Origin of the sequence: Paraburkholderia sp. DHOC27 (genome assembly GCF_003429005.1) — a bacterium.
Taxonomy (GTDB): domain Bacteria; phylum Pseudomonadota; class Gammaproteobacteria; order Burkholderiales; family Burkholderiaceae; genus Paraburkholderia.
In genome coordinates, this window is sequence record NZ_QVQV01000008.1 from 56360 (window position 1) to 114030 (window position 57671).

The window sequence follows — 57671 nt, forward strand, 5'->3', positions numbered from 1 at the left end:
CTGGGCGCCGAAATTCTCGACATCGACCTGTCGGCGCCGCTGCCGCCGGATACATTCGCCGCGGTGCGCCGTGCGCTATTCGACTACCAGGTGCTGGTGTTTCGCGACCAGAAGCTTACGCTCGATCAGCACAAAAACTTCGCGCGTCAATTTGGTCCGCTGCACATTCATCCGTACATCCTCGCCAGGCCGCTCGACGGACATCCCGAAGTGCTGCGTGTGGTCAAGGAGAAGGACGACCGCCGCGTGTTTGGCGAGAAGTGGCATTCGGACGTGACCTTCCTGACGCGGCCGGTGCTCGGTTCGGTCCTCTACGCGGTCGAAACGCCCAGCAAAGGCGGCGACACATTGTTCGCGAACATGTATGCGGCGCATGACGCGCTCTCACCTGCCATGAGAACCATGCTCGAAGGCCTGAGCGCCATTCACGAGACGCCGGTTCCGGAAGTCGACCCCGAGACCGGCCGACCGCTCGAACCACTACGACTGGTTAACCGAAGCGGCGAGCATCCGGTGCTGGTCGTCCATCCGGAAACCGGCCGCAAGCTGCTCTACGTGAATTCGACTTACACCACGCATTTCAAGGGCATGACGATCGAAGAGAGCCGTCCGCTGCTCGACTACCTGTGCCAGCACGCGACGCAGGCGGCGTTCACCTGCCGTGTGCGCTGGGCACCCGGCACCGTGACGTTCTGGGACAACCGCAGCACCCAGCATCTGCCCATCAACGACTACCACGGAGAGCGGCGCGAGATGCACAGGGTGACGGTTGAGACGTGAACGGCATGGCGGCCCGATGGTCCGTCCTAAGGCCGAAAGCACTCAACCGGCACGACGGACAAAGCGTTGCTCCAGTACTTTCGTGCCCCACTGCGTGCCTTCTGTCTCTTCGCACAGTTCGAAGCCGAACGACTCATACAGATGGCGCGCGGCATCGAGTCCCTTGAATGTCGCAAGGTACGTTTCTACGAAGTGCCTGTCGACGAACTCCATTGCGCGCGCCATGAGCTGCCGTCCTATCCCCGTACCGCGCAACGTGTCGTCGACGATAAACCATCGTAGATGCGCGGTCCCCGTCTCGAGATCGCCGTCGATTGCGAGCGACGCCAGCGTGCGACCATCTTCGACGCACAGCCAAAGCGCCTTGCCGTCCGCGGGCAACGCATCGGCGAACGCGGCGAGTTCCGTCGCCACTCTTTTTTCAAAAAAGGCCCCGAAACCCCAGTGCTCCGCATAAAAGCGCGCATGCAAGCCAACGACATCGCCAATGCAGCCCGGTTGGTAACCCTCGGATATGGACGGACCCATGCCTTCGCCAGGCGCAGAACCGACCACGTTATCCTGTCCCAGGGCATCGGCGTACAGTCCAAGCGTGCGCACCAGTTCCAGTTGGTCGGCGTCGGGCAAATGTTGAAGCGCACTCGCGACCTGCGAGGAAGCGAACCGGTCGATTTTCTGTCTGAGCTGCTTGCCCGCAGCCGTCAAAAAGAGCTCGGACGAACGGGCGTCATCGGCCGAAACCCGGCGCTCGACGAGACCATCCGATTCAAGCCGGGCAACCTGGCGACTCGTGTTGGATTTGTCCAGCCGCAGGAGCACCCCGAGATCCTTCGCACTGATGCCCGGTGCGCCGCCGATTTCAAGAATCGCATGAACGGCCGACGGCGCCAGATCGCTGTCAGCCAAGGTGTTCCGCATGAAGCCAAGTTCACGGACGAGCTTTCGCGAGCATTCCCGCAACTGACGGACGGTATTCGGCGACGTCGCGCTGGGGCTTTCGGTCAGAATCATGATGGAGTCGGATTAGTTGCGTAATGGAGGCGTATGGGTTACGTATCAGTTACACATTAGTTGCGATGCACAACCAATATAGTTGCGACTCGCAACCATGTCAATGGTATCTTGTGGGCGTTGGTTCAAAACAGGCACTGTCCCGCCCCATTTTTTAAGCCGCGCTCGCGACTCGACGTCCAAAGCCAAGCCTTGAAAGTCACACGGCGAATCCCATTTACCATCCGTGAAAAAGCGCATTCCGCCCCATCTGCCGCCTGCATGGCCCTTCCCGCCGACCCGCAATATCACGGGTCGCGCCTTTGGCGACCTCGTCGCGCTGCAATATCGCGGCGCGGACGTCTGGCTCTGGAAGTGCAAGTGTGACGCCCACGTCGTTGCTGCTTTCGAGGCAGTGACGAGCGGTCGAACGCTCGATTGTGGGTGCCGGGAGCAGCGTCGCGTGTGGCGATCCCGGCCAGGCTCACCCGCCTTGCGCGGCGGCGAGCTTTTCGGTCAGTTGACAACCGAGCGATACCTCGGAGATGGCTTGTGGCTTTGCCGATGCGAATGCGGCGCTAACGCTAGCGTTAGTGCTGGACGTCTGCGACTGGGTCAGGCGCGTTCGTGCGGCCGCTGCGTCACCGCCCCGAGCGACTGAGCGACTGAGCGAGCCCAATCTGCCAAACGCCAAACCCCTACTTCAATCTTAGATCCCACAGCGCATCCAGCACGTGTTGCGTGGACCGTTCGACGTGCCCCGTACGATGCGCAATGCCGAGCCGACGCCACAACGCCGGTCGCAGCGGACGCATGACAACGCGCTTGTCGGGCAGTGGCGTCGTCGCCTCATGCGGCAACAGCGCCGCCCCGTAACCTGCCGCCACCAGGCTCTTGATCGCATCGTTGTAATTGAGCTGAATGCGCGGCGCGGGATGATGCCCTGCGGCCGCAAACCACTCAGCGGTCAAACGCGACAGACGCGTGGTCGCATCATTGAGAATGAGCGGCTGAGTCGCGAGCCATTCAGGCGTAACGCGCGCCGGGCACCGCCAATGCGCCGGTATAAATGCCATCACCGGATCGCGCCGCCAGGGCTTTATTACGAGTCCAGCCACCGGAGGTTGAGGCAGTGCGACGAGGCCAATGTCCAGCGTCCCATCCGTTAAACGCGCAAGCGTTTCGTGCGACGTCAATACCGCGATCTGGATATCTATGGCGGGATGGTGCTGACGCAGCACTTCGAGCGCTTGCGGCAACAGATGCGCGATGGCGCCAGTCGATGCGCCGAGCCGAACACGTCCGACAAGCCCTTGAACCTGGCGATGAACGTCGTCTAACGCCTGTTCCGCGTCGGCCAGCAGTCGACGCGCGCGCTCGACCAACAACTCGCCGGTCGCCGAAGGCCGCACATGTCCACGTTTGCGCGACAGCAGCGGAGCCCCAATGCGCTCTTCCAGTTCCGCGACGTGGAGGCTCACCGTGGGCGGCGCCAGATGCAACGCACGCGCCGCATCGGCAAAAGAGCCGCGGTCGGCAATCGCGACCAGAGTACGCAAGCGGTCCAGGCTGATCTCTCGCATATCGCCTTCCTGATTCAGAAATACTGAATACACAGGTTATGAAATTCAACTTTCGTTATTCTAGCCGAGCGCGGAAGATACAGGCTCGTTCCACCTGTTACCTGTCACCGGAGTATCCCGCGCATGAACCCTTCCCTCGTTTTCATCGACGGCGACCAAGGCACCACTGGATTGCAGATTCACGAACGGCTTCGCGGCCGGACCGACCTGACGCTGATCACGCTTCCCGCAACGGAACGCAAGGACGCGACGCGTCGCGCCGAAGCCATCAACGCCTGTGATATCGCCATCCTGTGCCTGCCCGATGACGCCGCCCGCGAGGCGATGAGCGCGATCGTCAACCCCGCCGTGAGAGTCATTGATGCGAGTTCCGCGCATCGCACACAGCCGGGCTGGACCTATGGCTTTCCGGAAATGACGCCGGAGCAACCTGAGCGCATCGCGACCGCGCGTCGGGTCAGCAATCCAGGCTGCTATCCCACTGGCGCAATCGGGCTGCTGCGGCCGCTGTCGCATGCCGGACTCATTCCGGCGAACCACCCGGTCAGCATTTACGCGGTGTCGGGTTACTCCGGACGCGGACGCGTCGGCGTCGAGCAATACGAGGGACCGGGTGCTGTCAACGCGCCGTCGTTCCAGGTCTATGGTCTCGGGCTCGCGCACAAGCACGCCCCGGAGATCCAGCAGCACGCCGGGCTATCGCAGCGTCCCATCTTCGTCCCCGCGTACGGTGCGTTCCGCCAGGGGATCGTGCTGACGGTGCCTCTGGATGTGCGGCAGCTGGGACCTCGCGTAGACGGCGCTACGATTCACGCGTGCCTCGCGCGTCACTACGCCGAGGCGCCCCACGTACAGGTCATGCCGCTGCATGAATCGTCTGCGTTGACGCAACTGGATCCGCAGGCAATGAACGGGACGGACCATTTGCGCCTGAGCGTGTTTCCTAACGACGAACACGGACACGTGCTGCTCTCCGCGGTTTTCGATAACCTCGGCAAAGGGGCAGCGGGCGCTGCTGTTCAGAACCTGAACCTGATGCTCGCGCAGTGACGGGTTGACGGCTTGCGAGGCGTTACGTAAACCGTTCGATTTTTTACATCTAACGCTTCTAGCTTTTCAAATTTTCGGGTCCGTCTGGATCGCCTATATTTTGCAGCACGGCGAGTCGAACGGTTGCGTCAACGGGTCGTGGCCATACGTTTCGCCTTCGATCAGCCACGCTTATGACGACGCTTCAGCTAGATTCATCGCTCCTTGGTGCGCTTCGCTGTTTCGAGGTGGCCGCCCGCCATCTCAACTTCACGAAAGCCGCCGCCGAGACGCATCTGACGCAAAGCGCCGTCAGTCAGCAGATTCGCAATCTCGAGGATCGCCTCGGCTATCCGCTCTTTGTCAGACAGGCGCGCGGGCTCGTGCTCACGCATCGGGGCGGCGAACTCGCAGTCGCCGCGACGCGCTGCCTTGCGGAACTCTCGCACACGCTGCAGCGGCTCGCTCAATCGGATTTGCCGCTGCATGTGAATTGCTCGCCGTCATTTGCGCTTCAATGGCTGATGCCGCGGCTCAGCGAGTATCAACAGAATAGCCCGGACTATCCGGTTCGCCTGAAGGCGGATTTTCATGGGCTCGATCTCAACGCCATGCTGGCCAGCGAGATCGACGTTGCGATTCGCTACGATCCGAATGCATATGACTCAGGTTTTGCGCGGGAGCTGATGCCTGAACATCTCGTTGTGGTCGGCACACCGGCATATCTCGCGAGACACGAAGGATTGCGCAATGGCGAGTTGACCGAAGGCGTCACGTTTCTGCATGACGCGGAACCGTGGGAGGGCGCACCGGCGTTCATCGAATGGCAGACGTGGACCTCTGCGATTCAACCTGGCTGGACCGCGCACATCGCCGGCCCCCAGTTCAATCTGGCCAGTCTCGCCATCGCTGCCGCGCTGAATCATCAAGGCATCGCAATTGGGCGAACCGCGCTGATTGAAGACGAATTGCGGAGCGGGCGGCTCGTCAAGGTCATCGACCGCCACGTGGTCGCGCCAGCACGCTACGTGCTTTTGAATCGGACGCCCGATGACACCCGCACGGCGACATTCGTATCGTGGATCGAGGCCGAATGCCAGCGCTTTGCGTCTGGGCACAGTGGCGACGGGCGCGTCGCGTAGAAGAGGTCCGTGATAAGGCCGACTCTCATCGTACGCATGCGTATGAGGCTATGGGTCAATGAGGTTCGAGGAAGCTTTTCAATAAACTCAGTAATCCTTGTGGATCTTCTTCGTGAATCAGATGACCACATGGCAAACCACTGGCGCTCACGTTATCTGCCTCTTCACGCCAAAGCGCAGCCACGTCCAATGATTGTCCGATCGTTCCTTTCGAGCCCCATACGGTGAGCAACGGCTGAGTGATTTTTCGACCGGCCCTTCGGTTGGCTTCCAGCACGCGGCTGTCGATTCCGGCACCGGCGCGAAAATCCTCGCAGGCAGCATGAACAGCCGCAGGCTCACCGCAGGTGCGGATGTAGTCAGCCATCAACTCGGGCGGGACGGTACTTTCGGACCTGTTCTGGATCCCGAAGTGGCTACGCACGTAGTACTCCGGCAACGCGTTGATGAAGTTCTCGGGAAGCGGTTCCTGCTGGATGTGGAAAAACCACCAGAAATACCGCGTTCCGAGATCCTTGTTCATGCTTGCATACATCAGATCGCTCGGGACAATGTCGAGCATGACTCCCCGCGTCACCTGCTCAGGGTTGTCGAGCATCATGGACTGAAGCACGCGGCCACCGCGGTCGTGGCCGACTGCCTGAAATCTTTCGAAGCCGAGCGTGCGCATCACCTGTATGAGGTCCGAGCCCATCACCGACTTTGCGTAGTTCACGTGCTGCGGGCTGGTGCCGGGCTTGCTCGAATCGCCGTAACCGCGCAGGTCTGGAAGCACCAACGTGAAACGCTTGGACAGCTCCGCCACCATCTTGTGCCAGCAAAGGTGATTCTCGGGGTAGCCGTGGATGAGCATCAGCGGTGGCCCGCTGCCGCCCACCAAGGTATTGATGATCGCGCCTTCGGCCATGATGCCGTCCACCTGCATGCCTTCAGTCTGTATGAAGCGTTGTTCGAACCCTGGAAGGAGTTTCTTGTTTAACGCGGCCGCCGATGCGGATGGCGCAACCTCTGCGGCCGCCGGCTCTGCGGCTGCGGCGAGCGTCGCGAGCACAGCACCCATGGAGACTGTCGGTCCCAGTGCAAGCCCAGCGGCCAGAAAGCTGCGACGGCTAAGCGGCGCATCGAGGCGCGCGGCAGGGTCGCCGTCTGTAGGCGTATCGGTCATAGATTGTTCCTTTTTTGAAGGCATTGATAGCGTGGCAATGTTCACGCCAACGCACGCCAATGAATCTGCGTCGCGCTGACGACCGGGCCCACGCATGGCGCGATGGCGTCGAACATTTACAATGTATTCCTAATTAAATGGCATGATCGGTCGAAGTGAAAAATCAAACCTGCGTCTGTTTCAACATGTTCCTGCTGACCGAACCGCTCGCCGCAAACTCCTTTGGCACGACCGATTTTTTTATCAGTCCGCGTGCACGAAATCGCCCGGGTCGATGTTGTTTGCCGGCGCCCGCTGCACATGAACATTCGACGTTTCCGTCTTGACGCTTCGTACGTGGGAATAGGCTTCAGTCCCGATGCCGAAGGCGAGCAGTGTGACGAGGAGAATAAAAGCGCCGATGAAAAATTTCATGATTCCGACTCCTTTTAATCGAACAGAGTGGATCCGGCGCTGACCCTGCTTGACCGTCATTGCGCCATTTCGTACCCGCCGGATAGTCTCTGTGGTTGATCGACGGTTTCATTTTATATGGCGCACATCGAACCGAATAACGGTCTTTTCTAACTCAGTCATTAGCCCAGCTTATACAAACGACGCCAGAGAAAACCGCATGCGGGACTCACCATCACTGGCCAACACTCACACCCACACCGAACTCAGAAATTCGATGAGCACGCGGTTAAATACGTCAGGCACTTCCACGGGCGGCGCATGCCCGCAGTCTTCGAGAACCGCCAATTGCGATCCGGGAATACCGTCATGGATCTTCAGCCCGAGTTCGAGCGGTGTGATCTGGTCATGCCGCGACTGGACGACGAGCACAGCTGAACGTCCGAGGCGCTCGAGAAGCGGATCGAGCATGTCTTCGCGCCGCGCCCACGATTCGGCAATCGACTGGATCGCCCATCCATCTCCTGTCCCAAGTCGAGCCGCAAAGAACGCCTCGACGTTCTCATCTGAAACCAGCGCCTGGTTGTGAAAGACTTGCGCAAGCAACGCGCGGGCTTCGCGACGGGTCGCGGGATTGAGCGCCCATAGACCGCCGCGCGTTTTTGCATGGCCTAGATCACGCACGTCGTCTGTCTCGCTCAGTGCCAGCCCGTAGCCGGCATTGACGAGCACCAGACCGTTGACAGGTACAGGGGAATCCGCTGCAAACAGCCCCGCCACGTGACCACCCATCGACTGCCCGACCAACGTGACCGAACCGATCTTCAGCACATCCAGTAACGACTCGATCACGTCCACCAAGGTTCTCGGTTTGATGGGAATGTTCGGTTTCGATGATTGCCCAAACCCCAGATGGTCAGGCGCAATCGCCCGGTATCCGCTCGATGCGAGGGCCGGCAGCGTTTCCGCCCAGTTCGTCGCATCGCTCGTCATGCCATGCAGAAGCACCACCACGCGCTCGCCACTGCCCGCCTCGAGATAACTCACGCGCTGACCCAGCACGTCGATTTCCCGCCTCGTTATCGTATTCATCAAAGCTCCTTGTTCATTGTTCGTGCTGTCATGCGGGCGGCACCCGGGATCGAGCGAGATCTCCATGATCTCGTCCAGCGCAGATCGAAAACATCGGTCATATGACCGATGTCGTTAAAGCAAGTCGTCGCATACATTGCAAGACGTGGCATCGGCCCAAAAGCCGCTATGTGCTTGACGGCTGGCGCGCGGACTAATAGATTGGGATATCCGAATTTTTGCACCCGTTACATCGGAGTAATCGAAGCATGGTCAGCCGCACCAATCTCGACATGGATGTCTTGCGAACCTTCGTCACGGGTTTCGAATTGGGTAGCTTCGCACGGGCGGCCGACCGGCTCGGCCGGTCCCAGTCAGCCGTCAGTACGCAGCTACGCAAACTCGAGGAGCAGGTCGGCCTGCCATTGGTGCAAAAATCCGGCCGGGGTCTCGCCTTGACGACTGCCGGCGAAGGACTGCTTGGCTATGCGAAGCGCCTTCTCGAGTTGAACGATGAAGCCGTCGACACGATCCGTGGTTCCGATCTGGAGGGCTGGGTTCGGCTCGGCCTGCCACAGGACTTCGCGGATACGTTTTTGCCAGCGGTTCTAGGACGCTTTTCAAGGGCGCACCCCAAAGTCCGCGTGGAAGTACAGGTGGACCGCAGCGTGCCGCTGGTCGAGAAAACCAGAAAAGGCGAACTCGACATGGCGCTCGTATGGGGCGAGAGCGGTACGACGCCTCACGCCGAGCGCATTGGCGAATTCAGCATTTCGTGGATCGGACGTCCAGACTGGAACGGCAAGATCAGCGCGGGTTCCGAGCCGCTGCCGCTCGTCGCTTTCGATCCGCCCTGCTCGTTTCGCGCTGCGGGTATTGCGGCTCTCGACGCTCACGGCATTCCCTGGCGACAGGTCTTTACGAGTCCCAGTCTCTCCGGATTATGGGCGGCCGCTGAAGCGGGACTCGGGATCACCGTGCGCACGACCAACTGCATGCCCGCCAACCTGATTGCGCTCGATCCCGCAGCCAACGGCCTGCCCGCCCTTCCGCTGGTAACACTCTCGCTGTATCGCGCCGAGGCCGAATCTCGTTCGGCGGTGAAGCGGCTGACCGACATCGTCTTGCACACCATCAAAGAAGAAACCACTCAGCCCTACGCTGAGTCGCCGCTTGCAGATTGAGCTTCGTTTCGCGGACCCGCGGCTTTTCGCCGGCCTGCCACGCAATTGCCTGTCCGTCCCGTCACGCTTCACGCCGGGGCGGTGTCCTTTAGCTCCCCAATGGCAGGCGCCGAAACGTGCAACACCTCGTAGCCTTGTACGCCGCTCGGGAGTTCCGCAGGTGTCGTTGCCCAGTAATCGAAACGAACCAGATGCCAGGTGCGCGGATCAAGACCTACTGCGCGCACAAGTGCTCCGTCGGCGCGATTTACCGCGGTATGTGCTGCATCCCGTTCGCGGTTGCGCAGACTCACGAGGTCAGTGTCGGGTGACAGCGTGACTTCTTCGCGCGTGACAAACGTGATCCGTGCCGGGTCGGAAAACCGGCCCGCACGGGCAAGCGCAAACCCCGCCCACGTTTCGACGGGCGGTACCCCAAACGCTTCCTTGATTCCGCCGAACGCAGGACCGGCAAGAAATCCCAACATCGTCTCGGCACTGGGCCAGAGGTAGACCGGCGCGTAACGGTTGCTCCTTGAACCCAGCTTCCCCTTCTCCTGAATCAGGAAGCACTTGAGGCCAAGGCCGGGAAACGTGTCGAAAGATTCACCTTTATTCGCCACGCGATCGCGAATGATCTCCATGTCGTAATCGGCGGGTAGCGTAATCTGGTACTGTTTGATTAGCATTGCTTATCTCCTCTGGAGCGGCTCGCGATCTACGCAAGATCGAACCGCAACACGTCAGGCGCGGTGAACCGGCAGCGCCCCAAACGACTGACTAACCGGCATCATTTCGATCACGTTGATATTGACGTGCGCGGGCTGCGTCGTAGCCCAAAAGACGGTTTCCGCAATATCGTCTGGCATGAGCGGATTGGTGCCTTCATAAAGCTTCGTTGCGCGCTCCGTGTCACCACCAAACCGCACGACTGAAAACTCAGAACCGCCAACCAGACCCGGCTCCACAACCGTCACGCGAATCGCCGTGCCGAGCAGATCAGCGCGCAGGTTGAGCGAAAACTGCCGTACAAAGGCTTTGGTCGCGCCATAGGTGTTGCCGCCGGGATAGGGGTAGGTTGCGGCCGTGGACCCCAGATTGACCACGTGCCCGCGGTTTCGCTCGACCATGCCCGGCAGCACGGCGCGGGTCACGTGCAGCACGCCCTTCACGTTCGTGTCGACCATCGTATCCCAATCATCGGGATCTGCCTGGTGCGCGGGGCTTAGACCTGCGGCGAGGCCCGCGTTGTTGACGAGCACGTCGACTGCAGCGAAATCTGCCGGTAGATTCGCGACGGCGGCGTTGACACTCTCACGATCCCGCACATCCATGACCACGGGATAGACCCGATCGCGTCCGAGTTCGGCGGTGAGTGCTTCCAGTCGGTCCGCGCGGCGCCCGGTCGCCACCACCCGATGACCGGCCGCCACGAAACGTCGGGTAATGGCTGCACCGAAACCCGCCGTAGCGCCGGTTACGAGAATGATCATGATGCGTTTCCTCTAGCAAACGAAGTCGGATGAGAAATTACTCTGCGTCAGGCACATACGAAGCGAGGCCGTTTCCGAATGACCAGTCGTCCCTTTCATTGGGCGAGAGGATGACCTGCACGTCCTCGGGGCGAATGCCCGCGTCGTCAGAAAGCCGCTTCGCGATGCGACGGTAGAGGGCTTTCTTTGTCGCCGTATCTCGCCACCGGCCAGCCGTCATGTGGATGATGACTATGCCATCCGTGCGCTCGATGTCCAGATAGTCCTTGTCGTAGATGATTTCGCCTCTACTGCGTTGCTCGATGATCTGGAAACGGTCCTTCTCAGGAACGTTGTAGGTCTCGACCAGCGCTTGATGGACACCGTCGGCGATAGTGCGAATCTGTTCCGGCGACTTGCCCTTTAGCAGCGAAATCCTGACGAGTGGCATGGCGAACTCCTGCGGCATGGGTGAGTGATGCGGCAATGCATCGACTCCAGAACCGCAAGCTTACGACGATAAACGCGGTTGGAAAATTTGAAAAACATGCAGCAACACTTTACGAAAACCGATAGACGATGGTTGTTGCGCCATCCGTTCACTTCTCCCGATCCAATGCTTTCGAATTTTCAAATTTTCACAGCCCTCCAGATCGCTTATCTTCTACCGTTCTTGTCGAGGTCTCCCATCATGCGTCTATTGAACATCGTATCTTCTCCTCGCGGTGCACAGTCAGCCTCAATTGCAGTGGCCAACGCGTTTCTCGATGCTTACCTCAAGACGTCCGCTTCGATCGAAGTGGACACCTTGAACGTCTGGGACGAAAATTTGCCGGACTTCGACAGTCAGGCCATTGGTGCAAAGTACAAAGGCGTATCAAAGGAACCAATGGATGAAGCCGAATCGTCGATCTGGATGCGGATACAGTCGCTCGTGAAACGCTTTCAGGAAGCTGACCGGATAGTCGTCGGCGTTCCGATGTGGAATTTTGGTTATCCTTACAAACTCAAGCAACTGATCGACCTCGTGAGTCAGCGCAACATGCTGTTCACCTTCGATGGCGATGCATACGGTCCCATGCTGAAGATTCCACGGGCACTGGTTATCTGCGTTCGAGGACAAAGCCACGACAAAGGTGCGGGCGTCATGAGTCCCGGCTTTACATTTCAAGCCGATTACATCGACTTCTGGCTCAAGTTCATTGGCGTGAAAGAAGTGGAGACACTGCTGGTGGAACACACGTGGGATGCCAAAGCGCAGGAGACAGTCGAGCAAGGGAAGGCGCAGGCGGCCGCGATGGCAGCCCATTTCTGATCGCACCGGCATCGCACCGGCTCGCACGGTATGAATGCGGATTAACGAAGCAAGAATCGGAGTGTATCGAAGGCGTACAGGTCACATCATGGGCTCACCCACTCACGGAGCAAACAACCCATGAATACGCCTCACGTCGTCACTGAACCCAACATCCTTTATCTCGGCACGCCCGTCGTTCTGGTCAGCACGGTGAACGAAGACGGTACGCACAATCTTGCACCAATATCGTCCGCGTTCTGGCTGGGATGGCGTGGCGTACTCGGCATCGCGTCCGCGTCGCAGACCACACGCAATCTGCTGCGCACTGGCGAATGTGTACTGAACCTTCCGTCAATCGACCAAGTGGGCGCCGTCGACCGCATCGCACGAACCACGGGCACGTATCCGGTGCCAGAATTCAAACGGGCGATGGGCTACGTTTATGAACCCGACAAATTCGGCCGTGCGGGAATGACGCGCGTGCGATCCGATACCGTCGCGGCTGCACGCGCGCTCGAATGTCCGATCCAGCTCGAAGCAGTCGTAGCGGCGGCGCATGGCATCGGCGAAGACAGCGACCAACTGCGCGGCTTCATTAGTTTGATCGAGGTGCGAATCCAGCGCGTTCACGTCCATCCCAATCTGCTCATGGCGGGTCACGCCAATCGTATTGATCCGGACAAGTGGTCACCCTTGATCATGAGCTTCCAGAAATTCTATGGGCTCAGCGCACAGGTGCATCCGTCCAGACTCGCTGAAATACCGGAGCGGGCGTATCGAAGCCCCGATATCGAGCGAGCGCAGGAATCGAAGCTGCTGGATAGTTGCGCGTAGCATGCTGCGGCAGGGTCGGACCTGCCGCACCTATCACCCCACTGCGAATAGTGTATCCGCACATATCGTAAAAATCCGATATATACTTCGTACTGTTGCGATGCAGTTTGCACCCTGACTTCCGGGCAGCAAAGCATCATTGAACCTTTTGATCCACATTTCACGAACTTGATACCACCGCGATGAAGATCGACATCGACGCGATCCACAAAGCGCTGGCCAATCCCGTACGCCGCGAGATTCTCGCGTGGCTGCGGGAACCGCAGGTGTATTTCGCCGGGCAGGAACTGGCGTTCGATCACGGCGTATGCGCCGGTGCCATCGACGCTCGTTGCGGGCTGTCGCAGTCCACCGTTTCAGCGCACCTCGCCGCCATGCAGCGCGCGGGTCTCGTCACGTCGAAGCGCGTCGGACAGTGGATATTTTTCAAGCGTAACGAGGCCGTCATCCAGGCGTTTCTCCAGCACGTGAATGCGGGTCTTTAGGCGAGACGTGGCGCTTGCCGCTCTATCGCTGCACGTTTCTCTTCAGGCTGTTTCTTATCATCATCACGGGCTGCGTGCCCGCCAGAAAAGGTGACCCCTATGCCGACTCTCTTTGATCCGCTGCAGATTGGTGATCTCACGCTATCGAACCGTATCATCATGGCGCCGCTGACGCGTCAGCGCGCCGGTGACGTCCGCGTCCCCAATGCGTTGATGGCGAAGTACTACGCGGAGCGCGCCTCCGCAGGGCTGATCATCAGCGAAGCCACCTCCGTCACCCCGCAAGGCATCGGCTATGCCGCCACGCCTGGCATCTGGTCGCAGGAACAGGTCGAAGGCTGGAAGCTCGTGACGAGCGCCGTGCACGCCGCCGGTGGCAAGATCTTTCTGCAACTGTGGCACGTCGGCCGCATTTCGGATCCGATCTTCCTGAATGGCGAATTGCCGGTTGCCCCGAGCGCCATCGCAGCGCAAGGCAACGTGAGCCTCGTACGTCCGCAGCGTCCGTTCGTCACGCCGCGTGCACTCGATCTGGCTGAAATCCCCGCTATCGTCGAGGCGTATCGCAAGGGCGCGGAAAACGCCAAGGCGGCAGGTTTCGACGGCGTGCAGGTGCACGGCGCGAACGGTTATCTGCTCGATCAGTTCCTGCAGGACAGCACCAACAAACGCACCGACGCTTACGGCGGCCCGATCGAAAACCGTGCCCGTCTGATGCTCGAAGTGACCGATGCGTGTATCTCGGTCTGGGGTGCGAACCGCGTCGGCATGCACCTGGCGCCGCGCGGCGACGCACACACGATGGGCGATTCGAATGCCGCGGAAACCTTCGGTTATGTGGCACGCGAACTCGGCAAGCGCAAGATCGCCTTCATCGCAGCGCGCGAGTCGCTTGGCGAAAACCGTCTGGGTCCGCAGTTGAAAGCGGCCTTCGGCGGCCCGTACATCGCCAACGAAAAGTTCACCAAGGAAACCGCGCAGCAAGTGCTGGATGCAGGTGAAGCAGACGCAATCGCGTGGGGCCAGTTGTTCATCGCCAACCCGGATCTGCCGCGCCGCTTCGAACTCGACGCGCCGCTGAACGAGCCGAACCCGGCCACGTACTATGCAGAAGGCGAAACCGGCTACACCGACTATCCCGCGCTGGAAACGGTGGAGTAAGCGTGGAATAAAGTTGGTATGAGCGCCACAAATACCCCTTGAAACATGGGGTAAAGCCAACGGGCCCGAGCGGAGCGATCCGCCTCGGGCCCGTTGCACATCAGGCAGGCATGGCGTCGACAGCGCGCCACATAAAAACTCGTTTCGCTTCGTCGATGCCACGCGCGATGTGATCGGCGCGGCGCGCTTTTAGATGGTCATCCAGATCCGCATCGGCGATTGGGCGAAAACCGAGCCGCTGATAATACGGGGCGTTCCAGGGCACGTCACGAAACGTGGACAGCAGCAGCCGCTGCGCCTGCGCTGTGCGCGCAAGCCCAGCCACGCGTTCGATCAACGCCGCGCCAATGCGTCTGCCGGCCCACGCGGTGAGCACGTCGAGTTCTTCGATGTAAAAGTCTTCGGCGCCGCGCGCGAACATCACGAATCCCACGCAATGTATGCCGTTTTCTAACGCGACGACGATCGCCGCCGCCTCGATCTTGCGCCGCACGAAAGCCACATCCATCGGCCGGGCAGTTGCAATTCCCACCATGCCGATGTCCGCGAAGCGCTGCGCCGCCTCATAGTCGATCGCGCTGATGAGTTCGGCCTCATCAGGCACGGCAAAGCGGAAACTCAGGGAGCGGGTATCGGGCATGGATTGAAGTGAGGCGCAAAATGCACGAGAAAACGCACTGAAGCAAGGCCTGTTTTGAAGCCTGCCACGTTGACAATAGTGACACCGTCGCGGCCAAACGAACAGCCATCATGCCCGTTCAGAAACGCCATACTGGCGGATATCTGCACCAGGCCGTGCCGGCAACCCGCCTGAACGACTACACTCTCGCCACCTGAACCGCTCTCGCGCGCAATGAATCTGATGCACTTCCTGCATGTTGCCCTGAACTTCGACCGCAACCTCGGCCCGCTGATCGCGCAATACGGCAATGCCGTCTACGCCATGCTGTTCGCCATCATATTTGTCGAAATCGGCTTTCTGCCGCTGTTCTTTTTGCCCGGCGATCCGCTGATTTTCATCTGCGGCGCCTTCGTGGCGACCGGCGCACTCAGTGCATGGCTGGTGGTCCCCGTGCTGTTCGCGGCAACGGTGGTGGGCAGCGTCGTCAACTTCCTGATTGGCCGCGCGCTGGGCGAGAAGGTCTACAGCGCGGACTACCGCTACCGGTGGCTCGACAAACGTGCGTTGCAGAAGGCCCATGCGTTCTATGAAACGCGCGGCGGCGTGACGTTTCTGCTGTCGCCGTTCATTGCCGTCGTACGCACCTTCGCGCCGTTTGTCGCGGGTGTTTCGCGTATGAGCTTCGCGCGCTTCGTTTCCTTCGTCACGGCGGGCGCGGCGTTGTGGATCGTCTCGCTCGTCACCGCTGGTTATCTGTTCGGCAATATGCCGGTGGTGCGCGACCATATGAGTTCGATCGTGCTGCTCGGCGTGGGCATCGGCGTCGGCTCGCTTGTCGTGAGCGCGCTATGGCGTCTCGTCAATCGCTACCGGCAACGTGCCTGAGCGCGTTGCGCGCGGCCTTTCACTTCTCGTCGTTTCACGTCACTTCAGTCCGAGCCGCTTTGCGAGCCGGTTCAGGTTGGCCCGATCTAGGCCCAACTCGCGTGCGACGGCTGCCCAGTTCTGCCCGTGACGCGCCAGCGCGTCGAGCACCATCGTGCGTTCGAACGCCGTCACCGCGCCGCGAAAATCGAGGCCCGCAGTTTGCACGGACGCGGCGCTCTGCGTAGCGCCATGCGTGCGTGCATGCGTTGACGACGCAACGCCGCCTGCAAGCGCCTCGGCATGTTCGACGGGTCCGAGAGACAGTGCGAAGTCAGCAGCGGTCAGCGTCAGAATGGAGCGCCGTTCACGATTGGAGGCAAGCGCCTTCAGAGCGCTGCGGCTGATCAGATGTTCGAGTTCGCGCACGTTACCCGGCCAGCGATATCGCAGCAAAGCGGCCTGTGCATCGGCGGCCAGACGAATGCTCAGCAATCCGAGCCGCGACCGGTTCTCCTCGAGGAAATAGCCCGCCAGCAACAACACGTCACGGCCACGCTCGCGCAACGGCGGCACACGCAACGGATACACGCTCAAACGGTGATACAGGTCGGCACGAAAGCGCCCGGCACGCACCTCTTCCGCCAGATCGCGATTCGTCACCGCGATCATCCGCACGTCAGCCGTGTGTTCGCGGTCGGAACCCACGCGCTGCAACTGACCGTTCTGCAATACGCGCAACAGCTTCGCCTGCACGACGAGCGGCAGTTCGCCGACTTCGTCCAGCACGAGGGTGCCGCCGTGGGCCAGTTCGAACTTGCCGCGCCGGTCCGACGAAGCACCCGAAAATGCGCCGCGTACATGGCCGAATAGTTCGCTTTCGACCAGCGTGTCGGGCAACGCCGCGCAATTCAGACTGATCAGCGGCTTGCTCGCACGCGACGACAGCGCGTGGATCGCACTCGCCACCAGTTCCTTGCCGACACCCGTCTCGCCCGTCACCAGCACCGTCAGATCGCTGCCGGCCACCACTTCGATCTCTTCCATCAAGCGCTTGTGAGACTCGCTGCCGCCGATCATCTCGCGGCGGCTTTGCCCGCTCGCCTGACGGTAAGCATCCGCGCGGCTGCGTTCTTCCTCGCCGGTGCGTGCGAGCGTGTCGATCCGCTCGACCACGCTGACCGTCGCCGCCGCGAGACTCACGAATGCCTGAAGCGACGCCATGTCGATGCTGTCGAAGCGGGCCGGATCCAGTGCATCGAGCGTCAGCAGACCCCACGGCCGCTCGCCGATGAAAAGTGGACAGCCGAGGCAGTCGTGCACTTCGAGTTGCCCAGCGACGCCCTGCACCAGGCCGTCATATGGGTCCTGCAGATCGGAGTCCGCGGCAAAACGTGTAGGGCCGGGGTTCGACAGCAGTTGCGCGAAACGCGGATGCTCGCTCACACGAAAGCGCCGCCCCAGGGTGTCGCTACTCAGACCGTCGATGGCGAGCGGCACCAGCGTGTCGCCATCGAGGCGCAACAGCGCCGCGGCGTCCGCCGGATACAGCGTGCGCAGGCTGCTCAGCAAGCGCCGGTAGCGCTCGCTCTCGGACAGATCGCGCGCCAGATCCTGCATCAACGGCGTGAGCGCATCGAGCAGCGCCGAGGCAGTCAATTGCACCGCCGAAGGAGTCGATGTGACCAGAGTCGAATGAACCATTAAAAAAATTAACCCATTGATTTAGCAAGATTTTACAACGGGCACAGAACCTGTATAGCAAACGGCGTAGCCTGTTTTCGCCTCACCTTCACTCTTAAAGGATCTGCATCATGCTGTCAGCCCAACACCGCGATATCGTCAACGCCACCGTCCCACTGCTGGAAAGCGGCGGAGAGGCGCTCATTACGCACTTCTACAAGATCCTGCTGGACGACTACCCGGAGGTGCGGCCGCTCTTCAACCAGGCCAATCAGGCGAGCGGCGCGCAGGCGCGCGCATTGGCGCATGGAGTGCTGATGTACGCGCGCCATATCGAGCAACTCGACCAGTTGGGCGATCTCGTGGCGCAGGTCATCAACAAACATGTTGCGCTCAACATTCAGCCCCAGCACTACCCGCTGGTTGGAAAAAGTCTGTTGCGCGCCATGCGCGAGGTGCTGGGCGCGGACGTTGCCACGGACGCGGTAATCGAAGCGTGGGGTGCCGCTTACCAGCAACTCGCGGATCTGCTGATCGGTCTCGAAGAAAAGATTTACGCCGAACGCGCGGCGGCGCCCGGCGGATGGCGCGGCATGCGCCCCTTCGTGGTCGCGCGCAAGGAGCGCGAGAGCGACGAGATCACGTCGTTCTATCTGCGCCCCGCTGACGGCGGCGAACTGCTTGCGTTTCATCCGGGGCAGTACATCGGCGTGCGGGTGATCGTCGATGGCGAAGACGTGCGGCGCAACTACTCGCTGTCGGCGGCACACAACGGCCTCGAATACCGGATCAGTGTGAAGTGCGAGCCGAATGGCAAGGTGTCGAACCATCTGCATGAAAACGTCAACGAAGGCGACACCGTGGAACTGCTTGCACCATCAGGCGAATTCACACTCAAGACCAACGATAGGCCGCTCGTGCTGATCAGCGGCGGCGTGGGCATCACGCCCACGCTCGCTATGCTGCAGGCCGCGCTCAAGACCGACCGCGTGGTGCATTTCATTCATGCCGCGCGCAATGGTGGCGTGCACGCGTTTCGCAAGACCATCGACGAGCTTGCAGCTCGGCATCCCCAACTCAAGCGCTTTTACTGCTACGAAGAGCATCGCGCAGGCGATCAGGGTGCGGACAGCATCGGCTATCTCGACGCAGCGCTGCTCGACGAATGGCTGCCGGAATCGCGTGACGTGGATGCGTATTTTCTGGGGCCGATCGGCTTCATGAAGGCCATGAAAAAGCATCTGAAGACAGCAGGTGTACCGGAGTCGCAAACTCACTTCGAATTTTTTGGACCGGCTGCGGCGCTTGAATGAGTGCTGAAGGCCAGGTGGCTGCGGCGCTTGAGTGAGTGCTGAAGGCCAGGTGACTTCCCTCTGCGCGCGCACGTGCGTGCGCCATTACTCTGTATGGAAACCATGAAACAACGCCTCGACTTTTATCAAGCCAGCCCGAACGCCGTGAAGGCGTTGATGGCGCTGGAAGCGCAGAACGACAGATCATCCATTGAAAAGCCGCTTGCCGAACTGGTGCGTTTGCGCGCATCGCAGATCAATGGTTGTGCTTACTGTGTCGACATGCATGCGGCCGATGCCCGCCAAGCCGGCGAGACCGAGCGGCGTCTCGCCGCGGTGGTGGTATGGCGCGAAACGCCCTTCTTCACGGAGCGCGAGCGCGCCGCGCTGGCGTGGACCGAAGCCGTGACGCTGGTATCTCACGACCACGTTCCGGACGCCGTGTGGGAAGCCGTGAAGCCGCATTTGAGCGACACAGAAATCGTTGATTTGACGCTGCTGATTTCGGCTATCAATAGCTGGAACCGCCTTGCTATTTCGTTTCGGAAGATGCCGGAGTAGCGGATCACCCGCCCACGCCCAGCACAAATAAAAAAGCCCGCTCACGCGGGCAACCTTCCCGAGGACAACACAACCGTTGCCCCGCCCGGCTCTCCCGCACCGAACGAGGCCCCGCAAGCAACTACTTGCTGTAAATCCGCTTACGCGTCTGCTCCAACTGCGCCAGCACCGCATCGAGCTTCGACGGATCGGACACGAACTGCTGCATGCCCTTCATGCCTTCGTCGGCCATTTCCTTGGTCATGTCGCGATCGTAGAACTGCGCGATGCCGCCCTTCGTGTTAGCCAGAATCTGGAAGCCGATCTTCGAGATCGGATCTTCCGGCTCCGGCGATTTGCTGTTGGCCGACAACGAACCCAGGCCCGTCGCGAGCTGTCCGCCAATTTCCGGCGTTTCCACGAAAGCGAGGAACGCGTGCGCGTCCGCCTTGTTCTTTGCCTTCGACGGGATGTGCAGCGACTCGACCGGCCCGTCTTCTGCCGTCGGCACCTTTGCGTCGATGATCGGGAACTGGAAGTAACCCATCTCCGACTTCACGTTGGCCGGGAAGCCACCGCTGATGAACGTGCCCATCAGCATCATCGCGGCCTTACCCTGGAACAGGAACGGTTGCGCCGCATCCAGATCGTAGGAGAGCGAATTATCAATGAAGTAGCCGTCGTCGATCAGTTGCTTCCACGTCGTGTAGACCTTCTTCACGCGCGGATCGGTGTACGGCACTTCGCCCGCCATCAGCTTCTGATGGAACGCATTGCCATTCAAACGCAGGTCCAGGTAGTCGAACCAGCCGGCGAGCGTCCACGCATCACGCGCGCCCACGGCGATCGGCGTAATGCCGGCGGCCTTGAGCTTCTTGCAGTCGTCGAGGAATTCATCCCACGTTTTCGGCTCGGCAGAAATACCGACCTTCTGGAACAGATCCTTGCGGTAGAACATGCCCCACGAGTAGTACACGGTCGGCGCGGCGTATTGCTTGCCGTTGTACGAGGACGCTTCCTTGGTCGACGCATACGTGTTGTTCCAGCCGTTCTTCGACCAGTCGCCGCTCAGGTCGTCGAACAGGCCGCGCTTGGCGTAATACGCCATGCGTTCGCCGTCGTGCCACGTCACGATGTCGGGCGAGACCGTGGTGAGCCAGCCCGGCAGTTGCACCTTGTAGGCTTCCTCGTCGATGAACGACGCCTTGATGTCGACATCGGGATGCGCCTTCTTGAACTCATCCAGCACCTGCTGCCAGACCGCGCGCTGACTCGCGCCCTTGAAGGCGATGTTGATGGCGAGCGTGCCCGCCTGCGCGGTGCCCGCCACGGATGCCGCTGCGCCCGCCGCAGTCAGCGCGACAGCAACCAGAATCTTGCGTAGTTTGAATGTCATGCCTGTCTCCTTGGTTTCTACGTCGTTTTCGATGCCGTTTCAGGTTTGCTTCAGGTTTCCCGCTTCAATCTCACGTTGATCATTCAGTAGAACGATAGACCGCCACGCCCTGTGGCTCGATTTCGTTCGAGCCGATCACGAAGGCATCTCCGGCCACATCGACGAGTTCATGCACCTGCTCGCCGTAGTTCAGCACATAGGTCAGACCACCACGCCGGCTCATGCGCACGCCGTCGCCAAGCGCGGTCGTCGCGATACCGGCTTCGCGAGCAATGCCCGCAAAGAGCCGCGTCGTCAGCGCATCATCGAAGATACTCGCGAAGTAATGCACCGCTCCGCTGCGCACATACGCGGGATGACCGTCGACGAAGCGCGCCAGCGTTTCCACCGCGTCTGCGCCGGCACTCTCGACACTGCCGGTATCGAGCAGATCACGCCAATGCCGGCCCACGCCATCATCGAGGCTCGCGCTCGCACGCAGCCTGACCGGCTCCTGCACGTTGGGCCGCAGCGACTCGACCCGCCACACGCGCATCGGCAGCAGCGCGGCGAGCGCACCCGGCGGCAACGCTGCGGGAATCTGCAGGTCCACGGTCTTCGAACCCGTCCGCGGTCCGAGCACCACTTGCGCGCCCGACGCCGCCAGCCGCTGGGCAAAATCAGCCGGCACCACCGGCAAGGGCGGCACCACGATCATCTGATAACCGTCGAACGACGCATCCACCGGCACGATGTCCACGTCGAGACCGAGCCCACGCAGCGCCGAGTAGTACTCGAACGCGAAGCGCGGATAGTGAAAATCCGCGCCCTGCGGATGAATCTCGAACAGCCACTTCGCCTCGTAGTCGTACACGAGCGCGACCTTCGAACGCACATTCGCGTTGGCGTCCTGATCCGCCGCCAGCACGTCGCGAATCTCGCTGGCCACCTGCGCCGCTTCGCTGCCGCCCATGTCCAGACGGTTGTCCGGTGTATTCAGACCGGCGTGCATCTGCTCCTGGGCAAACGGTGCCTGCCGCCAGCGGAAATACGACACGCAGCCCGCACCATGCGCGAACGCCTCCCAGCTCCACAGCCGCACCATGCCCGGCAGCGGCGCTGGATTCCAGTGCGCCCAGTTGACCGGTCCAGGCTGCTGCTCCATCACCCAGAACGGCAGCTTCGACATGCCGCGATAGACATCATGGTTGAACGATGCGAAATCCGGATGACCGGTGCGCAACCACTTCGCCTTCAACTCGGGCGCGTACCACTGCTCTTCCAGCGCGCCAAGCGGATAGCTGTCCCACGTGGCCACGTCCAGATCCGCGGCCACCTTGTAGTGATCGAACTCGGTGAACAGCTGCATGAAGTTGTGCGCAACCGGACGCCCCGGCGAATGCGCGCGGATGATCTCCACCTGCATGCGGTTGTAGCGCGCCACTTCATCCGAGGCAAAGCGGCGATAGTCGAGCCGGTGCGACGGATGCGCCTCGGTGACGGTTGCAATGGGCGCGTCGATTTCGTCGAAGCTGCGGTACTCCATGCTCCAGAACACCGTGCCCCACGCGAGGTTCAGCGCGTCGATGGTCTGATAGCGCGCCTTGAGCCACTCGCGAAAACGCGTCACGGCCGCCGGCGAGTAGCTCACCACCGTCTGGTGGCAGCCGTACTCGTTGTCGGTCTGCCAGTACGCAACCGCGGGATGCTGGCCGTAGCGCTCGGCGACGGCCGTGCAGATGCGCTGCGACGCCTCGAAATACGACGGCGACGAAAAATCGTAGTGACGGCGCGAGCCGAACGCCCGCGGGCGGCCATCGGCGCCCACCGGCAGAATGTCCGGATGACGGTCGATCAGCCACTTCGGCGGCGTCGCGGTCGGCGTACACATCACCACCTTGAGACCGGCCGCGCCAAGCACGTCGACGGCACGATCGAGCCAGCCCCAGTCGTACTCACCTGGCGACGGCTCCATCCGGCTCCACGCAAATTCGGCGATCCGCACCTGCTCGATGCCGAGCGCTTTCATCCGGCGGGCATCGTCTTCCCACATCGATTCCGGCCAGTGTTCCGGGTAATAACAGACTCCTAGGCGCATCCGAGTGTCCTTTATGCGTAGTGTTCGACGGTAGCGAGCGAAGCGACGGCAAAGCCGTCCTCGGTAAACAAGTGGCAAGCCGCGGCGGGCGCGCGGAAGCTGGCGTGCTCGCCCTGCTTCAGATGCGTGTCGCCCGGGGCCTTGGCGATCAGCACGGCGCCATCGGCCTCTTCGAGATGCACATAGCTGTGCTCGCCCAGCTGCTCGACCAGCGACACGACGCGGGTGAGCACGGCGGCATTCGCGCTGTTTGCCTGAGCCTGGGTGGTAGCGGCCGAGGGCGCAGTGGAAGAGGACGCGGCCTCTAGTTCGAGATGTTCCGGTCGCACGCCGAAGGTGACCGGCTGACCCACCTTCAGCGCCGCGCCGTCCACGTTCACGCGCACGGTTTCGCCGCCGCTGTCGAGCGTGACGCTGACGCCATTCGCGTCGATCGCGGCCACCTTGCCTGCCAGAAAATTCATGCGCGGCGAACCGATGAAGCCCGCCACGAAGCGGCTGGCAGGCCGGTGATACAACTCGAGCGGCGCGCCGATCTGCGCGATGCTGCCGTACTTTTCCGTATCCTTGCCGGCGTGCAGCAGCACGATCTTGTCGGCCAGCGTCATCGCTTCGATCTGATCGTGCGTCACGTAGACGACGCTCGCCGTGGCGAACTGTTTATGCAGCCGGGCAATTTCGACGCGGGTCTGGCCGCGCAGGGTGGCATCGAGATTCGAGAGCGGTTCGTCGAACAGGAACACGCCCGGCTCGCGCACGATCGCGCGGCCAATCGCCACCCGCTGTCTTTGGCCGCCAGAAAGCGCCTTGGGACGCCGTTCGAGCAGCGCCTCGAGTTGCAGGATGCGCGCGGCCTCCCGCACCCGGCGGTCTACTTCGTCTTTGGGGGTTTTGGCGATCTTCAGGCCGAAGGCCATGTTCTCGAAGACCGTCATGTGTGGGAACAGCGCGTAACTCTGAAACACCATCGCCACGCCGCGCTGGGCCGAGGGCACGTCGTTGACGACCTTGCCGCCAATCGAAAGATCGCCGTCCGTGACGTCTTCGAGGCCGGCGATCATGCGCAGCAAGGTGGATTTGCCGCAGCCGGACGGACCCAGAAATACGCAGAACTCGTTTTCCCCGATCTCCAGATCGACGTCGCGAATCACCGGAGCGCCCTCGCCGTACGACTTCTGGACGCCTCTCAACGAAATGCTCGCCATCGCTTCGTCTCCGTGATTTAATCAGCTCGAAATCGGAGATTAAGCGCTTAATCTGTACGGCCGAAAAAAAATGATCGCGGGGCGATCATGCGGCGTACAGCATCTCCGATGTCGTTTTATCTATGCCGCAGATGGTGCCGCGCCTGCAGGCGGGAAGCAAATTCCAGGAAATCGTCCCAAATAGTGAATACTTCATGACCACACTGAGCGAAGTCGCACGGCGCGCCGGCTGCACGCCGGCGACGGTGTCGAACGTGCTGCGCAACCGGGGGCGGGTCGGCGAACGCACGCGTCAGCGGGTGCTCGAAGCCGTCGAGGCGCTCGGCTATCAGCCGCATCTTGCCGCGCGTGCGCTGGCCGAGGGCCGCGCGCCGACCATTGCGCTGATGGTGTCGAGCATCGCCAATCCGTTCTATCCCGAGTTCGCGCTGGCTGTCGAACGCGCCGCGCGCAGCCGTGGCCAGTTCCTGATCATCTGCAATACGAACGAAGATCCGCAGATGGGCCGCGCGTATTTGCAGCAGATTGCCGGCACGCTCTCTGAAGGCGTGCTGGTAATGAACGCCAATCTCGACTTCGAGGATCTGCATCAGACCGAGGCACGCGGCGCGCCGGTCGTGCTGTGCATGTGGGAACGGCCGTTGCAGCCGCCCGGTTTGCCGTGCGTCGCGGTGGACTTCCGGCACGCGGGCGAACTGGCGGCCCAGCATCTGCTCGAACTGGGCCACCGGCATATCGGCGCGGTGGTCGGCAGCAAGGTCTCGGGCATCCATGCCGCGCGCTACGAAGGTTACATTGACGCACTCAGGGCGGCGGGTCTCGATGCCCCGCCAGAACGCGTGCTGCACGCCGCGGATACCACCCAGGGCGGCTATCGCGCGACGCGCGAACTGCTCGAACGGGACCCGCAATTGACGGCGATTTTCGCCACCAACGACCTGCCCGCGCTCGGCGCGCTGCACGCGGCTGCGGACCTCGGCTTGCGGGTGCCCGACGATCTTTCGGTGATCGGCATCACGGACATTCAACTCGCGCAGGAAGCACGCCCGGCCCTCACGACGGTCGCCGTTCCGACCGTCGAGGCAGCGGAACTCGCGGTGTCCTTGCTGCGTGAGTTGATCGAGGCGTCACCGCGTAGCAGCAGTGCTGCTGGTGAACCGCGCGTCTGCGTGACGTCGGCGCCGAAGCTGGTGGTGCGGGCCTCGACCGGCGCGCCGCGTACAGGCTAGACGCAGCCGCCTACTCGCTCGCCGGCCACGGCAGATGCGGCGCCGACCAGTCCAGCTCCGTACCCACCACCGCGCGCACATCGCCCGACTGGATCGCCACCGTCACGGCGATGCACGGCCGGCCGCTCGCGAGCGATAGATAAGGACTACTGGTCACGGGAATGCCCGGCAGCAGCACGGCATTGCGGAAGTATGGCCGGTGATCCCAGCGCGCATCGCGCGGGTCGGCCACCGGCCGCAATGATTTGACGTCGCCGACTCCAGCGGTGCCGCACACCTCGATGCCGATCTGCCGCCCTTGTGCGTCGAGCATGAAACAACTGACGCACAGTTCCTGCCGTGCCAGCGCAGCGAACGCTTCTTCCATGGCGACGCCGTTCAGCAGTGCGTCGGCGGCATCACGCAAGGCCATCCGGTACGGCTGAACCTGGCTTTCGAATAGCGCGTGCTGCCGCGCCCGGCCTTGCGCGATCACATCGAAGCATTGATCAATCAGGCGGTTGACCGACTCGGGCGGCGCGATCTGCGCAGACGGCCGGCCCAGCAGAAAACCCTGGGCGAAATCGACATTCGCTTCGACGGCCAGCGTCAGTTCCTCGGTGGTCTCCACGCCCTCCACCACCACCAGCATGCCCGCCTGATGCAGCAGCGACACGAGCTTGGGGAGGATCGACTGCTGCGTGCCGGGGATGGTCGCGCGGATCAGTTCGCCATCGAGCTTGACGAAATCCGGCCGGATGCGGAACAGCCGGTCCAGGTTGGACTGGCCGGCGCCGAAGTCATCCACGGCGATCAGAAAGCCCAGCTCCCGATAGCGCGCCGCCGCCCGCGACATCTCGTCGACGCTGCCGCCGTGCGATTCGAGAATCTCGAGCACAATCTTGTCTGGCTCGATACCCGCCGAATTCACGAGGCTCAACAACTGGTCCGCGTAGCCGTCCGCCACGAAGCTGGCTGGCAAAATGTTGAGGAAGATCCACGCGTCGCACCGGATCAGGCGCTGGGCGTTACGCAGATGCACCGCGTGGCTCGCGCGATCGAGCGCGCCTTCGTCGCTGAGCGGCCGCGGCGCGAACAGCACCACCGGCGGCACCAGCGTGCCGTCTTCCTGCTCGCCGCGCAGCAGTGCCTCGAAACCCACCTGCTTCTGATGCGAGAGGCTATACAGCGGCTGAAAGTGCGAGGTCAGGTAATAGTCGTCCCAACGCGGTCCACGCCTCGTCGCGTTGCTGTCTGGTGCGCCATCTTGCGCATCGGCTGCCCCGATGTCGCGCAGGATTTGCAGCGGATCGAAGTGGGTCGTCCGCTCGGCGCACACGCGGTTGCGGCCGGTGTCCTTGGCGCGCCGAAGCGCTTCGTCGGCGCGGTCGAGCAGCGCCATGATGTTTTCGCCGCGCCGGTGTTCCGCCACGCCGAAGCTCGCCGTGACGTAGCCATCCGGACGGGCGATGTCCGCAATGGCCCCACGCATGCGCTCTGCGAGTTCGATGGCCGAGGCAAGTCCGTCGCGCCGCAGCACCGCGAACTCCTCGCCGCCAATCCGGCTCACCGTGTCGTGTACGCCCGCCTGGTCCATCAGGACCTGCGCGACCTCGTAAAGCGTCTGGTCGCCGAGCGCATGGCCGAACTGGTCATTGAGAGACTTGAAGTAGTCGATGTCGATATAGATTGCGCAGACCCTGGCCCCTTCTGCGAGCGACTCCAGCCGCCGCTCGGCACGCTCCACGAAGGCACGGCGATTTTGCAGGCCGGTCAAGGGATCGGTGGCGGCGAGGCGCGCCAGCCGGTCTTCGAGCAGGAAATGATCGCGCCGGAACCAGTAGAAGCCGAAGTGAAACACCACTGCCGTCGACACCCCGATCATCATCCACAACCACGCGACCAGATCGAGATCGTGGCCAAGCGGCTGCCGGAAGAGGATCGGCAGGCCCGTCGCGTAGAACAGCACCGTGCCGATCAGGAAGTGCGAGGGCGTCAGCCACAGCGGCGCGGCGCAGATGGGAATGACCAGCAGCGCGGGCAACACCCACAGCAGCGACTGGTCGAGCCCGGCCGCATTCACCGCCACGCAAACTGACAGCACTAATGTATAGGCGACACCGGCAGCACCGAACTGCTGCGTGCTGGAGGCGCGGCGCACGGCCAGCACCAGCAGCCCGAGGCATAGCACGCAGGCGAGCCGATACGGCAGCGCGACCTCGGCGCCGGCCACCAGACTGCGTGCGAGCACGAACAGCAATGCCGCAATGACGGTGAAAGCCATCGTGACCGTCGAAAGCGGACGCTGCTGCTCCAGCGAGCGCCGATGGAAACGGTGACGCAAATGGACATCGCTCATGTGTGGCTTAGGGGTGGAAGGCAGGGTGGAAAGCATATTGATTGAAATCAGGCCAGTTCCGTCACGCTCTGCCGATGTATAACGGCAACTGTCTGACAAATATTTATGCTTGTGATCAAACAAAGTTTGATCCGCGCGGAGTCTCGCCCGCGCTCGACCTGCCTTTGGCGCCCCCTTAGTGTCCACCTCAGTGCCCAACTTAGCGCCCACCTTGGTGACCCGCGCGCCCTGCCCGCTCCGTCAGGCGGCCACCACCACCCGGTCGCGGCCCATCGCCTTGGCCGCGTACAGCGCGGCGTCCGCGCGCGCCATCAGCGCCGCGAGCGGCTCGTCGTTGCGGAGCTGATCCACACCGGAGCTAAAGGTATACCCCGCGGTATGGTCCGCAGTGCGCCCCGCTACACCGGCTTGCGCCGGCGGCGGCGTTGAGGCCAGTTCGGCGCGCAACCGCTCCAGCAGAATCGCCGCCTGGGCGGCGTCCGTATCCGGGCACAGCACACCGAACTCTTCACCACCCAGCCGCCCGAACACATCGCCCGCGCGCAACTGGCGCTGCACGAAGGCTGCAAAGTGCGTCAACACCGAGTCACCTGCAGCGTGTCCGTAGCTGTCGTTAATGAGTTTGAAGCGGTCAATGTCGATGATGGCAAGCGCAACCGGCATGCCGTTGCGCGCGGCCGCGTCGAGTACCGCCTGGGCTTTGGTCAGAAACGCACGCCGCGCCCACACGCCGGTGAGATCGTCGACATTCGCGAGACGCTCGAGACGTTGCGCGAGGCGGTCGTGCGCGAGCATCACAATGCCCGTCGACATGCACGGCAACGCCAGAATGCCGATGCCCATGAACGCGGTGTTGAGCGGCGTGACCTGCAGCAGATCGGTTTGCTGGGGATTGCCCAACCCGTAGACCAGTCCGCGTGCTGCGTGGCCGAGGCTGAACAGCAGCGCCGCGACACTGACGAAGTTGTAGCTGTAGCTGGGCCGCCCCGCTGGACGCCCACGCAGCACCGCCCAGGCAATCGACGCATACAGGTAGGCATGAAACGCCGACACCACCGTGACGCGGGCGTCGAAGTCCGGCTCGTAGAAGGTCCAGTACACGATCGACACCAGCACGACGGCGGCACCCGCGTACGCCTCCAGCGGACGCCGTGCGCGCCCGAGGAAGCGATTGCACCCTTCGAGCACCAGCATCACCGAGACGGCGAGTAATTCGTTGGCGCCCACGATCGACACCAGCGGCGACACGTGCCCCTGCGTAGCGAACAGCAGCAGCGACACGACCGCGAGCGTGTTGGCAGCGATCCAGCAACCGAGGCCCGGAATGGCCGCGGGCAGCAGCGAGCCCAGCACGGCGGTGGCCATCAAACCGGACAGCACGGTAACAACAAGAATACTGACGGGACTAAACATGCGAGGAAGAAAGCAGACGGAGGCCACGCAGAAGCGATCCGGCGTGGGGCGGACGGCAATCCGTGCGCGCTTGACACAGGCGTTTCATGCAAAGACCGTATTTCACACCAGAATGCGTGGCAACGGTTGCGCGATCAACCATGAAGTGTGCGGTAACGAAAGCCCACACCACGAAAGCTAATCGAAAAACGCCGGCTGATTTTGCCACGCTCGTTGCGCTCGCTTTGCGTGACGCGCGTGAATCAAACGGCAGTTTCACCGTATTACCCGGCGCGATGATGCAGGCGCACAACACTCGCGCGCATCCTTGCGGAATATTTCAAACGCGGCGTTTGCAAAGCGCTTGCTGCCTCATGCCCGATATTGCTGATCGAAGAGAACGCGTCGGAAAAAATTTCGTACGGCTGGCGCATCTAATTGCGAGTTGCGTACGTAAGCGCATATACGTCGACACAGACCAGTGCTAGCGCGAAGTTAATGACTTCAGTAGACTGACCGAAAAGAGGGGATAGGGAGCTAAATATTGAACAGGGCACGTAAAAATAACCGCTGGGCGCGTGCAACGCGCGTCTGATCTATAACGCAAATTTAATCGTCCGTTTCCGTGCTTCCGTTTAAGCGCTAACGGTCATGACTTCCGGAAATATGGTCCCTAATCTCGAGTACCTGCTTGACCGACAGATCTCTCGTCAATGGCGCGGTTTGCTCACCGCATTGGCAGAGGAGTTTGCCACGCAAATCAGTGAAGATGAACTGCGCCAGTTGATGTTTCGTGTCGGCTGCCGTTTCGCCACTGCGCATGGACTGCCGCCGTGTGCGTCAACGGCGGACCTCGCGCACGCGTTGAATGCACGCTGGGAAGAAGCGGATTGGGGTTATGTCGAACTCACCGATGAACCCGAATATCTGCGCATTGCTCACTCATTTGCGCCGTTGCACGCATTCGGGTTCGCCTCATTAGGGTGGACCCCAGCTTTTCTGCAAGGCGCCTATCAGACGTGGCTGAGCGCATTGGGTGCGGATGGCCTTGCCGTCGCACAGGCGAGCGAATTTGATGAAAACGCTACGCTCGAGTTTCGACTTGGCCGATATCCCGGTTAAGCGTCTCGACGCGATGAGGCTGTGCCGGCGGCGGCGCGGTCAACCGCCGTGCCAGACGATGCGACGGGCGCAGTAACAAGCGCAGTAACAGGCGCAGTAACAACCGAAGTGACAAGCGAGTCGGGCAACGCTCGAACAGACATAGACATGACGGCGGCAACATGAGTCCTTCCAGCGATATCGAAACACTCTTCGGCCATTTCGGTGGCAATGCGGGTGACTACCAGGAGATTGGCCGCGAGAACGAAGCGGGTACGGCCCGCACGCGCTGGCCGCTGCTCGTCACGCTGGATCTGAAGCAGACGCCCATTCCGGCCATCGCGCAGCGCCGCGAACGGCAGGCGGAACAAGCCGCGCAAGCGGGTGAAGGCGAAGCTGCGCAGGACACGACCGGCGCCGCTGGCGCATCGCTCGCCGCGCGTGCCACCGATGCCGCCAGCACGGCCAACCCGCGCAGCAAGGCGCCGCTGTTCGCGCGGCCGCATCGCCGCAACGTGCCGCCCGTCGCTGAACCGATCAAGGTAGATGGACCGCGCGGCGGTGAGCGCTTCGGCGCGGCGCCGCTCGCCGGTGGCCTGGTGGAGATTCCGGCGGTTCTGCCGGTGGCCCCGGTGGCACCGGTGGCCCCTGTTACCCCGGTCGCGGCGACTGCGCCTGTGCCTCCGGTTGCGCCGGCAACTTCGTCTGCTGCGATCCCGCCGGTCGCATCCATTCCCCCGGTCGCAGCGAACTCCGCTTCGCAATCCGCGACGACGCATGCCGCGTCGTTTGCAACGCCCTTCGCAGGCGCTGGCGTCATGCGTCCCGCTCAAGTGGCCGCGCCCACGATGGCAGTGCCGTCTGTATTTAGCCGCCCAGCGGCCACTGCACCCGCGTCGACGCGAACGTTTGCGTCAGCCGGGTTGCCGCCCGTTGCACCGTCTGCGCCTACCGCAGCCGCTGCGTTCGCCAGCGCAAAACCAGCCGCTGCGCCTGCCTCGCCGTTCAGAACCCACCCGCTCGCCGCCATGACCCGACCGGCCACGCCCGTGCAACCCGCTCCCCAGCCGCCGTCGATTCTCGGCAGGCTGTTCGCCGGCACTGCGCCGCAATCCTCAGTGGCTGCGCCCACGGCCGCCGCCGGTAGCCAGCCGGCTGAACTCCGCTCGGTCTTCGATCGTCTGCGCGGCGCGTCCAGCAACGCCGCTGCGCCCGTCTCCGCTCCTCATTCGTGGCTGACCAACGGCCCGCGTCGCTCATGAAAGTCATTGCGGTGGTATCCGCGAAAGGCGGCGTCGGCAAGACCACGCTCGCCGCCAACCTGGCTTCCGTCCTCGCTTCCAGTGGCCGGCGCGTGATCGTGCTCGACCTCGATCCGCAAAACGCGTTGCGGCTGCACTTCGGCGTGCCGCTCGACAGCATCGACGGTCTGTCGCGCGCCACCCTCAGTGGCGACGCCTGGCGCACCGTGATGTTCGATGGCGTCGACGGTGTCACCGTGCTGCCCTACGGCGCCGTGATCGAAGACGACCGCCGCCGCTTCGAAGCGCACATCGATCACGATCCGCTCTGGCTGCTGCATTCGTTGAACGCGCTGCGACTCGACGCCTCCGATATCGTGATCATCGACACGCCGCCAGGTTCTTCGGTGTACACGCGCAATGCGCTGTGCGCGGCCAACTTCACGCTGAACGTCGTGCTCGCCGATGCCGCCTCGTACGCCGCGATTCCGCAAATGGAACGCATGATCGAAACGTATGCCGCGCCGCGTCCGGACTTCGGCGGTGAAGGCTACGTGGTCAATCAGGTCGATCAATCGCGCCAGCTTGCCAAGGACGTGCTCAAGGTCCTGCGCAGCATGCTCGGCGAGAAACTGTTCCCCGGCGTCATCCATCAGGACGAAGGCGTGAGCGAGTCGCTCGCCTGCGACACGACGCTCATCCACTACGATCCGCTCAGCCAGGCGGCCGCCGATTTTCGCGCCTGCGGCCAGTGGCTGCTGTCGCGCATCGATGCCATCGCGGTGTCGCCCGGGAGCGTCGCATGAGTACGCCGCAATCCAAGTCGTTCGAAGACCCCGCCTCCGAACCGTCGCGCGTCGAGCGCTTCATCGACGCGCGTCTGTGGAGCAGCAAACTGGTGGTCATCTGCCTGACGCTGTTCGCGCTGGTGATGCTGTACTTCGTCTTCACGGTGCCGCTCGCCTTCGCCGAGCAGTTGACCTTCGCCACCACCTGCTTCATCTGCGCGCTGCTGTTTCGCCGTCTTCAAGGCCGCTACGCGACGCTCGTGATGATCATGCTGTCGGTGGTCGCCTCGGGCCGCTATATGTACTGGCGCCTGACCACCACGACGTACTGGGAGCATCCGCTGGATGCCGTGTGGGGGTTGCTGCTGGTTTCGGCCGAGGTGTATTCGACCATCGTGCTGATGCTCGGCTACTTCCAGACCGCGTGGCCGCTCAAACGCGAACCCATGCCGCTGCCGGCCTCGCGCGACGACTGGCCGACCGTCGACGTTTTCATCCCCACGTATAACGAGCCGCTCTCGGTGGTCAAGCCGACCATCTATGCAGCGCTCGCGCTCGACTACCCGGCCGACAAGATCGCCATCCACGTGCTGGACGACGGCCGCCGCCCCGAGTTCAAGGCGTTCTGCGAAGAGGCTGGCGTGCACTGGACGATCCGCACGCACAACCGTCACGCGAAGGCCGGCAACATCAACGAGGCGCTCAAGATCACGCACGGCGAATACCTCGCGATCTTCGACTGCGATCACATCCCGACCCGCTCGTTCCTGCAGATCGGCCTCGGCTGGTTCCTGCGCGACAAGAAGCTGTCGATGCTGCAGACGCCTCACCACTTCTTCTCCGCCGATCCGTTCGAACGCAACCTCGGCACCTTTCGCAAGGTGCCGAACGAAGGCGAGCTGTTTTACGGCCTGGTGCAGGATGGCAACGACCTGTGGAATGCGACCTTCTTCTGTGGCTCATGCGCGCTGCTGCGCCGGACGATGGTCGAGGAGATCGGCGGCATCGCGGTGGAAACCGTCACCGAAGATGCGCACACTGCCCTGAAGCTGCACCGTCTCGGCTACACCACCGCGTACCTCGCCATCGCACAGGCGGCCGGGCTCGCCACGGAAAGCCTGTCCGGCCACATCGGCCAGCGGATTCGCTGGGCACGCGGCATGACGCAGATCTTCCGGATCGACAATCCGTTGACCGGCAAGGGCCTGAAAATCGGCCAGCGTCTGTGCTACCTGAACGCGATGATGCACTTCTTCTACGGCATCCCGCGTCTCGTGTTCCTTACCGCGCCGCTGTCGTTCCTGTTCTTCGGCGCGCACGTGATCGAAGCCGCGGCCAGCACGATTGCCATCTACGCGCTGCCGCACATGATGCATGCGAGCGTCACCAACTCGCGCATGCAGCGGCTGTTCCGCCATTCGTTCTGGGCCGAAGTGTATGAGTCGGTGCTGGCCTCGTACATCACCGCGCCGACCCTGCTCGCGCTGATCAACCCGAAGCTCGGCAAATTCAACGTGACCGCCAAGGGCGGCCAGATCGAAAAGAACTATTTCGACTGGGCCATCTCGCGGCCGTATCTGTTCCTGCTGCTGCTGAACCTGGTCGGCTTCGTGGTGGGCCTCGTGCACATCTACCTGCACATCCACGTACGCAGCGAAGTGCAGACCACCGTGCTCAACCTCGCGTGGACCGGCTACAACATGCTGATTCTCGGCGCGAGCGTGGCCGCCGCGAGCGAGCGCCGGCAGATTCGCGCCGTGCACCGCGTGGCCATGAAAATGCCGGTGATGCTGAAGTTTTCCACCGGCCGCACGCTGGCCTGCGAGACCATCGACTACTCGGAAGGCGGCGTCGGTGTCGCGCTGCCGAACAAGATCGAAGTGCCGATGCACGAACGCGTCACCGTCTCGCTCTTCCGTGGCGACGAGGAATATGCGTTCCCTGCCACGGTCGGCTTCACCGCACCTGGCCGCGTCGGTTTGCGCTTCGGCGACCTGAGCCGCGAGCAGGAGTACGAATTCGTCAAAACGACCTTCGCGCGCGCCGATGCCTGGATGGGCTGGGCCGAGGGTCGTCAACAGGACACGCCGCTACGTGGACTGTCGCACGTGCTGCTGGTGGGCGCGCGCGGCATCACCGGCCTGTTCGAACATCTTTACGCAGACATGCGGAGCTGGATGGGCGGCCGCCCGATCGACGTCAAAAAGCTGGATACGAAAAAAGACTGACTTATGGGCAATGGCATCGGGCAGGACCACAACAAACACTCGCACAGCGAGAGCGGCATGACAGGGTGGACGGCGCGTTTGCGCGCAAGCCGGCTGACGCGCGCACTCGCCTGCTGGCTGGCACTACAGACGGGCGCCGTGAGCGCCTTCGCCGCGCCACTGGCGGCCGCATCCGACGCAACGATGGGCAACACGCCGCGCGCCGCCGCTGCGCCGCCGGGCACGCCCGCGGCCACCGGCGTGGGCAACGTGCCGGCACCCACCGCCGCCGTACCGATCGATCCGAACGCGATCACGCAGCCGGCACTCGCCACGCCGACGCCGGCGCTCGCCGCGTCGTCGGTGAAGGCGCTCGGCATCAAGACGCCCACCACCGCCGAACCCGGCACGCTGGTGCCAGGCGGCCGTCGTCAGACGCTGACCTTCGCCGACTTCGGCGCGCTCGATCCCTTGCAGTTGCGCGGCACCGAAGGCCAGAACGGTATCGCCTTCTCGGTGCGCAACGACGAAGTGGTGACCGGCGCGATCCTGCATCTGATCTACAGCTATTCGCCCGCGCTCTTGCCGGCTATTTCGCAACTGAAGATTCTGGTGAACGGCGAAGTCGCCGCCACCTTGCCCGTGCCGCACGAACAGGCCGGCATGCTGGTGGCGCGCGACATCTCGATCGATCCGCGCTTCATCACCGAATTCAATCACCTGAACGTGCAGTTGATCGGCCACTACACGACGCAATGCGAGGACCCGGCCAATTCGTCGCTATGGGCCACGGTGAGCAATGCCAGTTCGCTCGATCTGACCTACGCGTCGCTGACCAGCAAGCCGGATCTGGCTGCCCTGCCGCTGCCCTTCTTCGATCGCCGCGACGTGCGCCGTCTCGAGATGCCGTTCGTGCTGCCGTCCAAGCCGGGTTCGCAAACGCTGGAGGCGGCCGGTATCGTGGCGTCGTGGTTCGGCGCGCTGGCCGGTTATCGCGGCGCGGTGTTTCCGGCGCAGATCGACGAGGCGCCGCTCTCGGGTAATGCCGTGGTATTCGCGACTTCCGATCAGCGCCCATCCGGCGTGTCGATTCCCGCCATCTCGGGACCGACGCTCGCCGTGGTGGAACGCGAAGCGCCTGCGCGCGGCAAACTGCTGCTGGTGCTCGGGCGTGACGAAGCGGAACTGAAGATCGCCGCGAAGGCGCTCGGCATTGGCCAGAGCGCGCTCTCGGGACAAAGCGCGACCATCACGCAACTGAACGAGCTCGCGCCACGTCAACCGTACGACGCACCCAACTGGCTGCCGACCAACCGCCCTGTGCGCGTAGGTGAACTCGCCGACGCACGCGATCTGACCGTGAGCGGCTACGACGCCGACGCCGTGCGCGTGAACCTGCGCGTGCCGCCGGATCTGTTCATGTGGCACACCAAGGGCGCGCCGATCGACCTGCGCTACCGCTACACGGTGCGGCCAACGCCGGATCGCTCGTCGCTGAATATCAGCGTCAACGACGGCTTCGTGCAGTCGCTGCCCATTCCGGCGCAGCCTGCCTCGGTGTTCGATCTCGGCTACTACTTCAACAATATCCTGCCGGACAAGACCGCAGCGGCACGCCGCACGGTCAATATTCCGCCGCTCCTGATGACGCCGCGCGCGCAGTTGCGCCTGCACTTCTACTACGACATTCCGAACACCGGCGAATGTCACGGCCGCCTGCTGGAAAACGTGGTGGGCTCGATCGATCCAAATTCGACCATCGATCTGTCGTCGTTCCCGCATTACATGGCGCTGCCAGATCTGGCTGCATTCGCCAATAGCGGCTTCCCGTTCACACGCATGGCGGACCTCTCCGAGACCGCCGTGGTGATGCCTGACGACGCAGGTTCGAGCGACTACAGTCTGTACCTGCTGGAGATGGGCCGCGTGGGTGCATCGACCGGTTATCCCGCGACCGGCGTCACGGTGATCAACGCCGGCCAGGTCGATCAGTTCGCCAACAAGGACCTGCTGATCTTCGGCGCGCCAGGACGTCAACCGCTGTTGCAGCGCTGGGCCAAGTCGATGCCGTTCTCGAGCGACGGCGATGCACGTACCTTCGAACTGTCGGATATCGTCTTCAAACTGGAAGACTGGTGGCATGGCGAGCGTGGCGTCGAACGCGCGCCGGCACGCGCCGACCTGTCGCTCGTCAGTTCGAACGGCGCAGCGCTGTTGACCGGTTTCGAATCGCCGCTGCAAAAGGACCGCAGCGCAGTGGCGCTGGTCAGCGCGGCCGGCCAGTCCGATGCCGATCTGAGTTCCGCCCTGCTCGATGCCGACGTGCTGCCGCAGATTCAAGGCGCGATGGCCGTTATCCACGGTCGTGCCGTCACGATTACGTCGAACGGCGTGGCTTACTACGTGGGGCATCTGTCGCCCGAGGAATATCTGCGCTGGGCACTGTCCTCGCACCCGCTGCTGCTGTTGCTGGGTGGCCTGCTCGCTGCATTGATCATCGCGGCACTGTTCTACCGCACGCTGCGCTCGATCGCCGCGCGCCGCCTGAGGAATTGATATGCCGGTGAATTGCACAACGGCAAACGTCGTAACTGAGAAAGCAGGAACTGATGTGGCATCGAGGGTCGCGCGTGCGACGCGCGGCGCGGCTGCGGTTTCCACGACGGCGCGCACGCTGAATGCGCACGCTTCCGGAACATTTGGCGCGCTTGCTTCGCTGGCCTTCGGGATCGTGGCGGCCGCGGCGTCGCTGTGGTCGAATCCGGCCAGCGCGGCGAACGCGGCAACCTGCGAATGGCCGGGCTACCGCACCTTCGTCGAACGCTTCGTGCAGGCCGATGGCCGCGTGATCGACTACTCGACGCCGACCCAGCAGACCACCTCCGAGGGTCAGTCGTACGCGATGTTCTTCGCGCTGGTAGCGAACGACCGCGCCACTTTCGACCGCCTGCTCGGCTGGACCCGCACCAATCTCGCGGGCAACCAGTTCGACGCCGACAACATGCATCTGCCTGCGTGGCAATGGGGCCGCAAGCAGGACGGCTCGTACGGCGTGCTCGATCCGAATTCCGCTTCCGACTCCGACCTGTGGATCGCCTACGATCTTTTGCAGGCCGGACGACTGTGGCGCGACACCACGTACACGAAGCTCGGCGAAGCCCTCGCCGCGCAGATCGTCAGCAAGGAAATCACCAGCCTGTCGGGACTCGGCCCCATGCTGCTGCCTGGACCGCAAGGTTTTCAGATTGGCGACGTCACGCGCCTGAATCCGAGTTATCTACCCTTGCCGCTGCTGCGCGCGCTGGCGAGCGAGATGCCGAACGGGCCCTGGAGCAAGCTCGCGGAGAACGCCTATCAACTAGTGAAGACCACCTCGCCGCAGGGCTTCGCGCCCGACTGGGCGGCGTGGCGCGCGGGCCAGTTCGTGGTCGATCCGAAGAACGGCGACATTGGCAGCTATGACGCGATTCGCGTGTACCTGTGGGCCGGCATGACCTCGCCCGCCGATCCGCTCGCACGTCCCTGGCTCGCCACGCTGGGCGGCATGCGCAACGCGGTGGCGCAGACCGGCGTGCCGCCGGAGAAGGTGGCCGTCTCGACCGGTGCGGCGAGCGGCGAAGGACCGCTCAGCTACTGGGGCGCGCTGGCCCCCTACTTCAAGGCGCTGGGTGACGAGCGCGGCCTCGGCCTTGCGCGCACCCATCTGGCCGCGCTCGACAACCCTGTGCAGGGTCACGAGCCGGTGTACTACGACCGTGTGCTGGGCTTGTTCGGCACGGGATTCATCGACGGCCGCTATCGCTTCGACGAAGCGGGCCGCCTTGTGCCCAGTTGGAGAAACGCATGCGACTGAGCACCCTCACGCTCGCCCTGAGCCTCGTCAGCCTGTGTAGCGTGACGCTGCCGAGCGCCGCCTACGCGCAGGCGCAATCTTCCGGCGACCCGCTCAACGTCCTGATCGACCAGGGCAAGTACTGGCAGGCCCACCACCGTGGCGACCTTGCCGAACAGGCGTGGCAGAAGGTGCTGCGGATCGATCCGAAGCAACCGGATGCGCTGTTCGGCATGGGCATGGTGCTCGCCGACCGCAAGGACGGCAGCGGCGCGCAGCAATATCTGGCGCGGCTGCGGGCCGTGGCGCCGAACTATCCGACCATCGACGAACTGGGACGGCGCCTCGGCGAGAGCAGCGAGCGCGACCAGACTGTCAACGACGCGCGACGTCTGCAGCAAAGCGGCCAGGCCGCGAGCGCCGTGCAGGAGTATCAGCGCGCGCTGGAAGGCAAACCCGCCACGCCCGAACTGCAACTCGAGTACTACCAGGCACTGGCGGCGACGCCGCAAGGCTGGGACCAGGCGCGCCGTGGACTGCAACAGCTCGCCGAGCAGAACCCGGACGAGCCGCGCTATGCGCTCGCCTACGCACAACATCTGACCTATCGCGACGTGACGCGCCGCGAAGGGATTGCGCGTCTGCAAAAGCTCTCCGGCGACAGCACCGAAGGTGCGGCCGCGAAAAAGAGCTGGCGCCAGGCGCTGTTGTGGCTCGACGCCCGCGCCTCGGATGCCCCGCTCTATCAGGCCTATTTGCAGATCGCGCCGGACGATGCCGCCGTGAAGGCGCGCTACGACTCGATGGTGCAGCAGGATCAGGCCGCACGCGAGCAGGCGCAGCAGAATGCCGCCGTGGGTGCGCGTGGCCGCGTGATCGCCGATGGTTTTGCCGCGCTGGATCGTGGCGATATCGTCACGGCGCGCAGCAAGTTTTCGTCGGTATTGTCCAGCTCGCCTAACGATAGCGATGCGCTTGGCGGCATGGGGATTGCCGCGCTCAAGCAGGAGCACTTCTCCGAAGCGCGCGATTATCTCGAACGCGCGTCGCGCAGCGGCAACCCGACGCGCTGGAAAGACGCGTTGCAGAGCGCGACGTACTGGACCTACACCAGCGATGCAATCGGCGCGCGCAGCAACGGCGAATTTGCCAAAGCCAAGTCACTGTTCGAGCGCGCCATCGCGCTGAACCCGTCTGACGTCACCGCACAGGTTTTGCTCGGCGAAATGCTGCTGAACAACGGCGACCCAGTGGGTGCCGAGCAGGCTTACCGGATGGCCTTGCGCCGTCAGGCCGATAACCCCGATGCGATTCGCGGCCTCGTCGGCGCACTCGCGGCTCAGGGACGCGGCGACGAAGCACTGCAGTTCGCCAATCAGTTGAACAGCGAACAACAGGCCAAGGCCGGCGGCATCAACCGCCTGCGCGGCGAAGCGCAGGCCGCCCAGGCGCGTGCCGCCGAAGCACGCGGCGATCTGGGCGCGGCACGCAGCCTGTTCGAAGACGCGCTACTCAGCAATCCTGATGATCCGTGGATGCGCCTCGATCTCGCACGCATTTACGTGCGCGAAGGCGCGATTGCGAACGCCCGCAGCATGATGGACGGCTTGCTGGCGAGCCACCCCGACATGACCGACGCGCTCTATGCGAGCGCCCTGCTGTCAGCGGAAACCCAGGACTGGTCCGCTGGTCTCGCGCAGCTCGACCGCATCCCCCCCGCCCAGCGCACCGCGGACATGACCACCTTGCAGCACCGGCTGTGGGTGCATCAGCAGGCGAGCGCCGCGACGCAGTTGGCGAAGAGTGGCCAGACGCAGCAGGCTTATGCGATGTTGCGCGACGCCGAGCCGGTGGCGGCCGGCAATCCCGAACTGATTGGCGCGCTGGCGACCGCGTATCAGCAGATGGGAGATTCGAACCGCGCGTTGTGGCTCGTGCGCAGCGCGATGAGCGCCGCGCCGGGCGACACGGGCTTGCTGCTCGAATACGCCGGCATTCTGCTTGCGACTCATCAGGATAACGAACTAGGCATGGTGATGCGGCGGCTCTCGTCGACGCAGCTCACGCCGCAGCAGCGCACCGATTTCGGCAATCTGAATCTGGCCATCGTGATCCGCCAGGCCGATAGCGTGCGGCAACGCGGCGACCTCGCCGCCGCCTACGACGTGATTGCGCCGTGGCTCGCGGCGATGCCCGACAATCCCGATCTGCAGGCCGCGCTCGGCCGGTTGTATACATCCGCCGGCGACGATCGCAACGCGCTCGCCAGTTACCGCGTGGCGCTCGCGCGCCGCCCCGACGACCAGAGTCTGTTGCTCGCCGCGCTGCCCGCCGCAACCGGCGCGAAAGATTTCGATTACGCCGAACAGCTCGCCACCCAGGCGCTCAATGCCGCACCGGATGATCCCGACGTGCTGGCCGCCGTGGGCCGCATGTATCGCGCCGAGGGCAAGCTCTCGCTGGCGTCGACCTATCTGCAACGCTCGCTGATCGCGTCGAACACGCCGGTCAGCAGCGTGCCGCGCGCCGGTTCGGCGAGCAACGTGCCGCGTGGCTGGGAAGTGGCGATGCGCAGAATCGGCGCGACGCCGTTGCCGGGCACCAATCCGTTCGAAGGAAAAACCGCCGTCGATGTCCCCGCAGATGGCAGCGCCAGCGGCAGCTTCAACGCCGCCGCGCCGACGCAACCGTATGTTGCGCCTGCCACCTCTCCGTATTCGCAGTCCTCTTTTCCGACGCAGACCGTGCCGAACTATCCGCCGCCCTCATCACCCGCGCCCTACGTCGCGCCGTATAACGCGCCTTATGGCGCTCCCGGAGGCGCACCAGGGATGGCGCCCGGCGGCCGCTCCGGCGCGCCGAATTCCAGCATGGGGACGGCCGGCTACGGTCCCGACAATTACGGCACCAGCGATGCAGGGATGGGACAAGCCGCGCCGTTGCAGCCGTACCCCAACCAGGGACAGCCGGCGATGCAGCAGCCGGTGCCGTACAACGCGCCTTATAACGCACCGTATCAGCCGTATCCACCGCAAGGCGCCGCGCCCTATGGCGCGCCTGCCCCTTACGTAGCGACGCCGTGGCCGATGTCGCCGACAGCGCGCGAGGCCCAGGCCAATGCAACCCAGCAAGGCCAGCCGAACTATCCGAACACGGGGACCGCGAAGTCCAGCAAGAAACAGACGACTTCACGCAACCGCCCGACGACGCGCTACGCGAATGGCTCGACGCAGGGCTATGCGCAGGCGCCTTATGGACAACCCTACGCACAGCAGCAATACGGACAACAAGTCTACGCGCAGCAGCCGTATTACGGACAACAGCAGGGTTATCCGCAGCAGCAGGGCTATGCCCAACAGGGTTATCCGCAGCAACAGCCGTACGTGCCGCAACCGTATCCCCAGCAGCAGGGTTATCCGAATCAGGGCTATTACGCGCAACAGCAGCAATACATTCCGCAGCCGCCCACCGGCTACGCGCAGCCGTCCTACCCCCCGCAATCCGGCGGACAGAATTCCGCGGCCAATGCGGCCAATTCGCAGACGCTGGGTGTGGCGGAAGAACTGGCGCAGGTCAATCGCGAGCAGACCAGCACGGTGAGCGGCGGCATCGTGTTCCGCAATCGGGCCGGCGAGGACGGCTTGTCCGACCTGACGGATATCGAAGCGCCCATTCAGGGACGCATCCAGGCAGGCAACGGCCACGTCGTCGTGACGGCCACGCCGGTGACGCTCGATGCCAGCACCGCGAGCAACAGCGTGAATACGCTGGCGCGCTTCGGCTCGGGGCTGTCGTCGTCGCAATCGGCCAACAACGCGTTCTCGAACAAGAACACGTATGGCTCGCAGACGGCTAACGGCGTGGGGCTCTCGGTCGGCTATGAGAACAAGAGCATCAGCGGCGATGTGGGCGTGACGCCGCTTGGCTTTCCGGAGAAGAACATCGTAGGCGGCGCGCAGTACAACGGTGCCGTGACCGATCAGGTGACGTACTCGCTCGCGGTGGCGCGCCGCGCAGTGACGGACAGTTTGCTCTCCTATGCAGGCGCGCGCGATCAGGGCGCGAATCTGCAATGGGGTGGCGTGACGTCGAATGGCGGCCTCGCCAGCATTTCATGGGATGACGGCACGAACGGCGTGTATGCGAATGCGTCGTACCAGTACTACATGGGCGACCACGTGCAGAACAACGACGCCGTGAAGGGCGGCGGCGGCCTCTACACCCGTCTCGTGAAGAACACTGACCAGACGCTGACGATTGGCGTCAACACCACACTGATGGGCTACAACAAAAACCTGTCGTACTTCACGTATGGCCAGGGTGGCTACTTCAGTCCGCAGCAGTATGTGATCCTGAATCTGCCGGTGGAATTCACCGGGAGGAATGGTGGTTTCGTGTATGACCTGAAGGGGTCGATCGGCGTGCAGCATTATCGTCAGGACGCATCCGATTATTTCCCGCTGGATCCGGGCATGCAGAGCAATGCGGCCAGCAATGCGACGACCGCGATCGCGAAGGGTCAGTCAGTGGATAGCGGCGCGGTGTATCCCGGCCAGAGCAAGACGGGCGTGAGCTACTCGTTCAGCGCCGTGGGCGAGTATCAACTCGCGCCGCAATTGACCGTGGGCGCGATGGCGTCGCTGGGTAACGCGTATCAGTATCGCGAGTGGCTCGCGGCAGTTTATGTGCGGTATAGCTTCACCAAGCAAGGTGGGTTGCAGCCGTTCCCGCCGACGCCGTTGGCGTCGCCTTATGTTTCGATGTCGGATTGAGGGGGTGGGTTGCCCGCGCCGGGAATCGTGGGGGGGTGATTTCTGGCGGGGGGTGGCAAGGGTGCTGCCAGCAATTCTCAGCGCACTTCCAATGCAAGCCCCCGTTCGTCTTGCTGTAGTTGTATCTGGCAACTTCACACGTCAAGCCCCGCCTTCAATCCCATCGTTCGGTTCCGGACCGAAATCGATCGAGAATCGTGGGCGAGTTTTAGCATAAGCAGAAAATCTTCCGCCTTCTAACCCGCCACTAGAATGCGGCTACAACTCGATCGCGCCCTGCTGCGTCGCAGCCTGCTGAACTATTTTAGCGATCAGGTTACCTCCTAGCAGTTATCAGTCTGCTAGATCGTTATGCGCGTGCGACTTCGCATTGGCTATCCGACCGACGCGTTCCACTACTACATTCACCCGCCTACCCGGCCGCCCTTTTATCGCTGAATGCGGCTGACCATTCTCAGCATGAATGCAGAAGTTTCCGATAAAGCAGCGTTCAACATTCTCTGAAAATCGTCGCCAGAGGTAAAAATTCCCAAACGACACCCGACTTGAGTGTCGTTGACGCTTGATTTTAATCGAAACGGAACGCGATAAATGAACCATAAACGAGTGTGCGCCGGAATAGCGGCACTGGCAATTGTTGTCATCACGTCATTCTATTTAGGATATGGTTTTTCGATCAAGCAAGCTAACAAAAAAATAAACGCAAGCGAAAACAACAACATTCATGACGAAACTCAAAAACGCAACTCAGTTTCAAGCGATCTCTCCATCACAATAAATCCTTATGCGGCGTCATCTCCCATACACCACGAATTTGATGAATTTCGCAAATGGGTTTTGGACAACAAAAAACTGGCCACCCTTAGCGATTCGACAAGCCCTGGACATCTGTTGCGACTCTCGGGGCAACTAGAGGCACAAGGGATAGCACGATTGCCGACTGAATTGCTAGAGCAACGCTTTTCATCGGTTAACAAGATATTGGCCTCCCTCGACACCCATACATGCAGCATGCTCGTGAAAGGATCCTTCGACCTCCCAGAATTCATGTCTCAAGCCACTCCGGTCATGGAGTTGTTTAGCGATGCCGAGGCGAAGGCATGGATTGCCGTGAACAAAGCTGCGATCGAAGCACAACTGGAAGGATCTCCAATCATCGTTTTGCCGATCGAAGACGCTACACGGAGCGTACTCAAAATAGCCAAATCCATGTACGAACCCGACTCTAAGGTGTTCATTTCCGAATTGACCAAGCTCAAAACAGCAAACGACGAAGATGCGTGCGCCATGGCCAGAACTCTCTACTCCAGAGGAAACTCCTTGCCAGAGCCTTATCGTGGATATATGGCAAGAATGCTACTTACTGGAAAAGAAGGGAATGAGAAAATTTAAATTTTAAAAAAAACACGACTTCCCTAATGCTAACCCCCAACTCAAGACGAGTAGCCAAAATGCAGACGTATTCATTTTCTGATTATCTCGGCCCATTGTTTGATACGGGTGCGTCGATGGCTGGCGCAATGGAAACCGCGGCTGGAGGTGACGTTGCAGGGACAGCCGTTGCCATCGGGCTAACGATTGTCGGTGCCCAACCCGCCCTCACTGGCAACGGTTTAGTTGGAGCGATTGGTTCGATCGTTGGCGCCGGCGACTCGATTACGACCGCAGTCGGCGGTCTGCAAGACGAGATAGATGCCGTGTCCAGTTCGCTCACCAACTATCAGGACGCGCTGGCGTCCGGCGACCAAGGTTCAATAAGCGCTGGAGGCCTCGCAGTGGTGGAGGCGGTCGCAAATGCGGTTAACACTCTCGGGTCTGTGATCTCGGGGGTTGCCGGCGCGATGGCATCGGCTGATATGGTGGGATCGGCCGCGATGGCGCCCGTCGCCAGTCTTGGCCTCGCGATTTCGGCTGTGGCTGGCTTACTCGCGATGACCGCAAGTAACTTGGTCACCGACGCCGTTAAGTCAGCCGCAAACGATATCAGCAATTTGCTCAATGACATTAGCTCTCAGTCAGGTACCGGTTCGTCAACTTCCGGGTCGTGGGGTTCTGGCAAGACAGGAGAGTCTAGCTCTACCAGCAAGGGGCCCGAATCCGGCGCAGGTGGCGGCGCGATGGGCAAATACCCGGACGACGGCCTCGACTTCACCAGTCCTCTCGTTCTTGACCTGACCGGTTCTGGACTCAACCTGACACCGTTGAACACGAGTTCCCCTTATTTTGACTTGGCCAACGACGGCTTTGCCCGTCAAACGGGCTGGATAGGCGCCGGCATGGGATTGCTGTGCTTCGATCCAAACGATCAAGAAATCACGAACATTACCCAACTGTTCGGCAACGAAAAGACCGACGGCTTTGACATTCTGAGTAAGCTCGACACCAATCACGATATGGTGATTGATGCATCGGATCCAGAATTTGCAAGTCTGCGCGTATGGGTGGACGCCAACGGTAACGGCACCACGAACTCAGGTGAACTTTACACACTCAGCCAACTCGGCATCGTCTCTATCAACCTGAATGCGGCCGCTGTGAGCGAGACCGTCGCGGGCAATAAAATAAGCTCGATCAGCACTTATACGATGTCAGACGGCACCACCCGCGAAATCGCCGACGCATGGTTTGCCAACAGCACCATGAACACCAAACCTCTGACGCCGGTCGCGATAAGCGAAACTGCAGCGAACCTGCCTCAGATTGCGGGTGCTGGAACGTTACGTGATCTGCGCTCAGCCATGACGCTCGATCACAGTTTGCAAAGCCTGGTCCAAAACTTTGTTACTCAGACGGCCGGGACCAGTCCCGCTGCTATTGAATCGGCTGGTCAAGCGATCCTGTTCCAATGGGCAGGCATCACGTCGGTAGATCCCAACTCGCGCGGTGGCGCAATTGATGCACGACAGCTCAGCTTTGTCGAGCAGTACCTGGGGCGGCCGTTCTACTCGACCGGTGACGGCGTGAACCCAGGAATCAGGGCATCAGCTTACCTGCAGCAATGTTGGAACGATCTATACGACGCAACGCTTGCGCGCCTGATTCTGCAATCACCATTAGCGGCTAGCGTAGCTCCGGAATTTTATTACGACTCATCCACCGACACGGTCCGGGCGTCTGCAACGTTCGCTCCCGCTCTCGCTGCTGCATTCGAGCGTCTTGGCACGATATCCTCGACAAACCTTGCTTCATGGGACCTGCTGTTGCGCGTGGCAGACGCCGCGCGATTTGACATGGGCATGTCGGACTCTGTATTTGAAAAATATGTTGCCGCTGCCACGAACGACACCATTGCGTCGGTTGCAAACGCCATCACGTCTGGGTTGCAGATCAGCATTGATGCATCAGGCCGGATGCAGGAAACCGGCAGTACGATTTATCACGATTACTATGCCGCTCCTGGCGTGAGCGTGCTGATCGGGCAACGCGCCGGCAACGACCCGTCGGTCCAGTTGCCGGGCCACGACGTCTTCCACTACTCCGCTGGGGACGGTGTCGTTGAGATCCGTGAAAGCGATCCGAACTCTAGCGTGCCCGCCAATACGCTGAGCTTTGGCCTTAGAATCGACCCGTCTTCTATCAAAGCCAAAGTCCTCAGCAATGGCGACATAGTGCTAACCGACGGCGTCGCGGGTGACCAGATCACGGTGGTTGGCGGTTTGCGAGACGATGGCCGAGGTCTCCAGATTGTGCGATTCAATGACGGCACTACTTGGGGGCGGTTTCAACTAATCGAACTTGCAGCAGTCTGCGGAACAACGGTTAACGATACGTTGTATGGAACTGCTGCGGCAGAGGTATTTGACGGTAAGGGTGGTAACGACTATGTCCAGGGTGGCGGCGGTGGCGATACATTCATGTTTAATGCCGGCTATGGAAAACTGGAAATCTCTGAGTCAGACAGTAGCAAGACGCCGTACAACGTGCTCGCATTCGGTCCAGGCATCAGCGCATCGTCAGTCTCAGTGCGTACAAACGCAAACGGAGGCATCGTACTAACCGATGGCATCGCTGGCGATCAAATCACCCTTGACTCAGCCATGCTCTTTTACAACATGGGCGTGCAAGCCGTACGGTTTGCAGATAACACGGTCTGGACACAGCAGCAGCTACTCCGTATGGCAACCACCGGCACAGCAGCAGACGACAAGATCTACGGTACCAGCAACGCTGAAGTGTTCGATGGCAAAGGTGGCAACGACTACGTCCAGGGCGGTGGCGGTGGCGATACGTTCATTTTCAATGCAGGCTACGGGAAACTGGAGATTGCAGAAACCGACTCGAGTAAAACGCCGCACAACGTGCTCCAACTGGGTACAGGACTTAGCGCGTCATCTATTGCCGTAAGAGTTACGGAAAATTTCAATATCGTTCTGACCGATGGCGTAGCGGGTGACCAGATCACGTTGGATTGGGAGGCAAGCAGTCTTGCAAGCGGTGTCCAGGAAGTGCAGTTCGCCGACGGAACCACGTGGGACAGGCAGCAAATGTTGCAAATGGCCGCGACCGGCACGACAGGCAATGACAAGCTTTACGCAGCATCCATCGGGGTCGTATTCGACGGCAAGGGCGGCAACGACTATATCCAGAGTCAGGGCGGCGGTGATACGTTCATCTTCAACGCTGGATACGGCAAGCTCGAAATCCTCGAATTCGACTCGAGTAAATCGCCTCTCAACGTGCTGAAGTTGGGCGCTGGAATTGACGCGTCTTCTCTCACTGTACGCACTTCGGGAAATAACCTGATTCTTACGGATGGCATCGCGGGAGATCAGATCACCCTCGATTCATTCAAGACCGCCAATTCGTATGGCGTTCAAGAAGTGCAGTTTGCAGACGGCACGAACTTCAACCGGGACCAATTATTGGACATGGCGAATCGCCCGGTGATGTTTGCCGAACGGCAGATCAATAACCTGATCGCAGGTATGGCTTCGTACGGCGTAGAGCCTGCGGCCAGTTCGCAAACGCTCGTTGTAGCTCAACCGCAGCCACAGGTCACGCTCTCAGCCAACCTGTACTGACGCACACCCGTCCTCGGTCGCCCACGCATCCGCGAGTTTCCTCGTCGCGGATGCCAAACCATCGCTATACCTTGAACGCTCCCGAACACAACCAGCCGGTGCATGATCCGGGGCTCGCATGCCTGGTCGTCATCGCCCGCTTTCATGGCATTGCCGCTGACGCCGCGCAGATAAGGCATACGGCCGCTCGCAGCAATGAGACTTTCGACAGCGATGCGCTAGTACTAAGTGCCCGTTCGATCGGCCTGAAGGCAACGCAAGCACCTCTGCGAATCGACCGTCTCGACCGAACACCGTTGCCCGCGCTCGCTTTTGACAAGCAAGGCAAGCATTTCATCATTGCGCGCAGCGACGGCAAGACGGCCTTCATTCTCGAAGCCGACGCTACCGCGCCTGCTGTGGTAACACTCGACGCACTCGCGATCCGTGTTACCGGTCGAATGTTGCTTTTCACGTCGCGGGCATCCCTCGCCGGCGAACTCGCACGATTCGATTTCTCGTGGTTCATTCCAGCGATTATCAAATACCGCGTGCTCTTGCTGGAAGTGCTGGGGGTCTCGCTGGTTCTGCAACTGTTCGCTCTTGTTTCGCCTTTGATGTTTCAGGTTGTGATGGACAAGGTCCTTGTCAACCGCGCTTATAACACACTTATAGTTGTGGGCATCGCATTGCTCGTGAGCTCCCTTTTTGAAGTGTTATTGACGGGTCTGCGCAACTTCACTTTCTCTCACACCACGAACCGGATTGATGTGGAACTCGGCGCACGTCTATTCCGTCATCTGCTAATGCTGCCGCTCCGTTATTTCGCAGTCCGGCGCGTAGGCGATACCGTGGCACGCGTGCGAGAGCTGGAAAACATCCGCAACTTCTTGACGGGCCAGGCACTGACAGCAGTCATCGACCTCATGTTTTCGTTGGTGTTCATCGGCGTGATGTGCCTCTACAGCGTATGGCTCACCCTCATCGTCGTAGCATCGTTGCCACTCTACGTCGTCATTTCGGCTACGCTTGTCCCGGCATTGCGTCTACGCCTGAACGAGAAATTCGCGCGCGGCGCGGACAACCAGTCGTTTCTGGTCGAAACCGTTTCCAGTATCGAAACGGTCAAGGCAATGGCCGTCGAGCCACAATTCATCAAGCGTTGGGAAACGCAGCTTGCTGCTTATGTCGCATCCGGCTTTCGGGTGACCATGATCGGCAACGTGGGCCAGCAGCTTATCCAGTTGGTCGGGAAGCTGGTCACACTTGCAACGCTGTTGTTGGGCGCGAAACTGGTGATTGACAGCCGGCTGACGGTCGGTCAACTGATTGCGTTCAACATGATGTCCCAGCACGTCGCCTCACCAATTCTGCGTCTTGCTCAGCTATGGCAAGACTTTCAGCAAATCGGCATCTCGATGGTCCGCCTCGGCGACATCCTCAACGCACGCAATGAACTCCCGCAAAGTCGCCAGGCGCAGCCCACAATCACCGGCAACATCCGCTTTGAGAACGTCCTCTTTCGTTACCGGCCGGACGGACCGCCGATTCTCAGCGACGTCTCTCTCGACATACGTGCTGGTGACGTAATCGGCATCGTCGGACGCTCGGGCTCAGGCAAAAGCACGCTTACAAAGCTGTTGCAGCGACTCTACCTGCCTGAACACGGTACCGTGAGAATCGATGGCATTGACCTCGCATTAACCGACCCCGCCTGGTTGCGCCGACAGGTGGGCGTCGTGCTGCAGGAGAACACGCTTTTCAATCGCTCCGTTCGCGAGAACATTGCCCTCACCGATCCGGGCGCGCCACTCGATGCAGTCATAACCGCCGCCAGGCTCGCAGGCGCACATGAGTTCATCTGCGAATTGCCCCAGGCTTATGACACAACTGTCGAAGAGCACGGCGGCAATCTGTCCGGCGGCCAACGCCAACGACTTGCTATTGCTCGCGCACTGCTCACCAATCCACGCATCTTGATCTTCGACGAAGCGACCAGCGCACTCGACTTCGAAACCGAGCGCGTCATTCAAAACAACATGCGCGCGATCTGCGCGGGACGAACGGTCATCATCATCGCTCACCGCTTGAGCGCCGTGCGGCACGCAAACCAGATCATTGCGATGGACAAGGGGCGGATCGTCGAACGCGGTACGCACGACGCGTTGCTTGCGCACGGCGGCTACTACGCACACCTCATTTCCCTGCAGAATGGCTAATCATGCGGCTTGAACTTCAGGCTTTCCGCGACCTGATGCTTCGGTACATCGCGGTATGGCGAACCGGATGGTCAATTCGCGATCAGTTCGATACCCCCGACAAGCTCACGTACGAGCTCGCTTTTCAGCCCGCTCAGCTTGAACTGGTCGAAACGCCGATTCACCCTGCGCCGCGCTGGGTCATGCGTATCCTGGTCATACTTTCCGTGCTGATTCTGCTCATCTGCAGCGTTGGTCAACTCGATATCGTCGTGACCGCAAAGGGCAAGCTGGTTCCGAACGACCTCGTCAAGATCATCCAGCCGGCGATTACAGGCGTGGTCCGTCAGATCCAGGTCCATGACGGCCAGCGTGTTGTCGCGGGACAAACGTTGCTGATCCTGGACGCGACACAGGCAGCCGCTGACGCGGACAAAGCCCGTTCGACGCGCATCGACGCGGCGCTCGCATCCGCACGGGCCACAGCACTGCTAGAAGCCGTGAAACTCGGACACGTCCCGATTCTGTCTGCGTCAGACGGCGCGACGCCAGAGCAACAAGCTCAGGCTCAGCATTTTGCCGAAGGGTTGTACCGGGAATACGCGGATAAGCTTGCGGCGTCGGAGGCCGAACTTCTCAAACGGAAAGCCGAACTCTCAACTATCCGCGAGGAAGTGGTCAAATTGCGTGCAACCTTGCCGCTGGCGCGTGGCACAGCCGACGATTACCGAGCGTTAGCGCACGACCAATACGTCGCGCAGCATGACTATCTTGGCAAGGAGCAGACCGCACTCGAGCAGGAGCATGATCTCCTCGCACAGCAAAGTCACGCTCGTGAACTTGCTGCTTCGATTGAAGTACAGCGCGCCACGATCCAGGCGATGACCTCGCAATTCTCCCGAGAGCAACTCGACGCGCTCGACAAGGCAAAGCAGCAGTTCGAACAATACACAGCCGAAGAAACAAAGGCGCAAACACGTCAGACGTTGATGACGCTTTACGCGCCGGTTTCGGGAACGGTCGAGAAGTTGGCCACCCATACACTTGGCGGGGTCGTCACAACAGCACAGTCGATCATGGAGATCGTTCCGGAAGAAGCAGTAGAGGTTGAAGCTAACGTTGAGAACAAGGACGTGGGGTTCGTCACGGTTGGGCAGGACGCCATCGTCAAGATCGAAGCGTTTCCCTATACGCGGTACGGCTATCTAACTGGCAAAGTAGTATCCGTTTCGAACGACGCCGCACAGAACAGAGATCAGAAACTCGGCCTGACTTATACGGCACGCATCCGCTTGCCGACCAATCACATACAGATCAACAACAAGTCGATCGATCTAACCCCGGGCATGCAGGTGACGGCCGAAATAAAGACCGGGCGTCGCAGCGTCGCAGGCTATTTTCTCGACCCACTGATACGGACGACCGGAGAGAGCCTCCATGAACGTTAAATGGGTCAATCGACGAAAATCCAGTCACACCCGTCGGGTGTGCATGCTGATCGCAGCGTTAGCCATCACCACACTGAGCGCAACCTTCGATCGGGTTGATGCAATGGATGTGTGGCGCACCGAGGACGCCGTTTCTGCGACACCCGCAGATATGTTTGCCGATCTCGACGCTGCACATCCATGCCAGTTCGGTCCACCGAGCGTGCCACTTCGACTAGCCGAAGCTGTGAACCGAGCCTTATGCGGAAGCCCTAAAACAAGAGAAGCTTGGGCGAATGTGAAGGTGCAGTCAGCGGCTGTCGGAGCGGCGAATTCGGCGTACCTACCGACTGTCACCGCTAACCTGCAGGACGTCCGCGACAACACCGCGACAGACGTAAGGGGTTATCCGAGTTTGAGTTCGGCGAACCGCTCAACCGTTTATTCCGGCTCCGTCGCCGCCAACTGGGTGCTGTACGACTTCGGCGGCAGGAAGGCCGCGCAGACCAACGCACGGGCCCTACTCGCCGCGGCACTAGCAAACCAGAATGCAACTCTACAGACAATGTTTTCTAACGTGGCCACGGATTACTACGCGGCACAAGCGGCAGCAGGGAAACTGCGATCTGCGGGGGAGACGGAACGTATCGCACGTGACAGTTTTATCGCAGCATCGGCACGCGTGACTCATGGTGTTGCAGCAATATCCGACCGGTTGCAGGCCGAGACGTCCTACGCGCAGGCAACGTTTAACCGCGTAAAAGCCGAAGGCGACTTGTCTTCCACCCGCGGTGTCCTTGCCGCAGACATGAACCTGCGTCCGGACCAGCCGCTTACGATACCGGAGATCGACGACGGCGTGATGCCAGACGAAGAATTCATTGCATCGATTGGCAAGATGATCGACGAAGCACAAAGCACACATCCGGCGATCGCTGCGGCGAGAGCAAAGCTCGATGCAGCCGTCGCAAATGAGCAGCAGACCCGCGCCGAGGGTTTACCGACTCTGAGTCTGGTCGCAAAAGTCAGCCAAAACAACCAACCTGCCAGTCTCGGACTAGGCGAGCCTCAATTCGCTGCGAACGGGCGAGATTGGTATGTTGGTGTGCAGGTGCAGATTCCATTGTTCGACGGTTTCAGCCGAACTTACAAGGTACGCGGGGCACATGCCCAAGTAGAACTTCAGAGAGATACGCTTGACGAAGCACGCCAGCAAGTCGCACTCGATGTCTGGAGGAGTTACCAGAGCTTGCAGACGAACACGAAAAACGCAAGAACCACGGCTGCGTTAAAAAACATTGCTCAACGTTCGTTTGATGTTGCGAAGCATCGATATGCGGCTGGGGTAGGAAGCATTCTGGAATTGCTAAGCGCACAAAAAGCGCTTTCGGAGGCTCAACAACAAGGAGTCCAGGCGCTCGCCGACTGGCACGCAGCGCGCATCCAGCTGGCGGCAAAGATGGGGCAATTGAGTCTTGACGACCTGCGCAGCGAGCAGACGCGGTAGCCATGCAATGGTCCGCATGCCCACAAAAAAACTTGTCCACAGAAAAAGTTCACAACCCTGTGGACAACCCCCTGACACCCTACCCAAGTCCCTGTTCCGAAACGACTAACGCCTTACGTGCTCAATGCGTGCAGCCCATCTCAGGCGTCGGTAGCCGGATAGAAACCGAGGTACTCAAACCCCGCCACTTCATCATCAGCCGCTCCAGCCGCCACACAAATCCCCAGCGCCCCCACCGACACCAGCGCATCCACTGTCGGCCGCCGGTTAGACACAAAGCGCCAGCCCGTGGCCTCCTCGTCAGCCGCAGCAAACCCCAGAGCATCGCGCCCCTCACACGCCGCCAATAACGCCGCCTGTAAATCCTCGCGCCGCGGTGAATGCACCACGAAGCCTTCGTTCGAGAGCGCCGCCGCGTCGATGCCAAGCAAACCGCACAGCCGCTGCTTGACCGCCACGTCATTCGCATCTGCCGCGCGCGACTGCTCGATCAACGACATCGTCGTCGCATCGACCAGCTTGCCGCCACGGATCAACGGCGGCAAACCCGGCGTCCATGCCTCCGGCGGACAGCCCTTGTTGGCGGGCGTCAGTTCAATAAACGGATTGATCTCGGCGGGATACACGCGGCACACCAACGGCCGCTCCTCGTAGATGCCGCAGCGCATATCGCTTTGCAGGTTCGGACACGGTCCCACGAACGCACCCGTCAAGATCACCACGATCCGTGCAGGCAAGCTGCCACTTTGAGCCGCGAACGAACGGCGGCGTTTATGGGCGGCGGGCAGATTGTCGGCGGCGGGCTCTTCCAGCCACGGCACCGCTTCGCACAGGATCTGCACATCATCGCCACGCGCGAGCCACGCCAGCGCTTCGGTCACCGTCAACGGCAAGCGCAGATCGTGGCAGCAATTGCCGCACATCGTGCACGCGAAATCCAGATTCGTATTCATCGGCAATCATGCCTTGTGTTGCGCGAGGCGCGTGGGGTGGTCGAGGCGCATGCGGGCCAACGCTGCCGGGACGTTGCGTGCTGCAACGCCCTGCACGGCCAGTCAAAGGGAGAGGATTCTAAACGCCTCTGGTGAAAGGCGCTGTAGACATGTCCAAACCACGTGCGACGCTGTAATCACACGGTAAGCACGCAGTAATACCGCGAGAAACGCCCGCAAAAAAGCGCGTGCAAAAACACCCTAAACCAGCGCCCAATACTCGCGCACTCTCCCTCAGCTACGGCGATCCAACGAATAACGCCGGCAGTGTTCGAGGTAGCCCGCTTCGTGGCCGCTCACCAGTTCGACGATACTCTTCCACAGCCAGTGCGGTGCGTCGATCGTCTTGCTGCGACGTTGCCGCAGTTCGCCGAGCCACGCCTTGCGCTCGCCGTCATCCATCTGGCGTGCATGCGCCTTGCCCACCACCAGCGCGAGAAAACGCGCGGCTTTCATGGCCTCATCGCGCGTCAGTTGCTCGATGGTCAGCTTCATGTCCTGCGGCAACAACTCGCGTATCACCACCGGACGCTCCACGAGACGCGCCGCGCGCATGCGGTCACCGAGAAACGGCGCGAGGTGACGCGCGCCCTCCACCACCCGTTGCGCGTTGTCGCGTGGCATGCGCACGCCCGGATAACGCGGTGCGGCCGCCGTCGCCGCTTCCTTTATGTCGATCAGACACAGATCGTCGCCGTCGAGCGCCGCGCCATCCACGTCGAGCAGCACTGCGTAGCGCAAACGTCCGAGCGAACTGCAACCCTTCACCCAGTACGCCGCATCCAGCACGCTTACTTTCGCGTGCTCATCCTCGGAACGCAGTTCGGTCGCGAGTCGCGCCACCGTGCGCTTTTCGAACAACGCTTCGATCTCGCGCCGCTCGCTCTTCGACAACGGCCAGAAGCGCTTGCCAAGCGGAATATCCGGCTCGACATCTTCAATGCGTTCTTCGGCCAGATGCTGCCACGAGCGCCGCACGGCTTCTTTCATCACCACGCGCACGGCCTCCGGTTTTTCTGCCGAGAGATCGGTCTGATCCGACTCGTCGTCGAAGGCGCGCTCGTAACCGTCGGCGAGCGCCTCCATCATGTGCACCGTGGTCACGCCGGGCAGGTCCGAACCGCGCGCCGCGGTCGCGAGCGACAGCCCGAGCCGGATCAGATCATGGGCCGGATTGCCGATCACGGTCTGATCGAGATCGCGAATCTGGATTTCCACCCGTCCCTGCGCGTTGGCGACCGGTCCGATATTGCCTGCATGACAATCGCCGCAGATCCAGATAGCCGGTCCTTCGGGCAACGCATGTCCTTCGATGCCGTCGAGCCACTCATAGAACTTGCCGGTATTGCCGCGTACATACGCGTGGGCCGAGCGCGCCATCTTCGCGTTGCGGCGGGCGCTGAGCAATTCAAGTCGGTCATCGGGTTTGGGCAAGCCGCGATGGGTGCCATTTTTCTGGGACATTTTTTTGGGCATGTATGAGGTCCGGGGACAGTCTTTGAAGAGTAGCCGGCCACCTTGCCATAGGCCGGGCCGGCGAACAATACGTCTGAGGTGGCGGCGCAAGGAACGTGCACGCACGCGGTAGCCGGGAATGTAAATTGCTACTTCAAGGTGCGGTAAATCTGGCCGAACCTCACCCCGACGCGTGGATTTCGGCCAACTTTACGGCACGGGTGCGCTGTCGTCCGGTTTGCTTCTTTTTGGCAATTCCCTTCTACCGCGCTCATCAAGACGTCTTCTGCGGAGACCAAGCATGCCGTTCACGGCACTCGACCACGGCTGCGCCGGCTGGAAAGGGGAAATGGCCGGCCGCGTTCGCGCATTCGACTGGTCGCCCACGGAACTGGGTCCGATCGTTCAATGGCAGCAAAGTCTGGTAGCGGCCGTGCAGTTTGTACTCGCCTCGCCGGTGCCCCTCGTGATGCTGTGGGGTCAGCAAGGCTACATGGTCTACAACGATGCGTACGCCGTTTTCGCGGGCGGACGTCATCCTTATCTGCTCGGCAGTCCGGTCGAGCTGGGCTGGCCGGAAGTGGCTGCGTTCAACCGTCATGTCATGGATACCTGCCTCGCGGGCGGCACGCTGTCGTACCGTGACAAGGAACTCGTGTTGCTGCGTAACGGCAAGCCGGAAGACGTGTGGATGGATCTCTACTACAGCCCGGTGGCCGACGACAGCGGCCAGCCGGCCGGAGTACTTGCGATCGTCGTCGAGACCACGGCCCGCGTGCTCACGGAACGCTGGCGGCACCGCGCCGAAGCCACGCTGCGCGAAACCAACGAGCGCCTGCAACTGGCGTTGAACACCGGCGCCGTGCTCGGCACCTGGGTGTGGGATATCGTCGACGACACCGTGACGGGCGACGAGCGCTTTGCCCGCGCCTTTTCCGTCAGCGCCGAGCAGGCCATGCAGGGCGTGTCGCGCGCGGTGGCGAGTGAAGCCATTCATCCGGACGATGTCGCACTGGTCGAGCGCCGCACCCAGGAAGCCACCGAAACCGGCAAGCCATTTCGCGTCGAATACCGGATTCGCCGTCCGCACGGCGAATACCTGTGGGTGCAGGCCAACGGTCAGTGCGAATTCGACGCGCACGGCGCACCCTATCGTTTCCCTGGCGTGCTGATCGACATCCACGAACGCAAGATCGCGGAACAGGCGTTGCGCCAGCTCACCGAAACGCTCGAACAACGCGTGGCCGACGCGGTCTCCGCGCGCGCCGTCGCCGAGGAACAACTGCGTCAGGCGCAGAAGATGGAAGCGATCGGCAGTCTTACGGGCGGCGTCGCGCATGACTTCAATAACGTGCCACAGGTAATCAGCGGCAATCTACAGATGCTCGCGGCCGACGCCGATCAAAGTCCCACCAGCGCGCGCCGCATCGCCGCTGCAAGTGACGCCGTCAAGCGCGGCGCGCAACTGGCGGCGCACCTGCTGGCTTTCGCGCGACGCCAGCCGCTCTCGCCGGCGGTGGCGAATCCGGCGCGGCTCCTGAGTGGCATGAGTGAGATGCTGCATCGCGCGCTGGGCGAGACCATCCATGTCGATACGATCCTCGGGGCCGCGCTGTGGAACGTGCTGGTCGATCGCAACCAGCTCGAAAACGCGCTGCTGAATCTGTGCATCAACGGACGCGACGCCATGCGCGGCGAAGGCACGCTCACGATCCGTGCTGACAACGTCACTATCACGGAGGCGTATGCCGACGACACCACGGGCCTGACGGCCGGCGACTATCTGGTGTTCGCGATCACCGATTCGGGCGTGGGCATGGCAGCTGACGTTCTGGAGCGCGCACTCGAACCGTTCTTCACGACCAAGCCGGACGGTCACGGCACCGGGCTCGGCCTGAGCATGGTGTTCGGCTTTGTCAAACAGAGCGGCGGCCATATGCAGATTAGC

42 protein-coding genes (2 of these 42 running past the window's edge) are annotated in these 57671 nt (G+C 61.6%); 25 read left to right on the forward strand and 17 right to left on the reverse strand.

The features are described from left to right. A protein-coding gene (locus D0B32_RS24355; protein WP_117336866.1) for a TauD/TfdA family dioxygenase crosses the window boundary here: on the forward strand, positions 1–780 show its 3' portion. Its footprint begins 27 nt before the window's first position; only the last 780 of its 807 coding nucleotides appear in the window; its start codon lies off the left edge, out of view; the stop codon is at positions 778–780. A 42-nt stretch (positions 781–822) separates the two neighbouring features. Here the strand turns inward: D0B32_RS24355 and D0B32_RS24360 are convergent, their stop codons facing one another. Next, a complete protein-coding gene (locus tag D0B32_RS24360) occupies positions 823–1791 on the reverse strand; it encodes a helix-turn-helix domain-containing GNAT family N-acetyltransferase (protein WP_117336867.1) in 969 nt (322 codons plus the stop codon). Positions 1792–2468: 677 nt separating this feature from the next. After that, positions 2469–3353 (reverse strand): LysR family transcriptional regulator, encoded by an 885-nt coding sequence (locus tag D0B32_RS24365; RefSeq protein WP_117336868.1) that lies wholly within the window; start codon positions 3351–3353, stop codon positions 2469–2471. 123 nt (positions 3354–3476) lie between these two features. On the opposite strand from D0B32_RS24365, the gene argC reads away from it, so the two are divergent. Both argC and D0B32_RS24375 read left to right on the forward strand, forming a co-directional pair. Continuing rightward, complete coding sequence (gene argC, locus D0B32_RS24370) at positions 3477–4403, forward strand: N-acetyl-gamma-glutamyl-phosphate reductase (RefSeq protein WP_117336869.1); 927 nt, start codon at positions 3477–3479, stop codon at positions 4401–4403. 173 nt (positions 4404–4576) lie between these two features. Next, on the forward strand, positions 4577–5524 hold the full coding sequence (locus tag D0B32_RS24375) for a LysR substrate-binding domain-containing protein (RefSeq protein ID WP_117336870.1): 948 nt from the start codon (positions 4577–4579) through the stop codon (positions 5522–5524). Between the two features lie 55 nt (positions 5525–5579). Here the strand turns inward: D0B32_RS24375 and D0B32_RS24380 are convergent, their stop codons facing one another. From D0B32_RS24380 to D0B32_RS24385, 3 genes are all read right to left on the reverse strand, one after another. Further along, positions 5580–6689, reverse strand: coding sequence for an alpha/beta fold hydrolase (locus D0B32_RS24380; protein ID WP_220444958.1), 1110 nt, complete (start codon positions 6687–6689; stop codon positions 5580–5582). Positions 6690–6932: 243 nt separating this feature from the next. Then, positions 6933–7103, reverse strand: a complete 171-nt coding sequence (locus tag D0B32_RS32645) for a hypothetical protein (RefSeq protein WP_181969896.1) — start codon at positions 7101–7103, stop codon at positions 6933–6935. 228 nt (positions 7104–7331) lie between these two features. Further along, positions 7332–8174: an alpha/beta fold hydrolase gene (locus tag D0B32_RS24385; RefSeq protein ID WP_181969897.1), complete on the reverse strand. Its 843-nt coding sequence runs from the start codon at positions 8172–8174 to the stop codon at positions 7332–7334. A gap of 248 nt (positions 8175–8422) precedes the next feature. Between D0B32_RS24385 and D0B32_RS24390 the strand changes: the two genes are divergently transcribed. Continuing rightward, the gene (locus D0B32_RS24390; protein ID WP_117336872.1) at positions 8423–9337 is read left to right on the forward strand and encodes a LysR substrate-binding domain-containing protein; all 915 of its coding nucleotides are present in this window, start codon (positions 8423–8425) and stop codon (positions 9335–9337) included. 68 nt (positions 9338–9405) lie between these two features. On the opposite strand, the gene D0B32_RS24395 is transcribed toward D0B32_RS24390, so the two are convergent. Genes D0B32_RS24395 through D0B32_RS24405 form a run of 3 tightly spaced genes read right to left on the reverse strand, consistent with a single transcriptional unit; the run spans position 9406 to position 11239 of the window. Next, on the reverse strand, positions 9406–10005 hold the full coding sequence (locus D0B32_RS24395) for a DUF4865 family protein (protein WP_117336873.1): 600 nt from the start codon (positions 10003–10005) through the stop codon (positions 9406–9408). A 54-nt stretch (positions 10006–10059) separates the two neighbouring features. Continuing rightward, positions 10060–10809 (reverse strand): SDR family oxidoreductase, encoded by a 750-nt coding sequence (locus D0B32_RS24400; RefSeq protein ID WP_117336874.1) that lies wholly within the window; start codon positions 10807–10809, stop codon positions 10060–10062. Positions 10810–10846: 37 nt separating this feature from the next. Further along, a complete protein-coding gene (locus D0B32_RS24405; RefSeq protein ID WP_117337169.1) occupies positions 10847–11239 on the reverse strand; it encodes a tautomerase family protein in 393 nt (130 codons plus the stop codon). A gap of 240 nt (positions 11240–11479) precedes the next feature. On the opposite strand from D0B32_RS24405, the gene D0B32_RS24410 reads away from it, so the two are divergent. The 4 genes from D0B32_RS24410 (at position 11480) to D0B32_RS24425 (ending at position 14565) form a co-directional block, all read left to right on the forward strand. Next, the gene (locus D0B32_RS24410) at positions 11480–12103 is read left to right on the forward strand and encodes an FMN-dependent NADH-azoreductase (RefSeq protein WP_117336875.1); all 624 of its coding nucleotides are present in this window, start codon (positions 11480–11482) and stop codon (positions 12101–12103) included. Between the two features lie 120 nt (positions 12104–12223). Next, positions 12224–12919 (forward strand): flavin reductase family protein, encoded by a 696-nt coding sequence (locus D0B32_RS24415; protein WP_117336876.1) that lies wholly within the window; start codon positions 12224–12226, stop codon positions 12917–12919. 182 nt (positions 12920–13101) lie between these two features. Next, positions 13102–13404 (forward strand): helix-turn-helix transcriptional regulator, encoded by a 303-nt coding sequence (locus D0B32_RS24420; protein WP_117336877.1) that lies wholly within the window; start codon positions 13102–13104, stop codon positions 13402–13404. 99 nt (positions 13405–13503) lie between these two features. Next, a complete protein-coding gene (locus D0B32_RS24425) occupies positions 13504–14565 on the forward strand; it encodes an alkene reductase (RefSeq protein WP_117336878.1) in 1062 nt (353 codons plus the stop codon). A 100-nt stretch (positions 14566–14665) separates the two neighbouring features. Here D0B32_RS24425 and D0B32_RS24430 read toward each other — a convergent pair whose 3' ends face one another. After that, entirely contained in the window at positions 14666–15205 is a 540-nt protein-coding gene (locus tag D0B32_RS24430) for a GNAT family N-acetyltransferase (RefSeq protein ID WP_117336879.1), read from the reverse strand. 213 nt (positions 15206–15418) lie between these two features. Here D0B32_RS24430 and D0B32_RS24435 point away from each other — a divergent pair, with 213 nt between their 5' ends. Continuing rightward, entirely contained in the window at positions 15419–16072 is a 654-nt protein-coding gene (locus D0B32_RS24435) for a VTT domain-containing protein (protein ID WP_117336880.1), read from the forward strand. A 39-nt stretch (positions 16073–16111) separates the two neighbouring features. On the opposite strand, the gene norR is transcribed toward D0B32_RS24435, so the two are convergent. Continuing rightward, complete coding sequence (gene norR, locus D0B32_RS24440; protein ID WP_117336881.1) at positions 16112–17755, reverse strand: nitric oxide reductase transcriptional regulator NorR; 1644 nt, start codon at positions 17753–17755, stop codon at positions 16112–16114. Positions 17756–17865: 110 nt separating this feature from the next. On the opposite strand from norR, the gene hmpA reads away from it, so the two are divergent. Then, positions 17866–19047 carry an NO-inducible flavohemoprotein gene (gene hmpA, locus D0B32_RS24445; protein WP_117336882.1) on the forward strand — a complete coding sequence of 394 codons (1182 nt, stop codon included), beginning with the start codon at positions 17866–17868 and terminating at the stop codon, positions 19045–19047. Between the two features lie 102 nt (positions 19048–19149). Then, positions 19150–19587: a carboxymuconolactone decarboxylase family protein gene (locus tag D0B32_RS24450; protein WP_117336883.1), complete on the forward strand. Its 438-nt coding sequence runs from the start codon at positions 19150–19152 to the stop codon at positions 19585–19587. 121 nt (positions 19588–19708) lie between these two features. Here the strand turns inward: D0B32_RS24450 and D0B32_RS24455 are convergent, their stop codons facing one another. From D0B32_RS24455 to D0B32_RS24465, 3 genes are all read right to left on the reverse strand, one after another. Beyond that, positions 19709–20962 (reverse strand): ABC transporter substrate-binding protein, encoded by a 1254-nt coding sequence (locus D0B32_RS24455; protein ID WP_117336884.1) that lies wholly within the window; start codon positions 20960–20962, stop codon positions 19709–19711. 79 nt (positions 20963–21041) lie between these two features. Continuing rightward, a complete protein-coding gene (locus tag D0B32_RS24460) occupies positions 21042–23039 on the reverse strand; it encodes a beta-galactosidase (protein ID WP_117336885.1) in 1998 nt (665 codons plus the stop codon). 11 nt (positions 23040–23050) lie between these two features. Continuing rightward, positions 23051–24244: an ABC transporter ATP-binding protein gene (locus tag D0B32_RS24465; RefSeq protein WP_117336886.1), complete on the reverse strand. Its 1194-nt coding sequence runs from the start codon at positions 24242–24244 to the stop codon at positions 23051–23053. 194 nt (positions 24245–24438) lie between these two features. Between D0B32_RS24465 and D0B32_RS24470 the strand changes: the two genes are divergently transcribed. After that, positions 24439–25473 carry a LacI family DNA-binding transcriptional regulator gene (locus tag D0B32_RS24470; RefSeq protein ID WP_117337170.1) on the forward strand — a complete coding sequence of 345 codons (1035 nt, stop codon included), beginning with the start codon at positions 24439–24441 and terminating at the stop codon, positions 25471–25473. Positions 25474–25483: 10 nt separating this feature from the next. Here D0B32_RS24470 and D0B32_RS24475 read toward each other — a convergent pair whose 3' ends face one another. After that, positions 25484–27847 carry a bifunctional diguanylate cyclase/phosphodiesterase gene (locus D0B32_RS24475; protein ID WP_117336887.1) on the reverse strand — a complete coding sequence of 788 codons (2364 nt, stop codon included), beginning with the start codon at positions 27845–27847 and terminating at the stop codon, positions 25484–25486. Positions 27848–28051: 204 nt separating this feature from the next. Continuing rightward, the gene (locus D0B32_RS24480) at positions 28052–29224 is read right to left on the reverse strand and encodes a GGDEF domain-containing protein (RefSeq protein WP_117336888.1); all 1173 of its coding nucleotides are present in this window, start codon (positions 29222–29224) and stop codon (positions 28052–28054) included. 645 nt (positions 29225–29869) lie between these two features. On the opposite strand from D0B32_RS24480, the gene bcsD reads away from it, so the two are divergent. The 12 genes from bcsD (at position 29870) to D0B32_RS24550 (ending at position 53276) form a co-directional block, all read left to right on the forward strand. After that, positions 29870–30325, forward strand: a complete 456-nt coding sequence (bcsD, locus tag D0B32_RS24485) for a cellulose biosynthesis protein BcsD (protein WP_117336889.1) — start codon at positions 29870–29872, stop codon at positions 30323–30325. 161 nt (positions 30326–30486) lie between these two features. Next, the gene (bcsP, locus tag D0B32_RS32650) at positions 30487–31566 is read left to right on the forward strand and encodes a cellulose biosynthesis protein BcsP (protein ID WP_181969898.1); all 1080 of its coding nucleotides are present in this window, start codon (positions 30487–30489) and stop codon (positions 31564–31566) included. Continuing rightward, a complete protein-coding gene (bcsQ, locus tag D0B32_RS24505) occupies positions 31563–32351 on the forward strand; it encodes a cellulose biosynthesis protein BcsQ (RefSeq protein ID WP_117336893.1) in 789 nt (262 codons plus the stop codon). Before bcsP ends, bcsQ begins: the two co-directional genes overlap by 4 nt. Continuing rightward, positions 32348–34561, forward strand: a complete 2214-nt coding sequence (gene bcsA, locus D0B32_RS24510) for a UDP-forming cellulose synthase catalytic subunit (protein WP_117336894.1) — start codon at positions 32348–32350, stop codon at positions 34559–34561. The genes bcsQ and bcsA overlap by 4 nt, the downstream gene beginning before the upstream one ends. A 3-nt stretch (positions 34562–34564) precedes the next feature. After that, a complete protein-coding gene (gene bcsB, locus D0B32_RS24515) occupies positions 34565–37096 on the forward strand; it encodes a cellulose biosynthesis cyclic di-GMP-binding regulatory protein BcsB (protein ID WP_117336895.1) in 2532 nt (843 codons plus the stop codon). Between the two features lie 175 nt (positions 37097–37271). Then, positions 37272–38393 carry a cellulose synthase complex periplasmic endoglucanase BcsZ gene (gene bcsZ, locus D0B32_RS24520; protein ID WP_404935597.1) on the forward strand — a complete coding sequence of 374 codons (1122 nt, stop codon included), beginning with the start codon at positions 37272–37274 and terminating at the stop codon, positions 38391–38393. Further along, positions 38384–43144: a cellulose synthase subunit BcsC-related outer membrane protein gene (locus D0B32_RS24525; protein WP_117336896.1), complete on the forward strand. Its 4761-nt coding sequence runs from the start codon at positions 38384–38386 to the stop codon at positions 43142–43144. Before bcsZ ends, D0B32_RS24525 begins: the two co-directional genes overlap by 10 nt. 591 nt (positions 43145–43735) lie before the next feature. Next, entirely contained in the window at positions 43736–44536 is an 801-nt protein-coding gene (locus D0B32_RS24530) for a hypothetical protein (RefSeq protein ID WP_117336897.1), read from the forward strand. 59 nt (positions 44537–44595) lie between these two features. Beyond that, entirely contained in the window at positions 44596–48165 is a 3570-nt protein-coding gene (locus tag D0B32_RS24535) for a calcium-binding protein (protein ID WP_181969899.1), read from the forward strand. Positions 48166–48236: 71 nt separating this feature from the next. Continuing rightward, positions 48237–50363, forward strand: a complete 2127-nt coding sequence (locus tag D0B32_RS24540; RefSeq protein ID WP_310591207.1) for a type I secretion system permease/ATPase — start codon at positions 48237–48239, stop codon at positions 50361–50363. A gap of 2 nt (positions 50364–50365) precedes the next feature. Further along, complete coding sequence (locus tag D0B32_RS24545) at positions 50366–51790, forward strand: HlyD family type I secretion periplasmic adaptor subunit (RefSeq protein ID WP_117336900.1); 1425 nt, start codon at positions 50366–50368, stop codon at positions 51788–51790. Further along, on the forward strand, positions 51780–53276 hold the full coding sequence (locus D0B32_RS24550) for a TolC family protein (protein WP_259295124.1): 1497 nt from the start codon (positions 51780–51782) through the stop codon (positions 53274–53276). The genes D0B32_RS24545 and D0B32_RS24550 overlap by 11 nt, the downstream gene beginning before the upstream one ends. A gap of 140 nt (positions 53277–53416) precedes the next feature. Here the strand turns inward: D0B32_RS24550 and D0B32_RS24555 are convergent, their stop codons facing one another. Next, a complete protein-coding gene (locus tag D0B32_RS24555; RefSeq protein WP_117336902.1) occupies positions 53417–54229 on the reverse strand; it encodes a YkgJ family cysteine cluster protein in 813 nt (270 codons plus the stop codon). A gap of 273 nt (positions 54230–54502) precedes the next feature. Next, positions 54503–55732 (reverse strand): DUF2252 domain-containing protein, encoded by a 1230-nt coding sequence (locus D0B32_RS24560; RefSeq protein ID WP_117337172.1) that lies wholly within the window; start codon positions 55730–55732, stop codon positions 54503–54505. A gap of 292 nt (positions 55733–56024) precedes the next feature. On the opposite strand from D0B32_RS24560, the gene D0B32_RS24565 reads away from it, so the two are divergent. Beyond that, a protein-coding gene (locus tag D0B32_RS24565; protein WP_117336903.1) for a response regulator crosses the window boundary here: on the forward strand, positions 56025–57671 show its 5' portion. Its footprint extends 969 nt past the window's final position; only the first 1647 of its 2616 coding nucleotides appear in the window; it begins with the start codon at positions 56025–56027; its stop codon lies beyond the right edge, outside the window.

Coding starts and splice junctions, on each gene's coding strand:
- D0B32_RS24425 (WP_117336878.1), top strand. CDS start 13,504: ATGCCGACTCTCTTTGATCCGCTGCAGATTGGTGATCTCACGCTATCG.
- D0B32_RS24450 (WP_117336883.1), top strand. CDS start 19,150: ATGAAACAACGCCTCGACTTTTATCAAGCCAGCCCGAACGCCGTGAAG.
- D0B32_RS24545 (WP_117336900.1), top strand. CDS start 50,366: ATGCGGCTTGAACTTCAGGCTTTCCGCGACCTGATGCTTCGGTACATC.
- D0B32_RS24475 (WP_117336887.1), bottom strand. CDS start 27,847: ATGCTTTCCACCCTGCCTTCCACCCCTAAGCCACACATGAGCGATGTC.
- D0B32_RS24465 (WP_117336886.1), bottom strand. CDS start 24,244: ATGGCGAGCATTTCGTTGAGAGGCGTCCAGAAGTCGTACGGCGAGGGC.
- hmpA (WP_117336882.1), top strand. CDS start 17,866: ATGCTGTCAGCCCAACACCGCGATATCGTCAACGCCACCGTCCCACTG.
- D0B32_RS24405 (WP_117337169.1), bottom strand. CDS start 11,239: ATGCCACTCGTCAGGATTTCGCTGCTAAAGGGCAAGTCGCCGGAACAG.
- D0B32_RS24420 (WP_117336877.1), top strand. CDS start 13,102: ATGAAGATCGACATCGACGCGATCCACAAAGCGCTGGCCAATCCCGTA.
- bcsP (WP_181969898.1), top strand. CDS start 30,487: ATGAGTCCTTCCAGCGATATCGAAACACTCTTCGGCCATTTCGGTGGC.
- D0B32_RS24375 (WP_117336870.1), top strand. CDS start 4,577: ATGACGACGCTTCAGCTAGATTCATCGCTCCTTGGTGCGCTTCGCTGT.
- D0B32_RS24365 (WP_117336868.1), bottom strand. CDS start 3,353: ATGCGAGAGATCAGCCTGGACCGCTTGCGTACTCTGGTCGCGATTGCC.
- D0B32_RS24455 (WP_117336884.1), bottom strand. CDS start 20,962: ATGACATTCAAACTACGCAAGATTCTGGTTGCTGTCGCGCTGACTGCG.
- D0B32_RS24400 (WP_117336874.1), bottom strand. CDS start 10,809: ATGATCATTCTCGTAACCGGCGCTACGGCGGGTTTCGGTGCAGCCATT.
- D0B32_RS32645 (WP_181969896.1), bottom strand. CDS start 7,103: ATGAAATTTTTCATCGGCGCTTTTATTCTCCTCGTCACACTGCTCGCC.
- norR (WP_117336881.1), bottom strand. CDS start 17,755: ATGGTTCATTCGACTCTGGTCACATCGACTCCTTCGGCGGTGCAATTG.
- D0B32_RS24385 (WP_181969897.1), bottom strand. CDS start 8,174: ATGAATACGATAACGAGGCGGGAAATCGACGTGCTGGGTCAGCGCGTG.
- D0B32_RS24460 (WP_117336885.1), bottom strand. CDS start 23,039: ATGCGCCTAGGAGTCTGTTATTACCCGGAACACTGGCCGGAATCGATG.
- bcsA (WP_117336894.1), top strand. CDS start 32,348: ATGAGTACGCCGCAATCCAAGTCGTTCGAAGACCCCGCCTCCGAACCG.
- D0B32_RS24550 (WP_259295124.1), top strand. CDS start 51,780: ATGAACGTTAAATGGGTCAATCGACGAAAATCCAGTCACACCCGTCGG.
- D0B32_RS24360 (WP_117336867.1), bottom strand. CDS start 1,791: ATGATTCTGACCGAAAGCCCCAGCGCGACGTCGCCGAATACCGTCCGT.
- D0B32_RS24435 (WP_117336880.1), top strand. CDS start 15,419: ATGAATCTGATGCACTTCCTGCATGTTGCCCTGAACTTCGACCGCAAC.
- D0B32_RS24395 (WP_117336873.1), bottom strand. CDS start 10,005: ATGCTAATCAAACAGTACCAGATTACGCTACCCGCCGATTACGACATG.
- D0B32_RS24380 (WP_220444958.1), bottom strand. CDS start 6,689: ATGACCGATACGCCTACAGACGGCGACCCTGCCGCGCGCCTCGATGCG.
- D0B32_RS24535 (WP_181969899.1), top strand. CDS start 44,596: ATGCAGACGTATTCATTTTCTGATTATCTCGGCCCATTGTTTGATACG.
- D0B32_RS24390 (WP_117336872.1), top strand. CDS start 8,423: ATGGTCAGCCGCACCAATCTCGACATGGATGTCTTGCGAACCTTCGTC.
- D0B32_RS24480 (WP_117336888.1), bottom strand. CDS start 29,224: ATGTTTAGTCCCGTCAGTATTCTTGTTGTTACCGTGCTGTCCGGTTTG.
- D0B32_RS24530 (WP_117336897.1), top strand. CDS start 43,736: ATGAACCATAAACGAGTGTGCGCCGGAATAGCGGCACTGGCAATTGTT.
- D0B32_RS24560 (WP_117337172.1), bottom strand. CDS start 55,732: ATGTCCCAGAAAAATGGCACCCATCGCGGCTTGCCCAAACCCGATGAC.
- D0B32_RS24410 (WP_117336875.1), top strand. CDS start 11,480: ATGCGTCTATTGAACATCGTATCTTCTCCTCGCGGTGCACAGTCAGCC.
- D0B32_RS24555 (WP_117336902.1), bottom strand. CDS start 54,229: ATGAATACGAATCTGGATTTCGCGTGCACGATGTGCGGCAATTGCTGC.
- argC (WP_117336869.1), top strand. CDS start 3,477: ATGAACCCTTCCCTCGTTTTCATCGACGGCGACCAAGGCACCACTGGA.
- D0B32_RS24525 (WP_117336896.1), top strand. CDS start 38,384: ATGCGACTGAGCACCCTCACGCTCGCCCTGAGCCTCGTCAGCCTGTGT.
- D0B32_RS24430 (WP_117336879.1), bottom strand. CDS start 15,205: ATGCCCGATACCCGCTCCCTGAGTTTCCGCTTTGCCGTGCCTGATGAG.
- bcsQ (WP_117336893.1), top strand. CDS start 31,563: ATGAAAGTCATTGCGGTGGTATCCGCGAAAGGCGGCGTCGGCAAGACC.
- D0B32_RS24470 (WP_117337170.1), top strand. CDS start 24,439: ATGACCACACTGAGCGAAGTCGCACGGCGCGCCGGCTGCACGCCGGCG.
- bcsD (WP_117336889.1), top strand. CDS start 29,870: ATGGTCCCTAATCTCGAGTACCTGCTTGACCGACAGATCTCTCGTCAA.
- D0B32_RS24415 (WP_117336876.1), top strand. CDS start 12,224: ATGAATACGCCTCACGTCGTCACTGAACCCAACATCCTTTATCTCGGC.
- bcsB (WP_117336895.1), top strand. CDS start 34,565: ATGGGCAATGGCATCGGGCAGGACCACAACAAACACTCGCACAGCGAG.